Origin of the sequence: Chryseobacterium sp. POL2 (genome assembly GCF_011058315.1) — a bacterium.
Lineage (GTDB): Bacteria > Bacteroidota > Bacteroidia > Flavobacteriales > Weeksellaceae > Soonwooa.
On the sequence record NZ_CP049298.1, the window covers coordinates 3,171,746 to 3,229,416 of the forward strand.

General features: G+C 35.4%; 48 protein-coding genes and 4 tRNA genes (2 of these 52 running past the window's edge). 30 read left to right on the forward strand and 22 right to left on the reverse strand.

The window, feature by feature from the left end; all coding sequences use genetic code 11:
- The 5 genes from G6R40_RS14705 to purF all read left to right on the forward strand — a co-directional run.
- Window positions 1-1,583: the 3' portion of an endonuclease gene (locus tag G6R40_RS14705; protein ID WP_165137275.1), read on the forward strand. It extends 244 nt beyond the left edge of the window; only the last 1,583 of its 1,827 coding nucleotides appear in the window; its start codon lies beyond the left edge, outside the window; its stop codon occupies window positions 1,581-1,583.
- Between the two features lie 137 nt (window positions 1,584-1,720).
- Window positions 1,721-2,326: a SatD family protein gene (locus G6R40_RS14710; protein WP_165137277.1), complete on the forward strand. Its 606-nt coding sequence runs from the start codon at window positions 1,721-1,723 to the stop codon at window positions 2,324-2,326.
- Window positions 2,323-3,024: a DUF3307 domain-containing protein gene (locus G6R40_RS14715; protein WP_165137279.1), complete on the forward strand. Its 702-nt coding sequence runs from the start codon at window positions 2,323-2,325 to the stop codon at window positions 3,022-3,024. The genes G6R40_RS14710 and G6R40_RS14715 overlap by 4 nt, the downstream gene beginning before the upstream one ends.
- Before the next feature lie 59 nt (window positions 3,025-3,083).
- Window positions 3,084-3,803 carry a phosphoribosylaminoimidazolesuccinocarboxamide synthase gene (purC, locus tag G6R40_RS14720; protein ID WP_165137281.1) on the forward strand — a complete coding sequence of 240 codons (720 nt, stop codon included), beginning with the start codon at window positions 3,084-3,086 and terminating at the stop codon, window positions 3,801-3,803.
- A gap of 18 nt (window positions 3,804-3,821) precedes the next feature.
- Window positions 3,822-5,330 (forward strand): amidophosphoribosyltransferase, encoded by a 1,509-nt coding sequence (purF, locus tag G6R40_RS14725; RefSeq protein ID WP_165137283.1) that lies wholly within the window; start codon window positions 3,822-3,824, stop codon window positions 5,328-5,330.
- 228 nt (window positions 5,331-5,558) lie between these two features.
- Here the strand turns inward: purF and G6R40_RS14730 are convergent, their stop codons facing one another.
- A complete protein-coding gene (locus G6R40_RS14730; RefSeq protein ID WP_165137285.1) occupies window positions 5,559-6,650 on the reverse strand; it encodes an MBL fold metallo-hydrolase in 1,092 nt (363 codons plus the stop codon).
- Between the two features lie 3 nt (window positions 6,651-6,653).
- Entirely contained in the window at window positions 6,654-7,001 is a 348-nt protein-coding gene (locus G6R40_RS14735) for a DUF2116 family Zn-ribbon domain-containing protein (protein WP_165137287.1), read from the reverse strand.
- Window positions 7,002-7,149: 148 nt separating this feature from the next.
- Here G6R40_RS14735 and G6R40_RS14740 point away from each other — a divergent pair, with 148 nt between their 5' ends.
- A complete protein-coding gene (locus G6R40_RS14740; protein ID WP_165137289.1) occupies window positions 7,150-8,802 on the forward strand; it encodes a dipeptidyl-peptidase 3 family protein in 1,653 nt (550 codons plus the stop codon).
- A 2-nt stretch (window positions 8,803-8,804) separates the two neighbouring features.
- Here G6R40_RS14740 and G6R40_RS14745 read toward each other — a convergent pair whose 3' ends face one another.
- Genes G6R40_RS14745 through G6R40_RS15280 form a run of 4 tightly spaced genes read right to left on the reverse strand, consistent with a single transcriptional unit; the run spans window position 8,805 to window position 10,329 of the window.
- On the reverse strand, window positions 8,805-9,287 hold the full coding sequence (locus tag G6R40_RS14745; protein ID WP_165137290.1) for a GNAT family N-acetyltransferase: 483 nt from the start codon (window positions 9,285-9,287) through the stop codon (window positions 8,805-8,807).
- Window positions 9,284-9,526: a hypothetical protein gene (locus G6R40_RS15230; protein WP_228455873.1), complete on the reverse strand. Its 243-nt coding sequence runs from the start codon at window positions 9,524-9,526 to the stop codon at window positions 9,284-9,286. The genes G6R40_RS14745 and G6R40_RS15230 overlap by 4 nt, the downstream gene beginning before the upstream one ends.
- Entirely contained in the window at window positions 9,465-9,893 is a 429-nt protein-coding gene (locus G6R40_RS15275; protein ID WP_262887655.1) for a serine hydrolase, read from the reverse strand. The genes G6R40_RS15230 and G6R40_RS15275 overlap by 62 nt, the downstream gene beginning before the upstream one ends.
- A 37-nt stretch (window positions 9,894-9,930) precedes the next feature.
- Complete coding sequence (locus tag G6R40_RS15280; protein ID WP_262887656.1) at window positions 9,931-10,329, reverse strand: serine hydrolase domain-containing protein; 399 nt, start codon at window positions 10,327-10,329, stop codon at window positions 9,931-9,933.
- Window positions 10,330-10,569: 240 nt separating this feature from the next.
- On the opposite strand from G6R40_RS15280, the gene G6R40_RS14755 reads away from it, so the two are divergent.
- Window positions 10,570-10,899: a single-stranded DNA-binding protein gene (locus G6R40_RS14755; protein WP_165137291.1), complete on the forward strand. Its 330-nt coding sequence runs from the start codon at window positions 10,570-10,572 to the stop codon at window positions 10,897-10,899.
- Window positions 10,900-10,922: 23 nt separating this feature from the next.
- On the opposite strand, the gene G6R40_RS14760 is transcribed toward G6R40_RS14755, so the two are convergent.
- Complete coding sequence (locus G6R40_RS14760) at window positions 10,923-11,336, reverse strand: acyl-CoA thioesterase (protein ID WP_165137292.1); 414 nt, start codon at window positions 11,334-11,336, stop codon at window positions 10,923-10,925.
- 177 nt (window positions 11,337-11,513) lie between these two features.
- On the opposite strand from G6R40_RS14760, the gene hisS reads away from it, so the two are divergent.
- Both hisS and G6R40_RS14770 read left to right on the forward strand, forming a co-directional pair.
- Complete coding sequence (gene hisS, locus G6R40_RS14765) at window positions 11,514-12,872, forward strand: histidine--tRNA ligase (protein ID WP_165137293.1); 1,359 nt, start codon at window positions 11,514-11,516, stop codon at window positions 12,870-12,872.
- A gap of 5 nt (window positions 12,873-12,877) precedes the next feature.
- Entirely contained in the window at window positions 12,878-13,588 is a 711-nt protein-coding gene (locus tag G6R40_RS14770) for a hypothetical protein (protein ID WP_165137294.1), read from the forward strand.
- A 44-nt stretch (window positions 13,589-13,632) separates the two neighbouring features.
- Here G6R40_RS14770 and G6R40_RS14775 read toward each other — a convergent pair whose 3' ends face one another.
- Entirely contained in the window at window positions 13,633-13,869 is a 237-nt protein-coding gene (locus G6R40_RS14775) for a YtxH domain-containing protein (RefSeq protein WP_165137295.1), read from the reverse strand.
- Between the two features lie 322 nt (window positions 13,870-14,191).
- Window positions 14,192-15,196: an N-acetylmuramoyl-L-alanine amidase gene (locus tag G6R40_RS14780; RefSeq protein ID WP_165137296.1), complete on the reverse strand. Its 1,005-nt coding sequence runs from the start codon at window positions 15,194-15,196 to the stop codon at window positions 14,192-14,194.
- Window positions 15,197-15,335: 139 nt separating this feature from the next.
- On the opposite strand from G6R40_RS14780, the gene G6R40_RS14785 reads away from it, so the two are divergent.
- The 4 genes from G6R40_RS14785 to G6R40_RS14800 all read left to right on the forward strand — a co-directional run bounded on the left by G6R40_RS14785 (window position 15,336) and on the right by G6R40_RS14800 (window position 15,745).
- Window positions 15,336-15,420 (forward strand) — tRNA-Ser (locus G6R40_RS14785).
- A gap of 16 nt (window positions 15,421-15,436) precedes the next feature.
- Window positions 15,437-15,511 (forward strand) — tRNA-Pro (locus G6R40_RS14790).
- A gap of 32 nt (window positions 15,512-15,543) precedes the next feature.
- Window positions 15,544-15,617, forward strand: a tRNA-Arg gene (locus G6R40_RS14795).
- Between the two features lie 53 nt (window positions 15,618-15,670).
- Window positions 15,671-15,745, forward strand: a tRNA-Pro gene (locus G6R40_RS14800).
- Between the two features lie 34 nt (window positions 15,746-15,779).
- On the opposite strand, the gene G6R40_RS14805 is transcribed toward G6R40_RS14800, so the two are convergent.
- Window positions 15,780-16,778: a cytochrome d ubiquinol oxidase subunit II gene (locus G6R40_RS14805; RefSeq protein WP_165137297.1), complete on the reverse strand. Its 999-nt coding sequence runs from the start codon at window positions 16,776-16,778 to the stop codon at window positions 15,780-15,782.
- On the reverse strand, window positions 16,775-18,118 hold the full coding sequence (locus G6R40_RS14810; RefSeq protein WP_165137298.1) for a cytochrome ubiquinol oxidase subunit I: 1,344 nt from the start codon (window positions 18,116-18,118) through the stop codon (window positions 16,775-16,777). The genes G6R40_RS14805 and G6R40_RS14810 overlap by 4 nt, the downstream gene beginning before the upstream one ends.
- Before the next feature lie 346 nt (window positions 18,119-18,464).
- On the opposite strand from G6R40_RS14810, the gene G6R40_RS14815 reads away from it, so the two are divergent.
- The 14 genes from G6R40_RS14815 to G6R40_RS14880 all read left to right on the forward strand — a co-directional run bounded on the left by G6R40_RS14815 (window position 18,465) and on the right by G6R40_RS14880 (window position 36,284).
- On the forward strand, window positions 18,465-20,645 hold the full coding sequence (locus G6R40_RS14815) for a LamG domain-containing protein (RefSeq protein WP_165137300.1): 2,181 nt from the start codon (window positions 18,465-18,467) through the stop codon (window positions 20,643-20,645).
- 164 nt (window positions 20,646-20,809) lie between these two features.
- Window positions 20,810-23,653, forward strand: a complete 2,844-nt coding sequence (locus G6R40_RS14820; protein ID WP_228455874.1) for a histidine kinase — start codon at window positions 20,810-20,812, stop codon at window positions 23,651-23,653.
- On the forward strand, window positions 23,646-24,404 hold the full coding sequence (locus tag G6R40_RS14825) for a LytR/AlgR family response regulator transcription factor (protein WP_165137311.1): 759 nt from the start codon (window positions 23,646-23,648) through the stop codon (window positions 24,402-24,404). The genes G6R40_RS14820 and G6R40_RS14825 overlap by 8 nt, the downstream gene beginning before the upstream one ends.
- A gap of 193 nt (window positions 24,405-24,597) precedes the next feature.
- Window positions 24,598-26,532 (forward strand): DNA topoisomerase (ATP-hydrolyzing) subunit B, encoded by a 1,935-nt coding sequence (gene gyrB / locus G6R40_RS14830; protein ID WP_165137314.1) that lies wholly within the window; start codon window positions 24,598-24,600, stop codon window positions 26,530-26,532.
- Between the two features lie 85 nt (window positions 26,533-26,617).
- Window positions 26,618-27,412 (forward strand): DUF3298 and DUF4163 domain-containing protein, encoded by a 795-nt coding sequence (locus G6R40_RS14835; protein ID WP_165137317.1) that lies wholly within the window; start codon window positions 26,618-26,620, stop codon window positions 27,410-27,412.
- 73 nt (window positions 27,413-27,485) lie between these two features.
- Window positions 27,486-28,331 (forward strand): diacylglycerol/lipid kinase family protein, encoded by an 846-nt coding sequence (locus G6R40_RS14840; protein ID WP_165137320.1) that lies wholly within the window; start codon window positions 27,486-27,488, stop codon window positions 28,329-28,331.
- A 43-nt stretch (window positions 28,332-28,374) separates the two neighbouring features.
- On the forward strand, window positions 28,375-29,589 hold the full coding sequence (locus G6R40_RS14845) for an HD domain-containing protein (RefSeq protein WP_165137323.1): 1,215 nt from the start codon (window positions 28,375-28,377) through the stop codon (window positions 29,587-29,589).
- A gap of 247 nt (window positions 29,590-29,836) precedes the next feature.
- A complete protein-coding gene (lpxD, locus tag G6R40_RS14850) occupies window positions 29,837-30,856 on the forward strand; it encodes a UDP-3-O-(3-hydroxymyristoyl)glucosamine N-acyltransferase (RefSeq protein WP_165137326.1) in 1,020 nt (339 codons plus the stop codon).
- 25 nt (window positions 30,857-30,881) lie between these two features.
- Window positions 30,882-32,279 carry a bifunctional UDP-3-O-[3-hydroxymyristoyl] N-acetylglucosamine deacetylase/3-hydroxyacyl-ACP dehydratase gene (locus tag G6R40_RS14855; RefSeq protein ID WP_165137329.1) on the forward strand — a complete coding sequence of 466 codons (1,398 nt, stop codon included), beginning with the start codon at window positions 30,882-30,884 and terminating at the stop codon, window positions 32,277-32,279.
- Window positions 32,280-33,068, forward strand: a complete 789-nt coding sequence (gene lpxA, locus G6R40_RS14860) for an acyl-ACP--UDP-N-acetylglucosamine O-acyltransferase (protein WP_165137332.1) — start codon at window positions 32,280-32,282, stop codon at window positions 33,066-33,068.
- 29 nt (window positions 33,069-33,097) lie between these two features.
- Window positions 33,098-33,661: an elongation factor P gene (efp, locus tag G6R40_RS14865; RefSeq protein WP_165137335.1), complete on the forward strand. Its 564-nt coding sequence runs from the start codon at window positions 33,098-33,100 to the stop codon at window positions 33,659-33,661.
- Window positions 33,662-33,713: 52 nt separating this feature from the next.
- Window positions 33,714-34,613, forward strand: a complete 900-nt coding sequence (locus G6R40_RS14870; RefSeq protein ID WP_165137338.1) for an LpxD N-terminal domain-containing protein — start codon at window positions 33,714-33,716, stop codon at window positions 34,611-34,613.
- Between the two features lie 105 nt (window positions 34,614-34,718).
- Entirely contained in the window at window positions 34,719-35,591 is an 873-nt protein-coding gene (gene sucD, locus G6R40_RS14875; protein WP_165137341.1) for a succinate--CoA ligase subunit alpha, read from the forward strand.
- 27 nt (window positions 35,592-35,618) lie between these two features.
- The gene (locus tag G6R40_RS14880) at window positions 35,619-36,284 is read left to right on the forward strand and encodes a porin family protein (protein WP_165137344.1); all 666 of its coding nucleotides are present in this window, start codon (window positions 35,619-35,621) and stop codon (window positions 36,282-36,284) included.
- A gap of 68 nt (window positions 36,285-36,352) precedes the next feature.
- Here G6R40_RS14880 and G6R40_RS14885 read toward each other — a convergent pair whose 3' ends face one another.
- From G6R40_RS14885 to G6R40_RS14930, 10 genes are all read right to left on the reverse strand, one after another.
- Window positions 36,353-37,096: a LytR/AlgR family response regulator transcription factor gene (locus G6R40_RS14885; RefSeq protein ID WP_165137347.1), complete on the reverse strand. Its 744-nt coding sequence runs from the start codon at window positions 37,094-37,096 to the stop codon at window positions 36,353-36,355.
- Window positions 37,097-37,101: 5 nt separating this feature from the next.
- The gene (locus G6R40_RS14890; RefSeq protein ID WP_228455875.1) at window positions 37,102-39,939 is read right to left on the reverse strand and encodes a histidine kinase; all 2,838 of its coding nucleotides are present in this window, start codon (window positions 39,937-39,939) and stop codon (window positions 37,102-37,104) included.
- Window positions 39,940-40,061: 122 nt separating this feature from the next.
- Window positions 40,062-41,255 carry a hypothetical protein gene (locus G6R40_RS14895; RefSeq protein WP_165137353.1) on the reverse strand — a complete coding sequence of 398 codons (1,194 nt, stop codon included), beginning with the start codon at window positions 41,253-41,255 and terminating at the stop codon, window positions 40,062-40,064.
- A gap of 61 nt (window positions 41,256-41,316) precedes the next feature.
- Entirely contained in the window at window positions 41,317-42,492 is a 1,176-nt protein-coding gene (locus G6R40_RS14900) for a LamG-like jellyroll fold domain-containing protein (protein WP_228455968.1), read from the reverse strand.
- Window positions 42,405-42,989: a hypothetical protein gene (locus G6R40_RS14905; RefSeq protein WP_165137359.1), complete on the reverse strand. Its 585-nt coding sequence runs from the start codon at window positions 42,987-42,989 to the stop codon at window positions 42,405-42,407. Before G6R40_RS14905 ends, G6R40_RS14900 begins: the two co-directional genes overlap by 88 nt.
- Before the next feature lie 330 nt (window positions 42,990-43,319).
- Window positions 43,320-44,750 (reverse strand): T9SS type A sorting domain-containing protein, encoded by a 1,431-nt coding sequence (locus G6R40_RS14910; protein ID WP_165137362.1) that lies wholly within the window; start codon window positions 44,748-44,750, stop codon window positions 43,320-43,322.
- 300 nt (window positions 44,751-45,050) lie between these two features.
- Window positions 45,051-47,564, reverse strand: coding sequence for a M1 family metallopeptidase (locus tag G6R40_RS14915; protein ID WP_165137365.1), 2,514 nt, complete (start codon window positions 47,562-47,564; stop codon window positions 45,051-45,053).
- A 71-nt stretch (window positions 47,565-47,635) separates the two neighbouring features.
- Entirely contained in the window at window positions 47,636-48,430 is a 795-nt protein-coding gene (locus G6R40_RS14920; RefSeq protein WP_165137368.1) for a thymidylate synthase, read from the reverse strand.
- 73 nt (window positions 48,431-48,503) lie between these two features.
- A complete protein-coding gene (locus G6R40_RS14925; RefSeq protein ID WP_165137371.1) occupies window positions 48,504-49,928 on the reverse strand; it encodes a CCA tRNA nucleotidyltransferase in 1,425 nt (474 codons plus the stop codon).
- A gap of 323 nt (window positions 49,929-50,251) precedes the next feature.
- Window positions 50,252-50,806, reverse strand: a complete 555-nt coding sequence (locus G6R40_RS14930; protein WP_165137374.1) for an L-threonylcarbamoyladenylate synthase — start codon at window positions 50,804-50,806, stop codon at window positions 50,252-50,254.
- Window positions 50,807-51,088: 282 nt separating this feature from the next.
- Between G6R40_RS14930 and G6R40_RS14935 the strand changes: the two genes are divergently transcribed.
- Together G6R40_RS14935 and G6R40_RS14940 are read left to right on the forward strand one after the other, a co-directional pair.
- Window positions 51,089-53,614, forward strand: coding sequence for a TonB-dependent receptor domain-containing protein (locus G6R40_RS14935; protein WP_165137377.1), 2,526 nt, complete (start codon window positions 51,089-51,091; stop codon window positions 53,612-53,614).
- Window positions 53,615-53,636: 22 nt separating this feature from the next.
- Window positions 53,637-54,821, forward strand: coding sequence for a hypothetical protein (locus G6R40_RS14940; protein ID WP_165137380.1), 1,185 nt, complete (start codon window positions 53,637-53,639; stop codon window positions 54,819-54,821).
- A 298-nt stretch (window positions 54,822-55,119) separates the two neighbouring features.
- On the opposite strand, the gene G6R40_RS14945 is transcribed toward G6R40_RS14940, so the two are convergent.
- Window positions 55,120-56,265 carry a cystathionine gamma-synthase gene (locus G6R40_RS14945; RefSeq protein WP_165137383.1) on the reverse strand — a complete coding sequence of 382 codons (1,146 nt, stop codon included), beginning with the start codon at window positions 56,263-56,265 and terminating at the stop codon, window positions 55,120-55,122.
- Window positions 56,266-56,412: 147 nt separating this feature from the next.
- On the opposite strand from G6R40_RS14945, the gene G6R40_RS14950 reads away from it, so the two are divergent.
- Window positions 56,413-57,671, forward strand: partial view of a T9SS type A sorting domain-containing protein gene (locus tag G6R40_RS14950; protein WP_165137386.1) — the 5' portion only. The gene runs 205 nt beyond the window's last position; only the first 1,259 of its 1,464 coding nucleotides appear in the window; it begins with the start codon at window positions 56,413-56,415; its stop codon lies beyond the right edge, outside the window.

A 57,671-nucleotide genomic window follows, 5' to 3' on the forward strand; every position in this document is an offset into this window, starting at 1 on the left:
ATGGGCCAGATGCCTACGAGTATAATTTTAGTCAAATGATTGGAACTGCTTCGCAAGAAGCCCAAGGTTGGAACCGCGAACATGGCATGCCGCAAAGTACGTTTAATAGCAATTACCCAATGTATTCGGATTTATTTTTTGTAATTCCTACAGATGCCAGAATCAATCAATTGAGAAGCAATTATCCCTACGGAATTGTTGGCAACGCGAGTTATACTTTTACAAATGGTTCTAAACAAGGTACGAATGCAATCCCAAATTCTACTTACGGAGAACGTGCCTACGAACCGATTGATGAATTCAAAGGAGATGTTGCGAGAATGCTTCTTTATTATGCCGTGCGTTACGAAGGGAAATTAGGAACGTTTAATTATAGTTCGAATGCTATGCCTTCTAAAGATCGAAATCCGATGGATGGTACGGAAGAGCGTGCTTACGAAAAATGGTATATCGACATGTTGATTAGTTGGCATAATCTGGATCCAGTCTCACAACGAGAAATCGATCGCAATAATTATGTGTACACTATTCAGAAGAATAGAAATCCATTTGTCGATCATCCAGAATGGGTCGATTCTATTTGGAATCAAACTTCGGATAATGTCGCGCCACAGGCCGTGTCGGCTTTGTCTGTTACTAAAAATTCGGCCTATTTCACGAGTTTGCAATGGCAGGCAAGTCCCGACGCCGATGTTATTGGGTACGAAATTTATCAAAACGGAACTTTAATTGCAAAAACAAAATCTACCAATTTTACGGTTGACAGATTATCGCCCTCCACAACTTACACTTATCATATTATTGCTTACGATAATGCCTATCTTAAAAGTGCACAAAGCAATACGTTGTCTGTAACCACTTTGGATTCTGATGTTTATTCTAAAGATTTGTTTATTTCAAAATATATTGAAGGATCAGGAAATAATCGGGTTTTGGAAATTACCAATTTAACAGGTCATGAGGTTGATTTGCAAGGCTATCGTTTGGGAATTCAGATGAAAGGAAGTGTTTATTATTTCGCAGAAGCTTTGGAGTTAGAAGGTGTTGTCCCACATGGACAAAGTTTTGTAGCGATTAATCCAAATGCAAATTTGTCGTGTTATACAACATCCAATGCAAAAATCCAATCTGCTGCGCCAGCTTTGCAATTTACAGGTAAAAATTATGTGGAACTAAATTTTAAAAACTTCACAGTTGATGCGATTGGTACAAAGGGCGAGGATAATGCTAATGCGGATAAATCTCTGTACAGATTGGCATCGATTACAGAACCGAACACGACTTTTGCTTTGAGCGAATGGCAATCTTACCCGATTGATTATTGTCAAGATTTAGGCGTTTTGACAACGCAAGAATTCGTAGCAAAGGCGCCTGCACAAATTTATCCAAACCCAGTTTTTGATATTGTGAACATTAAATCCGATACAAAAATGTCTCAATTCCAAATTTTGGATACTTCAGGCCGAATGATGAAAACTGGAGTTCTTAATTCGAAAAATAACGCAGTTAATGTTTCTGATCTCGCTACTGGAGTTTATTTCTTGAAGTTAGATAATCAAGTTCAGCAGTTTATTAAGAAATAAGTAATACTACTAATAAATAAATATTATAAGGTTTTAACCTAATATTTAACTATTATAATCTTTTTCGCTAATATTTTAATTTATAAGCTTTTTGTATTATATTTTAAAATATTAGCGATTTTTATTATATTTGTAACATGAAAGCGGTAATCACAGGTGATATAATTGATTCTCAAAAATTTGGCGCAGAAGTCTGGTTTCAGGCATTGCAAAAAATTTTCGAAGGCAAAACTTCGCAAGAATGGGAAAATTATCGCGGTGACGAATTTCAATATTTGGTACCAAATGCCGAAGATGCTTTCCTAGAATTTCTAAAAATAAAAGCAGGAATCAAAAAAATCCAAGATTTGGATGTTCGTATTTCCATAGGCTTGGGCGATCAAAATTTTGTAGCAGAAAAAGTCTCGCAAAGTAACGGTACTGCATTTGTCAATTCAGGCCGCAATCTCGAAAGAATAAAAGCTGAAAAAGTCAACCTCCACATCGCCTCCGAAAAACCTGAATTGGATGAGCAACTCAATTTAATTTTCAAATGGGTGAGTCTTACGCTAGACAGTTGGAGTGTGATGTCTGCAGAAATTGTCGAAATGTTTTTATGCAATCCGAATCTTAATCAAGACGAAGCGGCGCGCCAACTTAATGTCACGCAATCGTCCATTAGCCAACGTCTCAAACGTGCTAACTACGATCTCTTAATAGAAACCGAAGCCTATTACAGACAACTTCTCTCTCAGCAAAAATGATAGTTTTACCACTCATATTGGCACATTTACTCGGAGATTTCATCTTCCAGCCAACGACGTGGGTTAAAGATAAAGAACACAAAAAACTTAAAAGCTCCTACCTCTATTGGCATGTATTGTTGCATGTTTTTTTAAGTTTTGTTTTCCTTTGGAATATTGATTTATGGTGGATCCCGATGCTTATTGGGATAACACATTTTGCGATTGATTTAACAAAGCTCGAATTACAAAAAATTGGAAATAAACGAGTATGGTTCTTTATTGATCAAGCATTACACGTGATGGTGATTGCAGGATTAAGTTTAATCGCTCAAAAGAATATTGATTGGGAAATTATTTTTAATGAAACTAATCTAAAGCTATTAACCGCAGCAGTTTTTCTAACAACACCTTCGTCAATAATCATTAAATTATTAATCAGCATTTGGACGCCCAATCCGCAAGATCGAGAGTCCGTACAGACCGACTCTTTAGCAAACGCTGGAAAATATATTGGAATTTTGGAACGCTTGATGGTTTTTGTTTTTATTATTGTCAACCATTGGGAGGGTGTCGGATTTATGATAGCTGCAAAGTCCGTTTTTAGATTTAGCGATTTGGCACAAGCCAAACAACGAAAGTTGACAGAATATGTGCTGATAGGGACTTTGCTGAGTTTTGGAATAGCCATACTTACAGGGATTTTGGTTGGATTTTAAACCAATTATTTCCGTAAATTTGTATAGAAATAAATTAAAATAAAAAGTAAAAAGAATAAATGGAAAAGAAAGAAATGCTTTACGAAGGTAAAGCAAAACAAGTTTTCGCAACAGAAAATCCTGATGAAGTTGTTGTAAGATATAAAGACGATGCAACTGCTTTCAATGCGCAAAAACGTGGCTCTTTTGCGAGAAAAGGAGAACTTAACAATGCTATATCGACGCTTATTTTTGAATATTTAGCAAAAAACGGCGTGCCAACACATTTTATCCAGAAACTTAACGATATAGAACAACATGTGAAAAAAGTCGAAATTATTCCTCTAGAAATGGTTGTTCGTAATTATGTGGCAGGAAGTATGGCACAACGCCTAGGCGTGGAAGAAGGTCTTAAATCGCCTGTAACGATTTTTGATATTTGCTACAAAAAAGATGAGTTGGGAGATCCACTTATTAACGATCATCACGCTGTTTTTTTAGGCGCTGCAAGTTATGATGAACTTAAAGAAATGTATGCATTAACCGATAAAATCAACCAACTTCTGATTGACTTATTTGATAAGATGAACATTATTTTGGTCGATTTTAAAATTGAACTGGGAAAAACAACGGATGGGAAAATTGTTCTAGCAGACGAAATATCGCCTGATACATGCCGCCTTTGGGATAAAGACACAATGAAAAAATTGGACAAAGACCGTTTCCGTAGAGATCTTGGCGAAGTAACAGAAGCTTACGAAGAGATTTATGATAGATTACAAAAAGCATTAATGGCTTAAAATCTAGATATAAAAAAAATGGAATTAGAATTTCAAGAATATAGTTCGTTGCCAAAATACGCGTTTCAAAACCGTTATAACGAATTTGAAGAACTGAAATATCAACAACCTGACGTTGGCGCTTATCCTTTTGACAAAATGGAAGAAGAGTGTGGTATTTTTGGATTGGTTTCAGAAGATAATTTGGATACTTTTTCGTTGTCACAATTTGGATTATTTGCTTTGCAACATCGCGGACAGGAAGCTTGCGGTATTACAGTAGGTAACAACGGGAAAATGTATTCTATAAAAGATGAAGGTTTGGTTTTAGATGTTTTTAAAACCATAGAAAATCCTGAAACTTTCATGGGAAATTGTGTTATTGGACACACACGATATACGACAGCAGGCGATAAGAAAAAATACAACTACCAACCTTTTTTCGCAAAGAATGAATATGACCAAATCATTCTTTCAATAGCCCATAACGGAAATTTGACCAATGCCAAACAGCTAAAAAAAGAGTTGGAAGAAGAAGGTGTGGTTTTCCGTGCAACATCCGATTCTGAAGTTATTTTAAGATTAATCCAAAAAAATCTTGACCTAGGACTACGTGGCGCGATAAAAGCGACAATGGAAAAAATTGAAGGTGCCTATTCAGTAGTTGGTGTTACCCGAAATAAGTTTTTTGCTTTTCGCGATTTTAATGGTATAAGACCTTTGGTTTTGGGAGCAATCGATGAAAAAACTTTTGTTGTCGCTTCAGAATCTTGTGCCTTAGACGGCGTGGGTGCGCAGTATGTACGAGATATTTTACCAGGCGAAATCGTTTATACAAGCGATAACGAGGAAGGTTTGCAATCCTATTTGGTAAAGGAAAATTGCATTAACAGAATCTGCTCTTTCGAGTATATTTATTTCGCGCGTCCCGACTCGATGTTGGAAGGCATCAATGTTCATGAAGTGCGTGAAAAATCGGGTGCTAAAATTTGGGAACAAGCGCCTGTGGAAGCCGATATTGTTATCGGTGTTCCAGATTCTGGTGTTCCGGCCGCTATTGGTTTTGCGAAAGCTTCAGGAATTCCGTTTCGTCCGGTTTTGATTAAAAATAGATACATTGGACGTTCGTTTATTATTCCGTCTCAGGAAATGCGCGAGCATTTTGTGAATCTTAAATTAAATCCCATTGTTTCGGAGATCAAAGACAAACGGGTGGTAATTATTGACGATTCTATCGTGCGCGGAACAACTTCTAAACGATTGGTGAAAATTTTGAAAAAAGCAGGTGTTAAGGAAATTCATTTCCGCAGCGTTTCGCCGCCGATTATTGCGCCATGCTTTTTAGGAATCGATACGCCAACGAAAGATGATTTGATTTCCGCAAATATGACTAAAGATGAGCTTCGTGATTATCTGGAAGTGGATAGTTTGGAGTTTTTATCGGTTGATAATCTGAAAGAAATTTTGGGTTCTCCAGATCATTGTTTTGGATGTTTTACAGAGAAATATCCTGTCGAAAAGCCAGTAGAAGAAGCTTTGTTTGAGTAATTATTTAGTTGAATATAAAACAATTTCGGCGCGCCCTTTGGGCGCGCCGAAATCGTTTACAAATTTAATATTATTAGAAATTTAGTTTCGATGTTTCATAAAAAAAATGATTGTTTAGTTTTTGTTGCGCAGAGAAAAAACTGCATAAAAAACTAATAATAAAGTATAAATTTTCTTTATCAATATCGAATTCAATTCCCACCAAGATAATTCAATTTTAACAAAATTTTAAGACTTCCACCAATTTGAAAAACTTTGATTGTCATTATTAAAATCTAACTTTTCACCAATCATCGGTGTGAAAATTTTAAAGTTTTTTCCTGCTGAGTTTTCAGAAATTTTATCCAAAGGTTCGTGCCAAGAATGCATGGCCAAAGCGAATTTGCAAGAATGTACAGGGATAACTTTTGTTGCGCCAAGATCTTCGATAACTTGCAAGGTTTCCTCGGGCAAGGTGTGGATATATTGCCAACGGACATTGTATTGCCCATTTTCCAAAATAGCCCAATCGAAAGGACCATATTTTTCTTTTATTGTTTTAAAATGCTGTCCATAGCCGCTATCGCCGCCTAAAAATAGGTTGTGTTTTTTGGTTTTCAAAACATAAGATGACCACAAACTTGTATTTCTGTGAAATCCTCGACCGGAAAAATGCCGCGCTGGCGTGGAGGTGATTTTTAAATCATTTTTTAAATCAGAATCTTCATACCAATCAAGTTCGATAATTTGATAATCTTCAAATCCCCAATGTTCCAGATGCGCACCAACACCAAGTGGACAAACGATTTTATTAATTTTTGATTTTAAATTTTTCATGCTTTTATAATCCAAATGATCATAGTGGTCATGGGTAATTATTAAATAATCGATGTCGGGAAAATCATTCTCATCATAAATATCGGTGCCTCTGAAGGCTTTTGTGGTTCCATTAATAGGCGAGGCGCTGCCACTAAGAACAGGATCTACCAAAAATTTGGTTTTATCAATTTGGAAAAAATAGGAAGAATGCCCCATCCATACAAAAAAATCATTGTTAGGATCTTGTGTTTTAAGGTCAGTCTTTTGTGACGGAATATCTTTAATAGGGAATTTTTCGGGTGTTTTGGTTGTTAAAAAATCCCACATTACTTTCGGCATAGAATAGCCTTGTCCTAAGTTAGGCGTATGTTCTAAGTTATGGAATTTTCCGTTTTTAAAATTCGAAGATTTTTTCATTCTTTCCAAACGAATTCCCTTAGCTTTTGCTCCGAAAGTTGGTTGTTGTATGAAGAGAAAAATGCTAATCGCAATAGCGAAAATTACTACAAATATGAAAGTCATGATTTATAAACTGTTTTTCACCAACAAAAGCCAATCATCTTCTAAAAATTTGTAACCTTGGTCGTAGACGAATCGATATTCCGAAGCATTTTTATAAACAATAAATTGTGTAAAATAATCGAAACTGAAACCTTGTGTTACCAATTTGGATTTTTGGATTTTGGTTTTTCCGTCGGTGTTTAGCTCTGTTAAGATGCGGTGGTTTTTGCGAAGTACATTATTGATATTTCGCATAAGATTGGAGCTGTCTTTGTTTTGACGGTTGTTGTAAGTGTTTCTACAAGCATCCGAGCAAAATCTTTTGTCAGACCTTCCAACGATTTTTTCACCACATTCTGGACAGCTTAGCATATTAATTAATTCAGTTTATTTTTAACAATAATTATTCCGTTCAATCTTTGCGACAACTTGACCGATTTGTAAAAACAACTTTTTAATTTCGAACATTATATAAAGTTACTCCAAAGATTAATAACTAAATTTACACAAATTAATTCTAATGAAATCAAAAATAATATTTTTAGGCTTGTTAGCCGTTTCAGGATTTCTAACAACTGTGCCCGCACAGAAGAATAAATCCACAAAACCGATGACAAAACTTACCAAAGCACAACAAGTATATCCTTATCAGGATTATGCAAAAGTTACTTTAACAACAGATATTTCGCATTTGACGTTTAAGGAAAAACAAGTTTTGAAATTAATGTTTAAAGCAGCAAAAATTATGGACAATTTGTTTTGGCAACAAGCTTATGGTGACAAAACAAAATTGCTTTCCAAACTTTCTGGAAAAGCCAAACAATATGCAGAAATTAATTACGGACCTTGGGATAGACTTAATAACGAAAAAGCTTTTGTAGAAGGCGTTGGCGCAAAGCCAGAAGGTGCGCAATATTATCCAGCAGATATGACGAAAGAGGAGTTTGAAAAAGCCATTCTTCCGGACGGAAAATCACCATATTCTGTAATTAAAAGAGATTCCAGTGGCCAACTTTATTCTGTTCCGTATTCAATAGAATACAAAACCAAACTTCAAGACGTAGCAAAATATCTCAACGAAGCATCAAATCTAGCTGAAGATTCTGGACTTAAAAATTATCTTAAACTTCGCGCAGAAGCCTTGTTGAGCGACAATTATTATCCAAGTGATTTGGCGTGGATGGACATGAAAAATTCCAATCTAGATTTAGTAATTGGGCCAATCGAAAATTACGAAGATCAACTTTTTGGGTACAAAACTTCGTTTGAAGCTTATGTTTTGGTAAAAGATGTAGAATGGAGTAACAGGTTAGCAAAATTTGTAAAATACCTTCCAGAGCTACAAACTAATCTTCCTGTAAAAGCCGAATACAAAAAAGAAGTTCCAGGTACAGACTCGGATCTCAACGCTTATGATGTGGTTTTCTATGCGGGCGATTGTAATGCTGCGGGAAAGACCATTGCTATTAACCTTCCTAATGATGAAAAAGTGCAGTTGGAAAAAGGAACACGCAGGCTTCAATTAAAAAATGCGATGAAGGCGAAATTTGATAAAATTTTGGTTCCTATTGCAACGTCTTTGATTGATGACAGCCAACAGAGAAATATCAAATTCGATGCATTCTTTTCAAATGTGATGTTTCATGAAGTGGCACACGGTTTAGGAATTAAAAATACAGTCAACGGAAAAGGCTCTGTACGTGAAGCTTTGAAAGAAGCCAATTCTGCTTTGGAAGAAGGAAAAGCAGATATTTTGGGATTGTACATGGTGAATCAGTTATTGCAAAAAGGCGAATTGTCAGGAAGTAAAGAGGATTATTTCGTGACATTTTTAGCAGGAATTTTCCGTTCTGTAAGATTTGGGGCTAGTTCAGCACACGGAACCGCAAATATGATTGCTTTTAATTATTTTGCTGAAAAAGGCGCTTTCGAAAAGTTAAGCAACGGGAAGTATAAAGTCAATGTTCCGAAAATGGAAGCTGCTATGAATGGGCTTTCAGAACTGGTTTTGACTTTGCAGGGCAATGGCGATTATGAGGGGGTCAAAAAGTTGTATGCCGAAAAAGGAATTATTCCTGCAGATTTGCAAAAGGATCTGGATAAACTTAAAACACAAAATATCCCAGTTGATATAGTTTTCGAACAAGGTCCACAAATGTTGGGTTTGAAGTAAATTTAATCTAAAATCATATTAACAGAAGTCCAAATTTCATTTCCGATTTGGACTTCTTTTTTTATTTTGGGATTCAGTTTAAAACCAAATTTTTCGTAACATTTTATAGCGCCAATATTCCAATCAAACACATTAAGTTCGGCAGATTTATTTGGGAAATGTTGATAGCCAAAGTCGAGTAGTTGCTGCATGATTATTTGTCCGAGTCCCTTTCCGCGATGGTTTTCAGGGCCAATTAAAATACGGCCAAGCAAAAAAGTAGCGTCTTTTTCTAAAATTTGTGCATGACCAATAATGTTTTTGCTTTCTTCATCGAGTACAGAAAAAGCATTTCGTTTTGGATTTTTTAAATCTTCAAAAAATTGTTCTTCTGTTAAAGGAAAACTAAGAGCAGCACCAGCAAATTGCATCAAATACCGAGGGTTTTTAATCCAAGAATTTAATATTTTAAAATCCTGATGTTCAAATGTTCTTAGCCGAATCATTGTTGTGGTAAATTAAGACGATTGTTGTAGATGATATCGATTAAATCATTTGCAAAATCGTTGCGTGGAGACATTTCTCCATTTATGGATAAGGCGATTGATATTTTGTTTTTATCATCATAAATCAAAATTGTACTCGTTCCTGAAGTTCCGCCCGTGTGACCCAAAAAATCAATATTATGGAATTTGAAAGCCATCAAACCGCGCCCATAAGTTTCTTTTCCGAGAATAGGTTTCATCTTTTTTAAGACTTTCAGTTTTGATGATTTTAGCATTGAATAAGGCGGTGATGAAACTGTTGATATCTTTCATAGATGATGAGATATCGCCAACTGCGGTAATGTTTTTAAAATAAAAATCCTTTTTGGTTTTCCAATTTCCATCTTCAAAAATATGAGAAAGATGGATGTTCTGAGGATTTTCTTCGGCAGAATGTGTATTCTTGAGTTTTAGTTTTTTGGTGATATTTTGTTTTAAAACTTCCGAAAAATTTTTGTTCGTTTTCTTTTCAATGATTTTTCCAAGAAGATAATATCCTGAGTTGGAATAGGAAATGCTGTCGTGGGGTGAGAACAATATAGCTTGTTTTTTGATTTCGTCAAGCAATTCTTTGTCGGTTCTTTCTTTGCCTAGCCATGGCGATTTACCATCTTTTTTTGAGGTAATTGCTGAGCCCGCTACTGTGTTCTAATAAGTTCTGAATGCTAATTTTATCGGCATTTTTGATGTCCGGGAAAAATTCTTCAAGTTTTGTATTAAGGCTAAGTTTTTGGTTTTCAATTAATTTAAAAACTAAAGTTGCTGTAAAAAGTTTGGTGACAGAACCTATTTGATAACGGACATTGTTGGATTTAATTTCACCAAAATTCTTTGCATACACTTCTTTTCCATCTTTTAAAATCGAAACAGTACCTATGTCCAGATTTTGTTTTTCTATATGGCTGAGGTAGGCATCTATTTTATCAGAATTGATGTTTTGAGAACTTAGGTTTAGGCTTAATATTAAAAATACAAATATCGAAAAATAGGATTTGGAGATCATTTGGGGTTAAGTTTTTTTAATTATTACAAAATTTAACTTCAATCAAAAATAGAAAACAAATTCAGTGTTTAATAGGCTTTTAAAAGTTTTTTTAGATTATTTATCCATTTACAAACGACTACAAACGATTTTAAATACTTTTCTACCGACTAATATTTTTTTCTTCTTGCAACTTTGTCCCAGAGATTTAAGAAATCAACTAACGTCTTGAATCTAATGTTTAATTAAAATTTTAATATTATGTCTTTAAGAAATCGCGTGACACTTATCGGTCGCACTGGCAAAGATGCAGAAATTCACACTTTCGAAAATGGATCAAAAAAAGCAAGTGTAAGTCTGGCTACATCAGATTTTTACATTAATCAAAACGGTGAAAAAGTGGAAGAAACGCAATGGCACAATCTCGTGGCATACGGAAAAGTGATTGATATTATTGAGCGTTATGTTCCCAAAGGAAAAGAAATCGCCATAGAAGGCAAAATTATGTACAGAAACTACGAAGACAAAGACGGGGTAAAACGACAAATAACCGAAATCCGAGTTGAAGAAATTCTACTCCTTAGTAATTGAGAATTCAACAAAAAAGCGCAGAATTATTTATCTTCTTCTGCGCTTTCTTGATTTTTTAGTCGGTCGGATATATATTCGATTTGGGTCTTGCCGTGTGCCTTTGGTTTTCCATTTTCATCCAATGAGACCATTACAATTTTATCAATAGTAATGATGGTTTGTTGCGTCATTTTGTTACGAACCTCGCATCGCAAGGTTAAAGATGTGTGACCAAAGCTTACAGGATGCAAGCCGATCTCAATAATATCGCCTTGCTTTGCAGAATCGATAAAATTAATTTCGGACATATATTTGGTAACGGTTTTTGGATTTTCCAGCTGTATAATTGAATATAAAGCAGCTTCTTCATCAATCCATTCCAAAAGACGACCTCCAAAAAGCGTGTGGTTGGGATTAAGATCTTCTGGTTTTATCCATTTTCGTGTGTGGTATTTCATAGTAAGATGATTTGTAGGCAAAACTATGATATTATCTTGGTTTTATCATGTTTTTGTGATGAAGATCTTCTATGATTTTAAGTTTAAAAATAGATGAATAATTAGAAATGAATAACAAATTGAAAGTCTTAGATTATTAGTAACTTTGCTTCCATCAAAAGAAGAATTTTCGACATAATGAAACCGAGTTTAGCAAAAGGAACTAGAGATTTTACGGCACAAGAAGTATTTCGTAGAAAATATATCATCAATAAATTACAAAAGAATTTTGAACTGTTTGGTTTTCAGCCTTTAGAAACACCAAGTTTTGAGAATCTATCGACGCTTACAGGAAAATATGGTGAAGAAGGCGATCGCTTGATTTTTAAAATTCTTAATTCTGGGGATTATGCTGCAAAAACAAAAGATGAAGATTGGACAGCGAAGAATTCGCAAAAATTAATTTCTCAAATTTCAGAAAAAGCACTTCGTTATGATTTGACAGTGCCTTTTGCAAGATTTGTAGCGATGAATCAAGGACAATTAAGCTTCCCTTTCAAACGTTACCAAATTCAACCCGTTTGGCGTGCCGATCGTCCACAAAAAGGGCGTTACAGAGAATTTTATCAATGCGACGCCGACGTTGTTGGAAGCACAAGCCTTTGGCAAGAAGTGGAATTATTGCAATTGTATTTTAAATCTTTTTCAGATTTAAAATTGCCAGTTAGCATCCACATGAACAACCGAAAAATTCTTTCTGGATTGGCAGAATATGCTGGGATTTCTGAGCAACTTATTGACTTTACTGTAGCTTTGGATAAACTGGATAAAATAGGGAAGGACGGTGTTGTGAAAGAAATGCTCGAGAAAAATATCTCTCAGGAAGCTATTGAAAAACTGGATTTTCTTTTTGACCAAAGCGACGATGCGCTAGAAAATTTATTGAAATTAAAAGAGCGCTTCACAAACATTGAAATCGGAATGCAAGGTGTTGACGAGTTAGAATTTGTCATGTTGAAAGCGCGTGATTTGGGTATAGATGCTGAAAGTTTGGTGTTCAATATCACTTTGGCGCGTGGACTGGATTATTATACAGGTGCGATTTTTGAAGTCAAAGCGGATGGCGTTGAGATAGGATCTATCGGTGGCGGCGGTCGTTATGATAATCTTACAGAAGTTTTCGGCGTAAAAGATGTTCCAGGAATAGGGGTTTCTTTCGGTTTGGACAGAATTTATTTAGTTTTGGAAGAATTGGATTTATTCCCAAGTTTTAATGAAAACGGAATTCAGTATTTATTTGCCAACTATGGCGAAAAAGAAGCCATAGAATCCCTGAAAATAATTACGCAATTACGCGAAAAAAATATAGCAGCAGAACTTTATCCTGAAGCCTCAAAGCTAAAAAAACAATTTACTTACGCAGAGAAAAAAGCAATTCCAAGTCTGGTTTTTTTAGGTGAAGAAGAAATTAAAAACGGAACGTTAACGATTAAAAATTTATCAAATGGCGAACAAAAAACAATACGCCAAGATGATTTTTTGAACATCGAATTATAAATAAAATGCCGGCCTCAAAATCATTTCATGTCTTAAATGGTGATTGTTTATTAGAAAATTTACAATATGTTTTTGATAAAAAAAATACAATTGTTTGGAGAGAATGTTTGATAGAAGGTCCTGTTTTGATAAAAAACTTTTGGGCGAACAGAGAGAAATTTATTTTAGAAACTTATTCTGAATGCAAAGGAATTTATAGTCGAAAAGTTATTTCAGAATTTCAAAATTTCCTCAATATCGATGCAAGTTCGGATGTTTATTTTTGGTTTGAAGACGATGTGTTTTGCCAAATAAATTTTTGGTTTTTATTAAGTCAGATTGATGCTAATAAAGAATTGAAGTTACACCGTGTTTTTCCAATACAAGACGAACAATGGAATGGTTTTTCTAGGTTGAAACCTACAGATGCCGAGGTGCTTTTGAAAACTTCCAAACCTATAAAATCAAAAGATTTAGAATTAGGAAAAAAACTTTGGAATGCTTATTCGGAGGAAGATTTTAAAACTTTAGAATTATTAGCTAAAAGTGAAAATCAAATTTTCAGACAACTTGATGAAGTCGTTAAGGCTATTATAAAACTAAAGAGCGGAAATTTAAAAAAAGAGCTAAAACTAATCTATCAAACCGAAAAATCATTTGAAGAAAACTTTAAAATAATCCAATATCATTACGGAATTTATGGTTTTGGAGATTTACAAATCAAAAATCTAATATAATAAAAAAGACGGCATTCGCCGTCTTTTTTATTCTTTTTTTTCAGTTATTGAGCAGATTTTTCAACATCTTGTTTCAATTCCGTCGCTTTATTTTTAACCTGGTCTACCGCATCGTTCGCCTTTGCTTTTAGGTCATTCCCAAATTTCGACAGGTTCTCTTTTGCTGTGTTAATCGTATCTTTCACCTTCTGTTGCTCTTCTGGCGTCGATTTTTTATACTTCCAATATGCCAAAGCGCCCAATCCTAACAAAGCCAATAAGCCATTCTTTTTAGATCCCATAATGTATTGTTTTATAATTATTAAAAAACTAATTTAATTAAATAATACGAAATAATGTGCCAACTATTCATGTGGAAATCATAATAAAAAGTTAAAATTTCGGCGTGCCCCTTTTTGTTTTTTGCTACACCAAAGCTTTGCTAAAAAACAAAAGGGTCGGTCTTCGCGCAGTCGCTGTTTTTTTTTCGAGGCTCCGCTTCGCTGCGCCATCTACACAAAAAACGAGCTCCAACAATGCGCTTCGCCCTCACGCAGGATTTGCCTTTTGTTTGAAAGTTAGATTATTATTTTTGAAAAAATAACAGACTTCTTTTAAATAAACTTATTTAGTTGGATATTTTTGCATTAAAGCTTGTAAAATAGCCCAAGTTTCCAAATCCAAAATACCATCGGTTTTTTCTGGCCTGAAATGATACTGAAAAGCTTCAATAGTTTGTTTGGTTTGTTTATCCCATACTGTTGTACTGTCAAGTTTGTAACCGAATTTATTTAAAGCAGTTTGTATTTTATAAATAAACTGTGGGGTATTGTACTGAGCTAGAAGATCCTCTTGAGTCATACTGTTAAGAAAAGCAAGCTTTGTTGCATCATCATACCACATCCCGATTTGATACTCGTCGTATAATCTTTTCCATGGGAACATTGGCCCAGGATCTTGTTTTCTTGTTGGTGCAATGTCAGAATGTGCCAATATATTAGTTGGCGGAATATTATATCGCGATGCGATATCTTTTACAAGATTCGCGACTTTTTTGATTTGTTTTTCTGGAAAACCTGGAAAGATTTTAGTTCCTGTTGCGTTAGTAGTCCAGCCAGCATTTACGATTTCAATACCAATAGAAATGTCATTTAGGTTTTGGTCTGCTCGCCAATTGCTTACACCTGCATGATAAGCACGTTTATTTTCATCAACCAAAAGATAGATTTCATTATCGTCATAAGAATTTACAAGATAATGTGCACTAACAGACTGTTGTGTTAAGACAGACGCAGATTTATCATTATCAAGAGCGGTGTAGTGTAAAATGACATAGCGTTGACGAAAATTCTGTGCAACAGCAGGGAAATAGGTTTTTACAACTTTATAATGATTAGGTTTCGCTGCAACAATAGAGCCATAACTTATCGTATTGTCATTTTTTGTAATGTCTCCAATATTGACTTTATAAAAGTCCGCTTCTTCTTGTTTGATAGGTGGTTTTATTGGGATAATTGGTTGTGCAGTTGTAATAGGTTTGGGTGTTGCAACAACTTTTTTAGTGTTATTTTGGGAACCGCAAGAAACTAAGCTGATTCCTAATCCTATGACATATAATGAATTACGCATACATGGGGCTTTTATTGTGTTTTACTGTGTCAAAAATATGAAAAAAAATTACAAAAATAATTTGGTAGATATTAAAAAGTGTTCTATATTTGCACTCGCAATTCAGCAGTTAAACGATCATTAAAATTAAATAAAAGTAGGAGGGTTGCCGGAGTGGTTAACGGAGCAGTTTGCTAAACTGTCGACCCGAAAGGGTCGCGTGGGTTCGAATCCCACACCCTCCGCACTTATATTATATTTCGGGGCGTAGCGTAGTCCGGTCATCGCGCCTGGTTTGGGACCAGGAGGTCGCAGGTTCGAATCCTGCCGCCCCGACTTTTTAAAAATAATGAGAGTAATCTCTGGAAGGGTGCGTAGCTCAGCTGGATAGAGCATCTGCCTTCTAAGCAGACGGTCACAGGTTCGAATCCTGTCGCGCTCACAAAAAAACTCACAACTTGTTTGTGAGTTTTTTTATTAAAGTTTCGTTGACCTCGGGGCGTAGCGTAGTCCGGTCATCGCGCCTGGTTTGGGACCAGGAGGTCGCAGGTTCGAATCCTGCCGCCCCGACGGAAAAGCCACTTCAATTTTGAAGTGGCTTTTTTTATTGACGCCGCATCACGTAGATTAAATAAAACAAGAACGGAAGAATAAATAGAGAACCAATTAATAGCGCCCAAGCTAATGCGTTGATTGTTGCTTCTGGAGCTGCTTGGTCTAGTAAAGAATAGTGATTTCCGTTTCCTAATAAAACAATATTTGGATAATGTTGATAGGTCGCTGCAACCAAAATTAAAACCACTTGCAATCCCGCAAATAATCGGATGGGAAGAAGTTTTCGGATTTTCATGCAATAGAAAATTAAACCCAACAAAATCGTTGCAACAACAACGGCTGCCATTCCCAACGGTTTCGAAAATATCCACTGAAATAATGGAATTCCAGAATAATATGCTGCGCCAAAAACCAACGTTCCTGTTAAAACAACTAAGACCATTGCTTTTTTAGATTTTCCAATCATCATCGTTACTTCATCATCACTTCGGCTTTCTCTGATGGAAAGAATACACGCCAAATACGAACAAATCGCAATCGTGAAAAGTCCCACCGCAACACCAAAAAGATTGAGCCAACTAAAAATATAGAGATCCAAAAAGTTGGTTGCATCAGGATTAATTGATGATGAAACGGTTGCTGCTGCAATAATGCCTAGAAAGAAGGGGGTCAACAAACTTGCCGCATAAAATATTCTGGAATACAAAACCTGCCATTGATCTTCTACTGCATCATAATTCCGGAATGTAAAAGCCGTTCCACGAGCGATAATTCCGACCAACATCAATACCAACGGAATATGAAGATAGGTTGAAATTCCAGCATAAATCTGCGGAAAACCTACAAATAAAACCACAATTGCGATAATCAACCACATATGATTGGCTTCCCAAACGGGCGCAATCGCATCGTGCATAATGTCGTGAACTTTCTTTTTCGTGTTTTTTCCAGCAAAAAGTTCGACAATTCCACCACCGAAATCCGCACCTCCAAAAACGACGTACAAACAAACTGAAAGCCATAAAAAGGCGATAACTACGTAGATCATGACTTTTTAGTTTTAGGTGAATAATTTGGATCGGTTGGGTCGTATAATTTTGGAACCATTTTAATTTGTCTTGACAATAAGAACGCTAAAATCATCGCTAAAGTCACGAAAATAAACGTGAAAAAGTAAAATGAATACTGAATTCCGGGCATCGGTGTTACGGCATCAATAGTTTTCATGACACCATAAATTATCCATGGTTGTCGCCCAACTTCGGTTACCGTCCAGCCTGCTTCTAGAGCGATATAACCAAATGGCGTCGCAATAAAAAACATTTTAAGAAACCATTTTTTGGTCATCCATTCTTTCTTTTTGTACAAAGTGAAAAGATAAATTCCTCCCATCAACATCATCACAACACCAAAGAAAATCATAATCTGAAAAGCGTAGTGAACAACGGCAACCGGCGGCCACAAGTCTCTCGGGAAGTCATTCAAACCTTTAACTTCACTATTAAAGTCGCCTGTCGCGAGAAAGCTTAAAACTTTTGGAACTTTAACGGAATATTTTACTTCACCCGTTTTTTCATCAGGAATTCCACCCAAAACGAAGGCGGCACCTTTTTCAGTTTCAAAATGAGCTTCCATCGCGGCTAGTTTGATAGGTTGTCTTTTGGTAACTGACTTCGCCGCGATATCACCACTTAACGGCGCTCCAAAAGCTCCAATCAATGCAAATCCCATTGCAATTCGGAACGCCTTGGTGTGAAACTCGATATTTTTCTTCTTTAAAATTAAATAAGCATGAACACCAGCAACCGCAAATCCAGTCGCGCAAAATGCAGCAACAGTCATGTGGAAAGCTTGCGGAAACCAAGCTTCATTAAACATCGCTTTTATGGGATCAATGTTGATGTATTCACCATTCACAAAATCAAAACCAGCAGGACTATTCATCCAAGCATTGGCGGCTACAACAAGAATTCCTGATGCTAAACCGCTAATCCCAACAATTAGTCCGCAAACCCAATGAAACCATTTGTTTAATCGGTCCCAACCGTATAAGAAGAAACCTAAAGCGATGGCTTCAATAAAAAATGCCGTTCCCTCAAGTGAGAAAGGCATGCCGAAAATGGGACCTGCATGTTCCATAAATTTTGGCCACAATAAACCTAACTCGAAAGAAAGCATCGTCCCTGAAACTGCACCTGTCGCAAAAAGTATTGCAACACCTTTACTCCAAGCTTTGGTGAGGCCTTTGTAGATTTCGCTTCCCGTTTTTAGATATTTCCAATGAGAGTAGGCCATAAGAAAAGGCATTACCATCCCAACACAAGCGAATATGATGTGGAAACCTAATGATAGAGCCATTTGCGACCGAGCCGCGATAAAATCATCCATCCTGTTACTGTTTTGAATGATTAAAGCTAAGAATTATAACTTATTCATACTTACATTATTATGGATTAATTTCAATGATAAATTTCATCTATTAAAATTTAATATATTTATGCAAGTTGACTATATTATTTAACTAATTTTTGGATGCTAAAAACTTTCAAAATCTGATATTTTTTTCCATATCTCTATGTTTTTGTATAATGAAAGAGTAAAAAATATAAATTCAAAAATGCTTCGTGAATTCTTTTCTTAGTTTCGTGAAATAAAATGATACATTCGTAAAGTGACAAGCATAAAATAGTAAGGGTGTTTTTTTCTTTGTGGCAAAATTTAAAACATTTTAACAATGAAAAAACTATTACTCATTTTTGGATCTTGCTTGGCGCAGATGTCCTTGGCTCAAATTCCTGCTTTAAGTCATTCATTTACGAATACTTTGGTTTCTCCAGGTTTTTCTATGGGAAACAATGGAATTGGTTTAGATGAAGACAGAAGTTATGACGCAGCAAAAGCTGCCAAATTAGCTGCTGGTCATGATTTTTTAAAAGTTACTTTAACAACTACTCAAAAAAATGCTTTATTATCCAACGGAACTATATCGCTTTGGTACAAGCATGAAGGCACAGGACAAAGTGCTTTTGGAACTAACAAACCTCTGATTTTTTGGTCCAATGGTGGATACAGTTATTCAGAAGGAATAATGTTGGGACTCAATAGTGCTGGAAGAATTCAGCTTTTGTCTTATCTTGGTAACAATGCAAATAATTCTGCGTCTGGACAAAGTTTTATCAACTTCCCAACTTCGGGTTGGAATCACATAGCAATCAGTTGGACGAATGGACCGAGTTCTAGTCATAGGATGAAAGTTTACCTTAACGGTGTTGAAGTGATCAATGTTAAAAGTCCATTCCAAGGTCTTCCATCTACATCATCGTCGGACATTTTTTTTACAGGATTTAATGCTAATTTCCCTAGTTCGCTTTACGGCAGCATCGATGAAATTAAAGTATATACGGAGCAACTTTCAGACGCACAAATTTTATCACTATTTTCAACTGAGCTTCCTACCAATTGTGTAGTCAATATTCCTGATGCTAATTTCAAAAATGCATTACTAAATTATAATACTCCAAAAATAGATGTTAATAACGACGGAAAAATTCAATGTTTGGAAGCGGAAGCTTTTCAGGGAATTCTAAAACTCAATAATAAAAACATTAGCGATCTTACAGGTTTGGAGGCATTTAAAAATCTTGGTGGACTGCAGGCTGCAGATAATAATATAAGTAAAGTGGATGTAAGTAGCCTTAAAAGATTGAATCACATTTCTGTGACAGGTAATCAATTGACTTCTTTGAATGTTGCCAATGGGAATAACACGAATTTTAATACAATGCTCTCGAACTTAAATAATAACCTTACTTGCATTCAGGTAGATAATCCTAATTACAGTCAAGCCAGTTGGGTAGGAACTTATTTTAGCATTCCTGCGGGAGCTTCATACAGTACCAATTGCGCACCAGCTCCATGTGAGGTGAATATTCCTGATGGTAATTTTAAATTTGCACTACTAAACCATACTCCTACAATTGACACCAATGGTGATGGCAAAATACAATGTACGGAAGCGGAAGCAGTTACTGAAAATTTAGCACTTTCGTTAAAAGGCATCAACAATATGACAGGAATTGAAGCTTTTAAAAATATTAAACAATTATTTTTAAGAGATAATAATTTAACAACTTTAGACCTAAGCGCGAATACAGCTTTGACAAATGTTGATTGCGCACGTAATCAATTAACCAGCATTAACTTGGGTACGAATACAGCTTTGAGGAATTTGTACATTCAAGAGAACCAATTAACAAGTTTAGATGTAAGTGCAAATACGGGATTAAGCAATTTGGTTTTGAACGATAATCATTTAACCAGCATAGATGTAAGTTCAAATACAGCCTTATCCAATCTAGGTTTTGCGAGAAATCAAATTAGCCAAATTAATCTAAGCACAAACTCAGCCTTAATTATATTGGTGACAAGTGATAATCCAATAACAAGTTTAGATCTAAGTTCAAATCCACAATTATATGTTATAGACAGTCAGAATTCGCAATTATCAAGTTTAAATTTAGCGAATGGAAATAACGGTATCATATCGGATCTTTACATTCAAAATAATCCAAATCTTACCTGCGTTCAAGTTGATAATGTTGCTTACAGTATTGCTAACTGGACAGATCCTACTTCTTACATAAAAGACAGCATTGCTAATTACAGTGAAGATTGTAGCTCTACATTAGGAACTAATAATATCGGATCAAAAACAAAAATAGAAGTGTATCCAAATCCAACAAAAGGAATTGCACAATTAAGCGAAGTTGCAGATATACAGGTTTTTGACGCTAGCGGAAGATTAATTCTGACAAAAGATAAAACCAAAGAAGTTGATTTAACATATCTGAAAAGTGGCGTTTATTTTATTAAAACTAAAACGTCTGAAAAACTAATAAAAATTATTAAAGACTAAGCTAATCATACTTTAATAATAGTTAATAACTTTTTTATATTTTTTGGAAGACTGTCCAACGAAAGTTGGACGGTCTTTTCTAAAGAAAATGAATAAATTTAAGCCTGTAATTAACATGTTATCAAGTTTGAGTAAAATTCATAATTTTGAGAAAAACAATTGCCTTGAAATTTCTATTTTTTCTGTTTTGCTCCTTATACTTATTTGGACAATCCAATCCTTATGCTTTTACGCTCAACAAAATCTCTGGTTTGCCATCAGATATGGTGTTTGATGTTAAGCAGGATAGGCAAGGTTTTATCTGGTTGGGGACTGCCAAAGGCATTTTTCGATATGATGGTGTTGAGGTCAAATCTTTTACTAGTGTGGATGTAACGGTAAAATCGGTTTCAAATATTAATCAAGATAAAAAAGGAAGAATTTGGTTTCAAGATTTTAACGGCAATATTTTCTTTGTAGAGGATAATCGGATACAGAGCTTTAAGGCTTATAAAGCAAATGGTTTTCTTAAGTACGCTCTAATTCATGATAAACTTTACATTGCGGGAAAAAAAGGCATTAGGATTTATGATATTAGCAGTTTTCGGTTGCTTAAAGAGATTCCGTTAGATCTTCATACAACTATCCAAACTGTTGCTTTGGAAGATAGTTTTTATACGATTGGAGAAGAAATCCACGTGGTTAATCCACAAAATCAATTAAGGAAATTGACTTTGCCCGCAGATTACACCAAAAAGATTACAGCTCCAATAATCACAACAGATGGGAAAAAGCTTTATGTTTTTTCTAAATTTGATCCAAGTTATTTAGTTATTAATAACGGAGAAAATAGTCTTAAGACTTTGCCTTTTAATGTCGTATTTACTCAAAACGCCAATGTTATCGATCAGGATATTTGGCTGTGTTCTACCAAAGGTTTATATCGATTCAATCCTCAGAATAATACTTATAAACACTATTTTGCAGAAACAAATATATCTTTTATTACCAAAACGGCAGTCGGTAATTTCTGGATTTCTACATTAACCAATGGTGCGTTGTATGTAGAGGATTTTAACTCTGGTTTTATTGCAACACCAACGATTCCTATACGTTTGGTAAATGAGCAAAACAACTTGTTGTTTTCCTCCAATCGCGATGAGATTTTTAGTGTAGATGAATTGTTTAATGTGCAAAGGATTTATAAAGGTAAGACAGATCATGTGATTTCACCTTTGTTTGTTGATCGTAATAATAACCGACTTCTTTTTGCATCTTCAAAATTTATAATTAAATCTCAACACGCTACTTTAGAACATATTATTGCGGTAAAGCAAATTGCGCAGTTGGATGCCAAATATTATGTGATTAGCGCCAGTACTTGGAATGGCATCATCTATACCGATCCAAAACTTAAAAGTGAGTGGGACAAAGAGTTCGGAGCATTAAAGCAACATTCGCAAGATGGGATCTACTTTATACCATTGGTGACTTCAGAAAACGGTAAAAATTGTTTTGTAGATACTAAAGACAATAGCATTTATTTTTTGACTAATTATGGTATAAGACGTTATCATAAAGGCATTACCAAAGATATTCCGAATGATACTAAGAGTGTTTTTATCCAAATGGAAAATCTGGATGGTAAAATCTATCTACTTTCTCAAAATGAAAATTTATATGAGTTAAACTCAGGAAAAGTTCATAAAATTAAACTTCCTAATAAGTTTGAAAATGCGAAAATTCAGAAATTTAAAATTATTGATGATAGCATTTATTTAATAAAAGACAATGTGGTTTATAATTATTTGCCACAACAACAAAAGATAATTCCGGCGTTACACATCCCAAAAGATGTAGAAATTAATGATATTGCAAAGTTCCAGCATCGTTTATTCTTTTCGACTAATAAAGGGATTATTCATATTCCTTATACTAATACATTTGGTTTTCAACCTTTAAAGTTATTTGTAAATAACATAACGGCAAATGGCAAAATTATCCACAACAAGGATTTTGACCAACTGAAATCATCTCAAAATAATATTGAAATTAATTTTGATATTCAGTCAGAAGCACCCAATGCACAATATGAGATTTATTATAAAATGGACGACTCTAACTGGCAAAAGATTTCTAATCTTAACAGACGTCTGGTTTTTTCATCGATTTCTAGCGGCAAACACCACGTTGTTTTAAAAATAGTTCGAGATTCTGAAGTTATTAGCAAAGAGATTTCATTTTATATTTCGCCTCCTTTTTATCTTACATGGTGGTTTTTGGCACTTTTGGGAATAGCTTTGATTTTTGGAATTTATTTCATTTTTAAAACAATTATTAAACGAATCAACTTAGAAAATTCAAAAAAAATAGAAAAACTAAACTTAGAAAAATTAGTCAATCAGAATAAACTTAAATCTCTGAAATCCCAGATGAATCCTCATTTTTTCTTTAATGCACTCAATACTTTACAATCTTATATTGTGGCTAATGAAAAGAAGGAAGCCGTATTCTATCTGTCTAAATTTTCAAAATTAACTCGATCTATCCTTGATATGAGTGACCGAGATAACATCTCCTTAAAAGAAGAAATAGAAACTCTAAAAGTCTACCTCGATTTGGAAAAAGCTAGATTCGATAATGATTTTCAGTATAATATTTTTGTAGATGAGCAATTGGAAAATTCAGATGTTACAATTCCTACCTTGCTTATTCAGCCTTATGTAGAAAACGCCATAAAACATGGGCTTTTACACAAAAATGCGAATAAGAATTTAGAAGTTACTTTTGATAAATTTAATGATATGTTAATGATTAAAATTGAGGATAACGGAATTGGAAGAAAAAGAAGTATGGAACTGAATGCTATAAAAAATAAAAACCATAAATCTTTTGCAACACAATCCTTAGAAGAGCGAATAATGTTGATTAACCATAGCGAGCAATACCAAATTAACATACAATATATTGACAAAAATGACAATCGAGGAACTATAGTCCTTTTAAAAATAAAATCAAGTGATGTGTAACGATATTAATGCAATAATAATTGACGACGAAGAAAGGGCTCGGATGAATCTAAAACTTTTAGTCGAAGAATTCTGTCCTGAGATTAAAATAATTGCCGAATGTAAAAGCCTTTCCGCAGGTGTGAAAACTATTCGCAAAGAAAATCCTGCGCTGGTCTTTCTAGATATCGAAATGCCTGGTCATAGTGGATTAGAACTTTTAGATTTTTTTAATGAATCCGAAGTTAATTTTTCAATTATTTTTGTGACTGCTTATAATAATTACGCCATTAATGCCTTCAAATTATCGGCTGTAGATTATTTACTAAAACCAATCAATCCGCAAGATTTGCAAAACGCCGTTGCTTTATTTCAGAAACGAAAAAATCAAACGGATAATTTGATTGCGCTCAAAACCAATTTAGAACATTCTTTTAATAACAAGATTGCAATTCCAGTTTCCGGAAAAATTATCTTTATGAATATCGAAGATATACTCTATCTAAAAGGGGATGGAGCTTATACGACAATTAATAAAACTGACAGAACAAATTTGTTGGTCTCCCGTAATCTTAAATATTTTGAAGACTTTTTTAAAGATAATAACAGCTTGATGCGTGTCCATCGGTCTTATATTGCTAATCTTAGCCATATAGGAAGTTTGGGAAAAAAAGATGGTGCATATATCGAATTTCTGAATGGCGATTGGATTCCCATTGCTAATGATAAGTTACAAGAAATACTAAATAAAGTGAATTTCATGAAGAAATAATTTATAATGCTAAGGGATATTTTAAGGTATTATCGAATAACTTTGAAGTCAAATTTCATCTATTAAAATATAATTTATTTATGCAAGTTGACTATATTATTTAACTAATTTTTGGATGCTAAAAACTTTCAAAACCCGAAAATTTTCACGATATTTGTAGGTCTTTGCACAGCGCAAAAATTAAAAATTTTATATGAGTCAAAAACAATATACAGCAAGTAGTATTCAGGCATTGGAAGGAATGGAGCACGTACGTATGCGTCCTTCGATGTACATTGGTGATGTGGGCACTAGAGGTCTTCACCATTTGGTTTATGAAGTAGTGGACAACTCTATTGATGAGGCTTTGGCAGGTTATTGTGATACAATTACGGTAACCATCAAAGAAGGCAACGGAATCGAGGTGACCGATAATGGTCGTGGTATTCCGGTTGACTTTCACGAAAAGGAGCAAAAATCAGCTTTGGAGGTTGTAATGACCAAAATTGGAGCAGGAGGGAAGTTCGATAAAGATTCGTATAAAGTTTCGGGAGGTTTACATGGCGTTGGGGTATCGTGTGTTAACGCGCTTTCTAACGACATGATTACGACGGTTTTCCGGGACGGAAATGTGTATCAACAACATTATCAAAGAGGAAAAGCTCTAGAAGATGTTAAGCAAGTAGGAAATACTGACAAGCGTGGAACAATGCAGTTTTTCCAACCTGATGATACTATTTTTACAGAATTAGTTTATAACTATGATACTTTAGCGAATCGTCTTCGCGAACTTTCTTATCTTAATAAAGGTATTACAATTACTTTAACAGACGAAAGACTTACACTAGAAGATGGTAGTTTCAAAACAGAAATTTTCCATTCAGAAGGAGGCCTGAAAGAATTCGTTGAATTTATCGATGGCAGTCGCGAGTCTATCATGGAGAATGTTATCTTCATGGAAGGCGAAAGAGAAGGTATTCCTGTAGAGGTTGCAATGCGTTACAACACTTCGTTTAATGAGAATTTACATTCTTATGTTAACAATATCAACACGCACGAAGGTGGTACACACTTAGCAGGTTTCCGCAGAGCATTAACGAGAACTTTAAAAAAATATGCAGACGAGCTAGGTCTTCCTGCAAAAGAAAAAGTTGAAGTTACAGGTGACGATTTCCGTGAAGGTCTTACAGCAGTTATTTCTGTTAAAGTAATGGAACCTCAGTTCGAAGGTCAAACCAAAACAAAACTTGGAAACTCAGAAGTTTCTGGTGCGGTTGATAAAATAGTTGGTGAAATGTTAACCAACTTTTTAGAAGAGCATCCTACAGAAGCTAAAATAATTGTACAAAAAGTGGTTTTAGCAGCTAAAGCAAGACAAGCTGCGAAGAAAGCACGCGAAATGGTACAACGTAAATCACCAATGGGTGGTTCTGGATTGCCAGGGAAATTATCAGATTGTTCGTCCAAAGATCCTGCAGAATCAGAATTATTCTTAGTAGAGGGAGATTCCGCAGGTGGAACGGCAAAACAAGGTCGTGACCGTCATTTCCAAGCTATCTTGCCATTGAGAGGTAAGATTTTGAATGTCGAAAAATCTATGCTTCACAAAGTTTATGATAACGACGAGATCAAAAATATATACACCGCTTTAGGTGTTAGCGTTGGGACAGAAGAAGATTCTAAAGCTTTAAATATCGCAAAACTTCGTTATCATAAAATCGTGATTATGACCGATGCCGATATCGATGGTTCTCACATTTCGACTTTGATTTTGACATTCTTTTTCCGATATATGAAAGAATTGATTGAGAATGGTTACGTTTACATCGCACAACCACCTTTATATTTATTAAAGAAAGGAAACAAAAAAGTCTATGCTTACAACGAAAAAGAACGCGAAGCTTTGACGCTAGAGATGTCGCCAGACGGAAAAGGTGTAGAAGTACAACGTTACAAAGGTCTTGGGGAAATGAATCCTGAGCAGCTTTGGGACACAACGCTTAATCCAGAACATAGAACGCTTAAGCAAATTACAATCGAAAATGCTGTAGAAGCAGATAGTGTTTTCTCAATGTTAATGGGCGATGAGGTGCCACCAAGAAGAGAGTTTATCGAAAAAAATGCAGTTTATGCACGTATCGATGTTTAATTAAATTTTAAACTTAAAAATAGAAATTATACTAAACCTTCCTGTTTTGGAAGGTTTTTTGTTGTCAAACGAAAAAAAATATTATATGAAAAATTTGTTTACAATCTTTGCTATTTCTATGCTTGCATTTACAAGTTGTACAAAAAAAGAAGCCACTCAGATTCAGGTTAACACAAAAGATTCTGTCGCTACAGGAAAATCTTTCGCCGTTGATTCAATCAAAATTTCGGATTCTATTAAAAAGTCAGCCAATATCACGTTGGCTTATGAAAATTCGATTTTGGTTTTTCCAGGCATCGAAGATAAAAGTCTGTTCGACAGCATCTATAACCCAACCGGCCTCAAGGCAAAAGACTTTTCTCAAGATGCTTTAAAATTAACATTAGAACAAGACAGAACCGACTTCTACAAAGGTTTTGACAATGCAGATTACGAGCCCTCTTCTCGCCAAACTTGGGATAATACTTCTAACATGACTGTGTTTAGCAATCAGTCCGATGTATTGACTTTGCGTTATACAACAAGCGGTTATACAGGCGGCGCACACGGATTTTATAATGAAATTTATAAAGTTTTTGACCTTAAAAATAAAAAAAGTATTAATCTGGAAGATGTGGTGAAAAATCCAAAAGATAAAGCTTGGGAAAAATTGTTGATGGACAGTTTTATAAAAAATGATAAAGATGATCAAAAAGCGATGTTGCTCGAGAAGACGATCCCGCTGAACCATAATTTCTATTTCGGAAATAACAGCATCACTTTTGTTTATAATCAATACGAAATTACCGCTTATGCAGCAGGTTTGGTGTATATAAGCTTGCAATATGACGACATCAAAGATTATTTGAAGCCAGAATTTTTACAACGAATTGCGCATTAATAATTAAATAAATTTAACTTAACTTTGCAATACGTCAAACTCCGATTATTCGGAGTTTTTTATTAAATATTACATGAAAACAGCGTATATCATTAATCCTTTTTCAGCAAAAAAAAATTATCAAAACTTTTTGACAGGGCTTAAATCCAAAGTTGAAAATCCTTTAGTTTTGGTGTCAAAATCTATCGAAGATAGTTTTAATTTTATAAAAGAAAACTGGGACGATGTAGATGTTTTTGTAGCTATTGGCGGCGATGGGACGATCTCTACAGTAGCGAGTAAGTTGGTAAATACAGATAAAATTTTAGCTGTTTTTCCAGCAGGTTCGGGTAATGGTTTTTCTAATGAAACCAACTTTTCTAAAAACATTGATAAACTTTTAAAAAAATTAGAAAATCGAGAATTCAAGTTAGTAGATTCATTTATGATAAATAATAATTTATCGATAAATGTTTCTGGTGTTGGCTTGGACGGAAATATTATCGAAGGTTTTGAACATTCCAAACGTGGCTTTAGCAGCTACATCAAAATCACTGTTGAGAAGTATTTTAAATTTAAACCTATTAAAGTCAAGTTTGAAGAAAAATATAAAAACTTCGATGGCGAATATATGATGGTTAATGTTGCCAACACACGACAGTTTGGGAACAATGCTTATATCGCACCACAAGCCGATATGTCCGATGGTAAAGTCGAATTGGCTTTGGTAAAAAAGTTTCCGCTGCCAGCAGGATTAACATTTGCTTATCAAATGTTTACTAAAAGCTTAAAACCAGGCAAATATTTGCAATACATTTCGACTTCCGAAATTTCGTTTTCTGTCGATTCCGAGGCATGGCATCTCGATGGCGAATATTATAGAATAAAATCTCCAATCCACATCCGAGTGCTTCCCCAAAGTTTACGAATATTAATATAGAATTTTAGTCGAAAGCTGTATCTTTGAGCGACAAAGCCTTTCTATGCGCAACAAACTCAAAATTATCAACGATCCAGTCCATGGTTTTATAAAAATTCCACATGAGATTCTTTATGATATTATCGAACATCATTACTTCCAAAGACTCCGCAGAATTTCTCAAACGGGATTATTGTCTTTGGTATTTCCAGGGGCAAAACATACGCGCTTTCATCATGCTTTGGGCGCGATGCATTTGATGTTTACAGCATTAGAAACTTTAAAATTAAAAGGTGTTTCTGTTTCTAAAGAAGAAGAAAAAGCGGCATTGTTGGCGATTTTGTTACACGATGTTGGACATGGACCTTTTTCTCACGCTTTAGAAAACCGATTGATGGATAATTGGCATCACGAAAAATTGTCTTTGCTGTTGATGACAAAACTAAACGAAGAATTTTCTGGTGAACTTAGTTTGGCGATAGAAATGTTCAAAGGTCAGTATTCTCGTAAGTTTTTCAACCAATTGATTTCATCACAATTGGATGTCGATCGTTTGGATTACCTCAAACGAGATAGCTTCTACACGGGCGTTGCCGAGGGTAATGTTAATACACAGCGTATTATTTCGATGCTTAATGTTAGCAACGATGAGTTGGTGGTCGATTCCAAAGGCATTTATTCCATAGAGAATTATTTAACGGCAAGAATGTTCATGTATTGGCAGGTTTATTATCACAAAACCGCGGCTTTATCAGAACATCTGTTGGTCAAAATTTTAGGCCGAGCCAAAGCTTTGGTTTCAGAAAAAAAAGACTTGGATGCGCCGAAGTATCTTAAATATTTTTTGGAAAATCAACATTTCGAAGAACAGAACGAACTCAATATCAAAAACTTTACAATGCTCGACGATATGGATGTTTTTCAGGCAATAAAAGCTTGGACAGAATCCGATGATTTTGTATTGTCTTATCTTTGCAAAACCGTTATCTATCGTAATTTTCCGAAGACGATGTCCTCCTCACAATATTTCTCAGAAGATTTTATACAGACCAAAATTGAGAAAACCAATCGTTTTTTTAACATCGATAATGGACACGAATTGGTCGATCAAATTTCGAGAAGTTTGCTGCCTTATGACACCGAAAAACAACCGATATTTCTTCTGGATAAATCCGGTAAAAAGTTAAAATTGGAAGATTCTGAAAACCAAATACTTTCGTCGTTCATTAATCAACCGAACACGAAATATATATTGTCTTTCCCAAGAGAGATTTTATAAATTTGGGCAATTCTTGCAAATCCTAAGCATTTCCAAGGCTTTTTGCAAGACCGGGCTATTCGCTGTATCTTTTTTGCAAAGACTTTAGCTTCGCAAGTCCTTTCAAAAAAGGATGCCGCTGCTATCCCTATCGCAATTGTTCAGTATGATTGGTCTTATTAAATTAAAAATAATCAAGATTTGACAATTTTGTAAAAAAAATAATTTTCTAGTACTCATAAAACAGAAATTATTATCTTTGCACGATATGGAATTTACTGTAGAGCAAATTGCAAACTTTATTAATGGTAGAATCATCGGTGATAAGTCAACAATTATTACTGGCGTTTCTCCTATAGAAGATGGCCAAAAAGGTCATTTGTCTTTTATTGCACAAGAGCGTTTTGCTCATTTTATTGATACAACAGACTGTTCAGTACTGATAGTTTCAGAAAAACTGTTAAAGCCAGACCATACTTATCCTTCAGTTATTATTGTTGTGGAAGATGCATACTTGTCTTTTCAGGTTCTTATGAATCTTTATAACGATCTCAAAAAGAAAAAGTCCGGAATAGAACAACCTTCCAATATTAGCCATTCTGCAGTGGTGGGTTCGGATGTTTATATCGGTGCGTTTACGTATATTTCTGACAAAGCTGTTATCGGCGATAATACCCAAATCTATCCACAAGTATATATCGGAAAAGCAGTGAAAATTGGAAAAAATTGCAAAATCGATTCAGGCGCTCGGATATATGACGGTTGCATCATCGGTGATAACTGTATTGTACATTCTAATACAGTGATAGGTGGTGATGGTTTTGGTTTTCAACTAAGTGCTGAAGGTTTTAAAAAAATTCCACAATTAGGAAATGTTATCATAGAAGATGATGTTGAGATAGGATCTAATTGTAGCATCGACAGGGCGACAATTGGTTCAACCATTATTGGAAAAGGTACCAAGATCGATAACCTTATTCAGATTGCTCATAATGTGAGAATTGGCCAAAACAATGTTATTGCAGCACAAGCTGGGATTGCAGGCTCTACCAAAATTGGAGATTGGAACCAGATTGGCGGTCAAGTCGGAATTGTTGGACATATCGAAATTGGAAATCAAGTTAAAATCCAAGCGCAAAGTGGCGTAAATAGTAATGTGAAAGATAAAGAAATACTTTATGGTTCTCCGGCGATTTTGGCAGGTGACTACCGTAGAAGTTATGTTCATTTTAGAAACTTTACTGACATCGTTGAAAGAATTAATAATTTAGAAAATAACAAAAAATAAAATTTGTTAAAAAAATATCTTTGTAATGAGTGATAAACAAAAAACTATACAAGAGGACATTCAGCTCTCGGGTATAGGACTACACACAGGAAAAGAAGTTAATCTTACCATAAAACCTGCAAAAGAAAATACAGGTTTTGTGTTTGTAAGGACAGACCTAGAAGGTCGTCCACAAGTAGAAGCAGATGTCAATTATGTAACAACGACAGAGCGCGGTACAACCCTAGAAAAATTAGGCGTAAAAATCCATACTTGCGAACATCTTTTAGCAGCATTAGTCGGGATGGATCTTGACAATGTTATTATGGAGATGGACAGTTCGGAACCACCAATTTTAGATGGATCTTCAAAATATTTTGTAGAAGCGATCGAAAAAGCAGGTATTGAAGAACAAAATGCAGTGAGAGAATATTTGGTAATCAAAGAAGTCTTGAGCTATGTTGACACCAACTCAGGTTCCGAAATTACCATTATACCTTCCGAAAACTACGAAGTCACAACAATGGTTGACTTTGGAACAAAAGTTTTAGGAACGCAAAATGCAAGTCTTAAAAATATTTCTGAGTTCAAAGACGAAATTTCTTCAGCAAGAACTTTTAGTTTTTTGCATGAGCTAGAACAATTATTAGATCATAACCTTATCAAAGGTGGTGATATCAGCAATGCAATCGTATATGTTGATAAAGAATTAACACCAGAAACCACAGAAAAGTTAAAAGTAGCTTTCGGTAAAGATGATGTTTCTATTCGTCCAAATGGGATTTTGGATAACCTAAATCTTAATTTTCCTAACGAAGCTGCCCGTCACAAACTTTTGGATGTTATTGGCGATTTAGCTTTGGTAGGTGTCAAAATTAAAGGCCGTGTTATCGCAAACAAACCTGGACATTTTGTTAACACCCAGTTTGCTAAGAAACTTAACAGACAATGGAAATTACAAAAAAAGAAAAACGTTCCAGATTTTGATTTAACAAAAGAACCCGTTTTTGATATTAATGGTATTATGAAATTAATGCCACACCGACCACCGTTTTTGTTACTAGATAAGGTTTTAGAATTATCCGATACCCACGTTGTAGGTCTTAAAAATGTAACCATGAACGAGCCTTTCTTTGTGGGACATTTTCCTAAAGAACCAGTAATGCCAGGTGTTTTACAAGTAGAAGCTTTGGCACAAGCGGGAGGGATTTTGGTATTAGCAAGCGTGCCAGATCCAGAAAACTATTCAACTTATTTTATAAAAATAGACAAAGTAAAATTCAAGAGAAAAGTAGTTCCAGGAGATACTTTAATTTTTAAAATTGAATTGATAGAGCCTATCAGACGCGGAATAGTTCATATGCAAGGTTATGGCTATGTTGGTGATACAGTAGCATTGGAAGCAGAACTTATGGCACAAGTTGCAAAAAATAAAATAGACTAAATGGTACATCAGTTAGCAGTCGTCGACAAACGTGCAAAAATAGGTAAAAACGTAGTTGTAGAACCTTTCACAACAATAGCCGGAGATGTAGAAATTGGAGAAGGAACTTGGATTGGATCAAATGTCACCATAATGGATGGAACCAGAATTGGTAAAAATTGTAAAGTTTTTCCAGGAGCTGTCCTAGGAGGTATTCCCCAAGATCTAAAATTCGATGGTGAGGATACTTTTGTATATATCGGAGACAACACCGTTATCCGAGAAGCAGTCACTGTTAACCGCGGTACAAAAGCATTAGGCTATACCAAGGTGGGTAACGATTGCCTCATTATGGCAACAGCCCATGTAGCTCATGATTGTGTCCTTGGGAACAATGTGATAATCGCTAATGCGTGTGGTATTGCAGGGCATGTTGAGATTGGAGATTTTGTTGTAATGGGCGGACTAAGTGCGGTACAACAATTCGGTAAAATCGGAAAACATGTGATGATATCAGGCGGATCATTGATTCGGAAAGATATTCCACCATATGTAAAAGTTGCGAGAGATCCCATTTCCTATGCCGGAATTAACTCTGTAGGACTTAGAAGAAGAGGATTTAGCAATGATAAAATTTTTGAAATTCAGAAAATTTATCGTGCCATTTTCCAAATGAAGATGAATACCACACAAGCAATAGAGCATATCGAGAAAGAAATGTTACCAACCGCCGAACGCGACGAGATTATCACATTTATCCAAAACTCGCCAAGAGGTATCGTTAAAGGCTATGGTTCTTCTAAAGAATAAATTAACAAACAAGAAATTATTAAATATTAATGGCAACAACAGCTGATATTAGAAAAGGTCTTTGTATTGAATACAGCAACGACATTTACAAGATTATCGATTTTCAACACGTAAAACCAGGAAAAGGTCCAGCTTTCGTAAGAACAAAACTTAAAAGCGTAACCAACGGAAAAGTTCTTGATAACACTTTTTCTGCAGGTCACAAAATTGATGAAGTTAAAGTGATTACTAGAAAGTTTCAATACCTTTATGATGACGAAAACGGTTTCCACTTCATGAACAACGATGATTTCTCTCAAATCTACATCAACAAAGAAATGATTGAAAACGCACAATTCATGAAAGCAGGTGAAGAAGTGACGATTATCTTGAAAGAAGCTGACGAAACGCCACTTTCTGCGGAGATACCACTAACAGTATTTTTGGATGTTGTAGAAGCCGATCCAGGAGTTAAAGGTAACACAGCTACCAACGCTCTTAAAAATGCTATCGTGGAAACAGGAGCTAGAGTTTTGGTTCCGTTGTTTATCGAAGCAGGTGATAAGATTAAAGTTAATACGGAAGATGGCTCCTACATCGAACGTGTAAAATAAATATTGTAAAGCGTTTTGGAAATCAAAACGCTTTTTTTATAAAATAAAAGAGATGACCTTTAGCCAACCACAGACGCTTAAGTCTATTGCTGATTTTATTCAAGCTAAATATATAGGTTCCGATGATTTTAAAATTTTAGGAACTAATGAAATTCACCGTGTTAAAGCTGGTGAAATTGTCTTTGTCAACCATCCCAAATATTATGATAAAGCACTCAACTCGGAGGCCACGATTATTCTAATCGATAAAGAAGTTGACTGTCCAGAAGGTAAAGCACTTTTAATTTCTGATGATCCTTTCAGAGATTTTAATAAAATTAATCTTCATTTTTCGACAATTTCAGACTTTTTTGGTGATATTTCAAAACCAGAGATTGGTGAAAATTCAAAAATTCATCCAAGTGTCGTAATCGGCAATAATGTTAAAATCGGAAAAAATTGCATTATTTATCCTAATGTTGTCATTGGTGATGATACGGTTATCGGAGATAATGTCTTTATCCAAGCCAATACAGTTTTGGGTGGCAATGCTTTTTACTACAGAAAACTTTATGGCAACTATGATCGATTAATCTCCGTAGGCAATGTTGTTGTTGAAGACAATGTTCAGATTGGAGTAGGTTGTACGATTGATCGTGGTGTGACAGATATTACCGTAATAGGAGAGGGCAGTATTTTGGATAACCAAATCCAGATTGGCCACGATACAGTAATCGGGAAAAGATGCTTAATAGCTTCTCAGACGGGGATTGCAGGTTGTTGTATTATAGAAGATGATGTTACAATTTGGGGACAGGTTGGTATGGCGTCTGGGCTTACAATAGAATCTGGTACGGTGTTATTGGCCAAAACAGGCGTTAACAGAAATCTTAAAAAGGGAACTTATTTTGGCGCTATTGCAGAAGAATTCCGAGATTATTTAAAAAAAGAAGTTAAGCTCCGCAATCTCTAAATTAATTCTAAGAGAAAAAACAAAAATCAGTATTCAATTTTCAAGAATATTAACTATTTTTGTGTTTTATCAAAATCATTGAAAATTTAAAAAAATAAAAATAAAATGTCAGTATTAGTAAACAAGGATTCTAAGGTAATCGTACAAGGTTTTACAGGTAACGAAGGAACGTTCCATGCAGGTCAAATGATTGAATACGGAACTAATGTTGTTGGTGGGGTAACACCAGGAAAAGGTGGAACAGAGCATCTAGGTAGACCAGTATTCAATACAGTGGCAGATGCAGTTACAAAAGCAGGCGCTAACGTTAGTATTATCTTTGTACCACCAGCATTTGCCGCAGATGCTATTATGGAAGCAGCCGAAGCTGGTATCAAAGTTATCGTTTGTATTACAGAAGGAATTCCTGTTGCGGACATGGTAAAAGTTAAAGAATATATCAACGATAAAGATGCACGTCTTATTGGACCTAACTGCCCAGGTATCATTACTTCTGATGAAGCTAAAATCGGCATTATGCCAGGTTTCGTTTTCAAAAAAGGAAAAGTCGGTATCGTTTCTAAATCTGGTACTTTAACTTATGAAGCTGCAGACCAAGTTGTAAAAGCAGGTTACGGTGTTTCTACGGCAATCGGTATTGGTGGTGACCCAATTATCGGAACAACAACGAAAGAAGCTTTAGAATTATTCATCAACGATCCAGAAACAGAAGCAGTAGTTATGATTGGAGAAATTGGTGGATCTCTAGAAGCAGAAGCAGCAAGATGGTACAGAGACAGCGGCTCAAAAAAACCAGTTGTAGGTTTCATCGCTGGACAAACTGCACCTAAAGGAAGAACTATGGGACACGCTGGAGCGATCGTGGGTGGTGCTGAAGATACAGCACAAGCTAAAATGGCAATTATGGCAGAATGCGGTATCAATGTAGTAGATTCTCCTGCTGAGATTGGCGCAACAGTAGCTAAAGTTTTAGGATAAATTATTACAAAAACACACAAATACAAAATGAAAAAAACGCTGTTAGGAAGTGCTCTCACCATTGCAACATTGGCAAGTGCACAGATTGATTTTAATGCAACCAGATTTGGATTAACAGCTGGCGCAACTTACTCAAGAGTGCAAAATGCTCATAATCCTTCTGGACCTAGATACTCTGTTCAAGGTGGGCTTTTAGCTTTAACACCAATAGGATCGGATGATCAATTTTACATCCAAACAGAGTTAACTTATTTTGGAGCTGGTGAAACTGGTGATAAAAAAGAAGAGAAAAAAAATAAATGGCCTCATGCAGTTTATGCTAATAATTATTTAAGCTTACCAATAAGTTTTAAAGCTTATTTTTCTGAAGGTGAAAGCGAGTTTTTTGCATTAGGTGGACCACGATTTGATTTTTTGATTAATCAAAAAGTTAAAAATATTCCAGCTAAAAGAGAAGATTATGCGATCGACAAATATGGAAAAGCTAACAAGTTTAATATTGGTGTAGGCGCAGGATTTGGATATAGCTACAAGCGTCAATGGGAAATTACAGCAAGATACGACATGCATCTTATGGATACATATCCGGATCTTAAAAATTCTCCGATAGAAATGGCCACTTCGGATCCTAATGTCGCTAAAAAGAAAAATGAGCATATCATCAGCTTATCATTATCTTATATTTTTGAATAAGACTAATATCTTTACATAAACAACAAGCCGCGAAACGAAGTTTCGCGGCTTGTTGTTTATGTAAAGCCTCAACGTTTTAACACTTTAAAAAATGCCATAAGCTCGGATTGTTTATCGTTGGAAATAGGGATTTCTTCACCATTCATTAGTTCTACAGATCCGCCATTGGATTTTATTATAGCATTTATAAATTTGGTATTCACGATATAAGATTTATGAATGCGCATAAATTTTTTGTCAAATTCTAAATTTTCCTCAAAAGATTTTAAATTCCTAGAAACCAGCAATGTCGAATTGTCCTTTTTAACAATCTGCGTATAAGAGCCATCGGCTTTTAAATATAAAATATCATTGGAGTTGATAAACAAAATTTTTCCCGAAACAGGAATTCCCAAAAGTGTATCTTGCTGCTCGAGATTACGCTTCAGCGCGGTGAGATGCTCTATTTGGTTGTTTTTTTTCTTAACCAACTCAACCGCATTTTGCAATTCTAAAGGATTAATAGGCTTTAACAAATAATCAACCGCAGAAAGTTTAAACGCTTTTATCGCATAATTGTTATAAGCAGTTGTAAAAATAATGGAAAATGTGACGTCTTTTTCACTGAAAAAATCAAGCAATTCTAGTCCGCTATGTCCTGGCATTTCTATATCCAAAAAAACAACATTCGGTTGATGTTTATGAATACTTTTAACCGCTTCGGGAATATTTTTACACTCGTCCAAGATTTCAATTTCTGGACAAAACTCCTGAACTAGCAACCTCAAATTGAGTCTAGCTCTTTCTTCATCATCTATTATTATTGCATTCATGGGTATTAAAATAAGTGTTTGGGAACTACAATGCTTACCGTTGTTCCGGTTGGGTTTTCATGATCTGTATATCGGAGACTAATATTTTTTTTCAATTGCTGATTGAGTATGGTAATACGCTCGTTAATGGCTTGTGTAGCAAAAGATTTGTGATTATTCTGTCTTATCATATTGAGTTCGTTGCTGCGTTTTCTTCCGATGCCATTGTCTGCAATTTGGATTTCAAAATAATCATCGGCATCTCGGAAGTCTATCTTTAAAGATTTGATTCCACTTTTGTGCATTAATCCATGTTGTATCGCATTTTCTACAAAAGGCTGTGTGATAAGACTCGGAAGTTGCACCTCTTCCGAAAGCAGCGATTGATCCGCATGAATTTGGTAATTAAAATCGTCACCAAATCTAATTTTTTCAAGATCGATATAATCTTTCAACATGCTGATTTCATCGGATAAGGATTGACTTTCGTTATCGCTCATATCCAAAATATTGCGCGTCAAACGAGAAAATTTTGACAAATAAAATACCGCTTGACTTTTTTCATTGGACAAAATATACGATTGCAAAGTGTTAAGCGCATTGAAATAAAAATGAGGATTCATCTGCGATTTCAACGATTTTAACTTGGATTCATTAACGAGTTTTTCGAGATTTGATTTGGCTAAGGCTTCTTCATTTTTTTTATTTAGAAGTCGTATTTTATTTTGAAAATATAGATAAACGAGCGCCAAAAGAAGGATAATTCCCAACGTAATCGCCCACCAAGTCATCCAAAATGGTGTGTCAATTTTCAAATAAAAATTTTTGTCCACTACATTTTCTTCATATTCTATGCGCAGAATAATCTGGTGCTTTCCGTAAGAAAGTGATGAAAAACGTAAGCTCCGTTCCGAATTACTAAGGATTTCCCAAGGATTTTGATCGATTTTGTATTTTATTTTGTAGGTGCTAACCGGCATTGAAGAAATGATATCAAAGAAAATTTCGATGTTATTTTCATCGGATTTTAGTTGTTCCAATTTCGAGTTAGAAATGCCATTTACTTTGACATCGTTAATGTCCAAAACCAAAAATTCTGAAGTCTTTTTCGTATTTTTAGAAATATCAATAATGCCTTTGTTGGTGGCTAAAAATAGACGGTTTCCAAGACTTGTAATGTCGAAAAAATCGGTGGAAGGTGGCAAGTTTATTATGGAAGTTAAGGTGTTTTTTTCAAAATTATAGCGGTACAAAATTCCTTCTTTTGTAAAGTACAATTGGTTATCTACGGTGCGGATGTTTTTAATATTCTCGTTGCTGTGTTTTTTTCCAAAATTCAGTTTTTCAATTTGTAAACTTGGAGAAATGCGGTAAAGAATTTCGTTTTCAGAAAGTAAAAAACAGGTTGACTGCGCTGTGACAAGCTGTGTGAAATTAAATTTAGAAGATGAATTAATCTGCTTAATTTCTCCATCTTTAAAGTATTTTATCCCATGATTTGTCAGGAAAAAAATGCTTTGATCTTGAGGATTAAAAATGTTGGATTTTCCATTTTCGCTATCTATTAAGGTGATAAAATGGATGCCGTTGGATGAATAGTTTGGAAACTTGGCGAAGTTTTTATCATACTCGCTTTTCAAATTGGGATCGGTATAGATAATGCCATTCCAGCCACTCGCACTTATGGCAAAATATTTTTTGTCCAGCTGGGTCATCGCTTTTACGGCAAAGACATGTTCCAATTGAGATTCTTGGGATTTAATAATAAATTTGGACGAACTGATGAGCAACTTCTGATTAATAGAATCTATTTTAAAAGCGTTAATTGCATGATCCGAAATGCCTCTGAAGATTGGCTGCACTTGGTTATTATTCAAACTGAAGATTTCATCTCGGTTGGTACTGAAATAGAGTTGATTATTCGTTTTTTCAAAACTTAAAGGTGTTGACGCGGTGGCGATAAGATTGGAGTCAAAGTTTTTAACAAAATAGGCGCCTTTATTCTGGCTGGTTATCCAATAATTTCCTGTCGTTGTTTTTACGATACTCGAAATATTGGAGTCGGGAAAGAAATGTTGATAGGATTTAGCATCAACATCAATGCGATAAATACCTTTGGTAGAAGCCAACCAAAACGAATCGTTGTAGGCAATTACATTTTGTGTGAATATATTTTTGAAGGGAAGTTTGTGATAAATTGGTTTTGGATGTAACCCCAAATAATATTCTCCAAACTTTGAAAAAATATAAAGGTTTCCGTTTTTAATGACGGGTAAAGGTGCGGATATTTTGGTAAGATAGTCGTCGGGTATTACTTCTAAATTAAGTTTCCCGTTGATGTCTAAAGATTGAATTTTGCTACCAATGAGATAAAATTTTTCGCCATCAGAGATACTATGTTTTACGCCTGTCATATCGACTTTGATGCTGTTAGTTAATCTTAAATCTAATAGATTAAAAACCTTAACTTCATCTTTTCCTGCGATAAATAATTGATTGCCAATAATCCCGTATTTCAAAAAACCATTGGCTTGGAAAGGTTTAAATAGATTGATTTCTGTACCCTGAATGTAATATATTCTACCACTAAAATCTTGAAACCAGATTCTTCCTTTTAGATCTTGTGAAATATGAGAAACTGCCTTTATTGCAAAATCTTTAGGCAATATATGCTTGATTTGTAAGCCGTCATAACGACAAATGCCTTTTTCGGTTCCGAACCAAATGAAAGATTTTTTATCCTGGAAAACATCGTAAATAACCTGTGAAGGCAATCCCGATATTCGATCCAAGTTGAATGAATAGGGTGTAGTCTGCGCAAAATGAAATTGCACAATTAACAAAAAGCCTAAGAGGAATTTCAAAGTAATAGTTTTTTTCAAAAATAAGGAAATTGCCTTTCTTTTAACAATAAAACTTTATCAAAGCACTAGGCTTCGACAAAGTTGTTTATCACTAACTGAAAATTTATATTTAAGACGTGTTTTTATTTTTTGTATTTCATGGCGTTAGTACATTTGATAACCTCTTTATGAGTGTTACCAATCGCTTTTACAGGATTCCCGGTGAATTTTTCCGCTGCCGAACCTGCAGAATAAGAATTGTCTTGACGCATCAGAAATTGAGTGACTTGACACTCGTCTCCTTTTTTAAGGATAACCTGAGTTTGCAAAACACGATGTGTTAATGTACGTCCCATGATTCCTACATTTTCGAAACGATTTTCCCAAGCTGTTACAGGATATAAATACACCAAATCTTCTGAGAATTGAGGCATTGATTTTATTCTCTCATTAGCTGCTTTTACTAATTCGGCGTTGCTTGGTTCATCTTTAATTTTCCCGATTGGTTTTACCAATTCTACATTTCCTCCTTCTGCAGCTTTGTAAGCTTTGTAATACGGGTCGTAGAAGGCTTTCATTTTATCCCAAACTTGAGCATCGGTCATTGCCAATGCTTTGGCTTCTTTATCCTTTTTGTAGAACAGATTGTAGCTTCCTTTTTCTTGTAAAACTTTATACTTCTCTGGCGTATTGGCATTCGGAATATAATCCAAACGGGCGATAACGATGATGCCTTCTTCTAATTCTAACAAGCCTTCATAATTAAAAAACATTCCTTCTTGTTTTACGTAGTTTCCGTTGGCGGCAAAGAAATCCATATAACGACTTTGGTTGGCGTAGTTTGTTGTTGAGCTTCCACCATATTTATTATCGCTAATACCATCCAAATGGAGATGTCCCAATTTCTTACTTGTGGTTACCGGAAAATAATCTGGTGTTCCTGGTGCTGGAGCAAATACCAATGGAGGAATGTCCTTCCTGTTTTCATAATAATACCGAGAAACGAACTCTATTTCTTGTTTTTCACCTTCTTCATAATTCACCAAAAACTTCTTGGCGTAATTGTATTTTCCAGATGCGAATTGCCCAATCCGAATTGGATATTTTGCGAAATAAATTCCGCTCAGATTTCGACTATCTTTATTGATGGGCTTGCTATCCAAAACGGTAGATTCTACATCTTTTTTTACTTCCTTTTCATTAATCCCTGAACCTGAACTTCCTGAACTTCCAGTAGCTTGCTCTAATTTTTCGGCAAGTTTACCGAAAAGGCCGCTCTGTGCTTGTATGCTTGTTGTCATAAATGTGACCAAACAGATTGTGGTTAATTTTGTCATAATTAATTTGAGTTTTTAAAGCTTCAAGGTTTTTAGGTCTCGAAGCTTTGTGTTAGAGTTTTTATCTTTTAATGACTTTCGTTGATTGTATGCCGTTAGCATTATTTAATTTTAGAAAATAAATGCCTTGCTTTTGAGCTGATAAATCTACATTATCCGCATTTTTGTAAGAACCTATTAATCTTCCTGAAGTATCAAAAACTTGTACATCTGCTTTTCCTGATAGTTTTACAATGTCTGTCGTTGGGTTAGGATAGGTTTTTATAGAATTTTGCTTGTTTTTTATGTTATTAGTCGCTAATGTTCCAGAATCATCGGTGTAAGAATGGATGTTTCTATACCATTGCCATTGGGTTTTACTTACCTCTTCTTGGGTATACAACTTGTTCACGATGATTAAATCATCAATTTGTCCAAACATATATTCAGGAGTTGCTTTTCCATCCGTACCAACAAAGAGACTTGTAGATGGTTTAATAGAAATAGGAGAAGCAAGGTCAATCGTTTTTATTAGCGATGCATTAAAGTATAATTTTATCGTTTTGGCTTCATTATCTACAGTCATTGCAAAATGATTGTATTGCGGAAGGTATGAGCTGAAATCTTGCGGATATTCTGTACCATTTATTCTAATAGCAACTTTTTGACTAGCTTTAACGAAGCCTACTGCTATGTCTCCCGTTTCTGTTGGTATGCTAACTATAGGTGTAAAGGTTTGTGAAGTATTAGCCTGTAGGCTGGATGTTCTGTTATATGCAAAAGCCACACTGAATTTATCTCCCAAATCGTTTGTTTTAATACCTGTAACAGCATAGGTTGTACTTGCTGCGTTATTACCTTTATGTAGTTCTAGGCCAATGTTATCAACTCCATAATGGGTGTAGGTTTTATAATTGATAACTGAAGGATGCACAATTATTGAAGGATAATTGGAGAAATAGTCATTAAAATCAGAATTATTAAAATCATACTTTGCAATTTTACTTCCTTTTGTAATGGCAAAATATGAGGTATAAAGGTCTTTCACTTCTGCGGCATTAAAAGGTATATCATATACACGAACTTCATCCAAATTAGCTGATAAAGAGGATTTGTAAGTAGATCCAGGCGCTGTAAAACCAAAAAACTCGAATGGGTTGGTGTTGTTGATCAACTCATGTGAAATATTTTGGTGAAACATCTGCTTTCCATTTCTGTAAACCGTGATGTGACCATTAGCCCCGAATTGGTAAGAAATTGCAAAATGATGCCATTGATTAGGATAAAGCTCCTCGTAGATTGCTGAGTAACACCTGTTGTGGAATTGATATAGCTTTTAAACGCCAGCTTTCCAGACTCTGTTATACCCAGCATTAATCCTTCCGAAGCATTGGCTGTACCGCTGCTTAAATACATTATTGGATAGACACCGTTAATTTTAGTTACCGAACTTGGTGTAGCAGTCGGGTTTTGGTAAAGAACAAAAAACGACATGGTCCCCTGTTGTTTTAAAGAAGCTTTGGTCCCTTCTAGTTTTATTTCGCCGTGAGGAGATGAACAACCCAAAGCCGAATTTTGATTACGGAATTGATCTGGACTTCTATAGCTACTATAATTAGCAGTTTCTATAGTAAATCCAGGTGGCGTAGCCCAATCAGAACCTTCAAACTTAGCCTCGTATATAGGCGTTGGGAGTGTTTGCCCCAAACAAAAAGACGCAAGCAATGCTGTAAAAACTAAAAATGTTTTTTTCATAATCATATTGATTTAAAGTTGATGCAAAGAAAATCAAACCTCAAGTGTGAAAATTCTAAGAACTTATGAAAACGGAAAGAGACTTTATGAAAAGTATATTCTAATTTGTTTCAAAAAAAGACTTCGACCTAATTTATACTCATGTAAAAACGTGTTGCCCACAAAATAATGCATGAAGCAAAGTGTCTTAGTTTTTAAAAAAAATTGCGCAAAACAAAGTTTCGCGCAAATAGGCTATCATTTGAAAAACAAGCAATTATAATAATCTCATGATTAATTTGAGCTCAAAAGCTGCTAGTTTATTATATACCAAAGCTTTATTTTGACATCTTAGTTTTTAATAATTTTCGTCGTTTGTGTGCCGTTATCATTGTTTAATTTCAAGATATAAGCACCTTGCTTTTGAGTAGATAAATCCACATTTTCTACATTTTTGTAAGAACCAATTAATCTTCCCGAAGTATCAAAAACTTGTACATCTGCTTTTTCTGATAATTTTACCATGCCAGCTGTTGGATTAGGAGAAAGCATTATTTGTTTCTTGTTAATATCAGAAACCGCCATAGTACCGCTACAGTTTTCGCTGTATTTTGACCGAGAATCAAAATTGTGGTTGGTCCAAGTGCTCGTACTTGCAATGCTATCAACTTGTATGCAGGTTAAGTTGGGGTTGAAATAAGCCAACATTACAATAAATTTGGTGTTGTTTCCATTAGCAACATTTAAAGAAGTCAATTGGTTAAGCCCCACATTAATCTGGGTTAAGCGTTTATTATTGCTTATATCAACATTGGTTAAATTATTTTCGCCCGCAGCAAGCCCCCCAAGCATCGTGAAAGTTTCTATTCCTGTAAGGTCTGATATGTTCTTTTTGGTAAGCATTAACGTCGAGTTGTAAACTTTAGCTTCCATACATTGGATTTTTCCATCACCATTAAGATCCACTTTCGGGAAATTATCGGTTAAATGGTGGTTGACCAAAGCATTTTTAAAATTGGTATCGGGAATATTGACTTCGCAAAAAGTGGGTAATTCTTGAGCGAACATCTTGGCGATTTGTGAGTCGTCGAGAACTTGCGTGAAAACCTTAATTTCATCTATATTTCCGTATAAAGAGCTGGAATGGGTATCACTAAATCCAGTGAAATAAATATCAGGAGAGCTGGTAGATGGGATGGAAAAAATAGGCGCCGCAGTATCGATTATTTTTTTGCCGTTAACGTAAGCTTTTATGTATCCGTTAGTTCCCATATTCCAAGTTAAAGTAAAGTGATTCCAACCAAAATCTGTAGTCGGAAATTCTCCTCCAACTTGTGATGCAGAGTGTCCGTTGCCATTGGGGTTGGTACTAACGTAGGAAGCTACTTTTACTTTCCCATCATTGGTTAACGCGAAAAGTAAAGCCTCTTGGTAAAATGTTTGCTTGTTGGACCAATACACCAAAGGTTTGTCGCTTCCAAAAGCACTTGCACCAGTACCTTCATGTTTGTACCACATGGAGATGGTTCCACTGCTTCTCAGATTGTTAAAATGAGACGAAGTTGGCGTAAGCTTTATAGCACCATGATCAGCTTCTAACTTTGCTGATTTATTTGCTTCTTCATTACGGTCTGTATCGAGGCTAATTTTTGTTGTACTAACAGTAAAATTATTTGCTGATAAGCTTTCCGAAAACGAATGATGATATACAGGTGTCGGAATTGTTTGTCCGAAACACCAAGAAGCAAGTAATCCTGTAAAAAGTAAAATTGTTTTTTTCATGAGTAGACTGATTTAAAGTTTCTGCAAAGAAAATCAAACCTCAAGAGTGAAAATTCTAAGAACTTATGAAAACGGAAAAAGACTTTATGATAGTACTTTTTTAATTTGTGTAAAAAAATAACAGTGGGTGAATTTTTAATAGTGTAAAAAATATTATTGGCGAAAATATTTTGAAAATACTTATTAAATTAAAAAACAGCTAGCGCGAAACAAAGTTTCGCGCTAGCTGTTTTTGTGATAACGAATACTGAATAATAAAGATTTCTATTCGACAATCATTTAATATTAGGATTAAAAATTCTAATGGCTGTAATCCTCAATTGTTTTATTAAGCGCATCAATTTGCTCGTGAAGCGACTGGCTTTTTGGATTATCTTTAAGAAGTTGCATTTTTTTATTTAATCCATCTTTTAGGATTTGCGTCAACATCATTTTGGCTTGCGGATTGCTAGATATTTCGCTTTTCGCTTGCGATAGAATTTTAGTAACCGCTTTTGTTGCTTTTGTATCATCGCTGGTCATAATCCAGTTGTAAGCTTCTTCTGCAACTGCGCCCAATTCGGGATCCTGAAATTTTATAAACGGATAAAAAGCCGCTTGTGATCCAATGCTTGCCATTTGTGAGGCGATTTTGTTTTTAACAATGATAGGAAGTAATTTGCTAGTCAAATCTTCGGAAGCATTAGATAAGTCAATGTTTTCCATCAAAGGAATCACTTTTTGAGAATCTATATCGGCCAAGGCTGCAATTGCATTTCCTTTAACAGCATTAGAAATAGCTGCGCTTGCTTTCTCATAGATATTTAGATATTTTTTATCTTTTGTTTTAGAAAGTGCCGAAATTGCCGCGGCTTGTGCTAATGTTTTTGGATCGTTTTGAGCAATATTTTCAACATCTTTTATAAGTAGTTTAGCTTGTTCAGGTTTTGATAAATCCAAAGCGCCTAAAGCTAAAATGCGAATTCTGTGGGAAGAATCTTTCAAAGCTGCAGCAAGAATTTTTAAAACTGAAGGATTTTTATCGATATTTTCTTTCGCAAATTCTACTGCCAAATAACGACTTTTAAATTCTTTCGCCTTGGTGTATTGAACAAAATATTGGTCAGCAGTTTTGGTGTCGGAAATCTCAGTCAATAAAACTTGATCCGCATTGACATTGACTAAGTTAGGTTGTTGCGAAAAATTGAATGTAAAACTTTGACTAGCTTTCGCATCTGCCCATACATTATAACGTTTTGGGATTCCATTTTCATAAACATCAATCGCCAAAGGGAACTGAAAATAAGGCCCCGACTGTGTCTGTGTTACCGATACGTTGACTTGTTTTTTAACGGGTTCGTAAGTGTAATTGATGCTTAATTTGGGATGTCCCGATCCATAATACCATTGGTTGAAAAACCAATTGAGATCCTTTCCAGAAACTTTTTCCAAGGACAATCGCAATTGTTGTGCTTCAGCATTCCCGTATTCATAAGTTTTAAGATAATCATTAAGCCCAGCAAAAAAAGCATCGTCGCCAAGATAATTTCGAAGCATGTGAAGTATGCCACCACCTTTGTTATAAGTGACCGAGTCGAAAACATCTTCACGAGAATCATAATCAAAACGAACCAAGTTTTTAGAAAAATTAGCTGGATTCATTTTATAGGCTTGCAAAGATTTTATCAGTTTATAATCGGCTTCGTCTTTGCCGTATTTATGTTCATTCCAAAGATATTCGGAATAGTCAGCAAAACTTTCGTTTACGGTAAGATTGCTCCAACTTTCGGCAGTCACCAAATCGCCAAACCAATGGTGAAATAATTCGTGCGCTATGGTATCTTCCCAACGGTTTTCATCGATAAGATCACCAGGTTTTTGTTGCGCCAACTCGCCATGCAAAGTTGCAGTGGTATTTTCCATGGCACCAGATACATAATCTCGACCCACCATTTGGTCATATTTAGCCCACGGATATTGGTAATTTAGCTTGTTTGAAAAGAATTCAATCATTTCCGGTGTGTTGCCGAAAATCTGTTTCGCATAAGGCTCATACTCCTTTTCTACAAAATAATTGACAGGGATACTCTTCCATTGGTCTTGCACGACTGCAAAATCGCCAACGCCCATGAAGAAAAGATATGGCGAATGTTTTTTGTCCATCACCCAATAATCTGTTCGCAAGCCATTAGCTTCTTTGGTTGAGCTTTTTAGAAGTCCGTTAGAAAGTGTGACATATTTGTCGGGAACCGTCATGTAAAGTTCCTGTGTTGTTTTTTGATTGGTTTTATCAATAGTTGGGAACCAAGCCGAAGACGATTCGGTTTCACCTTGTGTCCAGATTTGTACAGGCTTGTCTGGATCTTTTCCTTGTGCATTGATAAAATATAGACCTTTAGCATCGTTGATGGCGGCACTTCCTTTTTGTTTGACTTCATTTGGGCGCGCTGTATATTTGATGTAAACGGTATAATCTTGATTTTTTGAATAAACTTTATCAAGATTAATTTTCAGTATATCATCTTTATAATCATATTTTAAAGTTTGTTTAGAACCATTTTTATCCAAAGCAACTTCGTGGATAAGCATTGCTTTCGCATTGAGAACCAAAGAATCTGTTGGATAGAAAAAGGGCGCTGCTGTCAGCCATTCTTCACCATGAAGATGTTCTTTTTCATAATCGAAACTAACTTTTAGTTTGGTGTGTTTTAGTTCTGTCATTTTGGTGTGTGTGGCACGATAGACTTTTTCTCTACCCGAAGTTTCGGTTTGTGCAAAAGATAATTCTGGTAAAAATATCCCGATTAAACTTACTGATAAAATAAGTTTTTTCATATTTAAAATAGTACTAAAGATTAATAAATTAAGCTTACAAAAAAGTGAAGCCAAAAAACTTCACTATAGGCTTACACCGCTACAGGTGCTTTTATTCCTGGATAAGGATCGTAATTTTCTAAGGTAAAATCCTCAAAATCAAAATCAAAAATATTTTTTATTTCTGGATTTAATTTCATTGTTGGAAGTGCTTTTGGTTCACGGGAAAGTTGTCTTTCTACTTGTTCAAAATGGTTGTTGTAAATATGAACATCGCCAAAACTATGAACGTAATCGCCAACTTCCAAATCGCAAACCTGCGCTACCATCATCAATAACAACGCATAACTCGCAATGTTAAAAGGAACGCCCAAAAAGACATCAGCACTTCTTTGGTACAGTTGTAATGACAATTTTCCGTCTGCTACATAAAACTGAAACATCGCGTGACAAGGTGCTAAAGCCATATTCGGTATTTCGGCAACGTTCCAAGCAGAAACGATTAGTCGGCGAGAATCTGGATTTTTTTTGATTTGATCGATTACGTCGGTTATTTGGTCAACAATTTTCCCATCGGCACCTTGCCAGCTTCGCCATTGCGCGCCATAGACAGGACCAAGGTCGCCATTTTCATTCGCCCATTCGTCCCAGATCGATACACCATTATCATTAAGATATTTAATATTTGTGTCGCCTTTTAAAAACCACAACAATTCATAAATAATTGATTTGAGATGGAGTTTTTTGGTGGTTACAAGAGGAAAACCTTTGGATAGATCATAACGCAATTGATAACCAAACACGCTTCTAGTGCCCGTTCCGGTACGGTCGGTTTTGTCAGTTCCGTTGTCTTTGATGTGTTGAAGGAGATCCAAATAGTTTTGCATGAGCGTTTTTAATTTATTTTACTTTTTCAAGGAAGTTCAAATTTAATAAAAAAAGAAATGATAAAAGCTTGATTTAGGATACCAAATTTAATCCTAAAATTTTAGCTTCTTTAATAACAAAATCGCGGGCTTCCGTTTTGTCGTTGGCAATTTCGCCTTCTAGGATGGCCTCTTTTACTTTTTCTTTTAAAATTCCGATTTCGCGCCCAGGTTTTAGTTTGAACATGTCCATGATTTCCTCCCCAGAAATTGGCGGTTGGAAGTTTCGGATATGGTCTTTTTCTTCGACTTCTTTTATTTTTTGGAACACATATTCAAAATTCTTTTTGAAACGAGTTTGCTTCGCGTAACTTTTTGTGGTGATGTCGGATTTGCACAAGATAATTAAATCCTCCAAATCTTCTCCTGCGTCGAACAATAGGCGACGCAGCGCAGAGTCCGACGTGTCATCCGTCACCAAGGCAATTGGTCGCGCGTGCATTTTTACCAGTTTTTCCACAAACTTTTGGTCTTGATTTAATGGTAATTTTAAGCGTTTAAAAATCGATTTTATAATTTTTGAACCCACAAATTCGTGTCCATGAAAAGTCCAACCTGTGCCTTCAACAAATTTTTTCGTCGGTGCTTTTCCGATATCGTGGAGTAGTGCCGACCAACGGAGCCAAAGTTTATCAGTATTTGGTGCAATATTATCAACGACTTCCAATGTATGATAAAAGTTGTCTTTGTGGGTTTGTCCATCAATTTCTTCAATTCCTTTTAGTGCGGTAAGTTCTGGAAGTATGATTTGTAATAAACCAGTTTCCTCAAGAATTTTTAGCCCAATCGATGGTTTTTCGGACATCATAATCTTGTTGAATTCCACCATGATGCGTTCCATAGAAACGATGTGGATTCTTTCAACTTCTGTTTTGATGGCTTGCAAAGATTTTTCTTCAATATTAAAATTGAGTGTGGACGCAAACCGAATAGCACGCATCATTCTCAAAGGATCATCCGAATAGGTTTGTAAAGGTTCTAGCGGCGTACGAAGAATTTTTTGTTCAATATCTTTAAGACCACCGAAAGGGTCGATGAGTTCACCAAAATTGTCTTTGTTAAGAGAAATCGCCATAGCGTTGATGGTGAAATCGCGGCGTTTTTGATCGTCCTCCAAGCTGCCAATTTCTACAAATGGTTTGCGGCTGTCCTCGCTGTAGCTTTCTTTTCGGGCGCCTACAAATTCGAGTTCCAAATCTTTGTAACGGAACATGGCGGTCCCATAAGTTTTGAAAACGGAAACTTTAAGATTGGGATTGATCTCGTGGGCGATGCTCTCGGCAAGTTTTATCCCAGAGGATTCTGTAACAAAATCAATGTCTGTGGGAGCTTTCCGTTTCATTATTAAATCCCGAACATAGCCTCCCACGATATAAACAGATTGTTGGTTGCGATGGGCAACTTCTGAAATGATTTTGAAAAGTTTGAGGTTTTGGTTCTGATTTAGATTAATGATCATAAGACTTTCAGCAAATAATTGGTTGCAAAGATAAGGCTTTCGAAATTTTTTCTGAATGTAATTGTCTTAAATGATAAATGTCAAGTTGTCTTGTTTTTTGTTAAAGATTTTAACAATGTTGTCAAATCGTGTAAGTGTATGACAATCATTGTTATAATATATGGCATATTTTTGAATTTGGTATGAATATGGAGAATTTTACCCCGAATAAAAGCTATACGTAGAATTAAATGAGTTAGAAAAAGTATAGTAGTTTTTTTTCATAGTTTATTTTTTCTTCAGGCGGCACCGCAGGTGCCGCCTGAAGTTTTTCTAGCCAATGTTTATTCTCTCAAAACTTTTATTTGTCCATCTTTCCAAACTTTAATTACCGAAGAACCGCTGTATTTCGAAACTTTCTCACGGTTTTCTTCCACTGCATAATCTACGGCATCAACGATTTCTTTAGAGATGTCAGCAAATTGCAGCGGACTTTTGTCACCACTAAGGTTAGCAGAAGTCGATACGATGGGTTTGTTAAGTTTTGAAATTAATTTTTTACAAAATTCGTCTTTTACTAATCTTATTCCAATGGAGCCATCATCTGCCAAAGCTTCTTTGGGAAGACCTTTTGCGGATTCGTAAACAATGGTTACAGGTTTTTCTGATAGGTCGATAATCTCCCAAGCCATCTCTGGAACGTCCACCAAATCTTGCAAACGTTTTTCGTTTTCTACCAATATAATCATGGATTTGTGGGTATCACGATGTTTGATATCGAATACTTTTTTTATAGCTTCTGGATTGGTAGCGTCACAGCCAAGTCCCCAAATCGTATCGGTCGGGTAAAGAATGCTGCCGCCATTTTTTAATATATCTACTGCTTTTTCTAGGCTCATGATTGAAAATGTATTAATATGAGATGTTAAGATAATTTAAACTTTTAAACTTTTGATTTTTAAATGATTAAGTTTTAATTCTTGTTGGTGTCTTAATTTTTGACGCTTCAAATTTAATTATAAATGAACGGAAGTTTACCATTTATTCAGATGTTAAAACTAATTTAACATAATATCTATTTTCTTAAAGTTTTTTTTAAGTTTAATTAAAAAAATCAATACGATTTCTTCTCCTATACTTTGTTTCCTTTGTCAACGAAGAAAAAAAGTAAGAAAGTAAAAATGAAAATTAACAAACTAAGCATCGGTGTTTTATTCCTATTTGGAGCAACAACAACGATACTAGCACAACAAAACAACGACACGATAAAGTCTACGAAAGCTATCGAAGGTGTCATCATCCAAGGAAGTAACAAAAAAGGTAAAGAATCTAACCTCATCAATCTGCAAAGAAAATCTGCTGAAGTTATTGAGAATGTAGGGTCTGAACAGTTGAAAAAACAAGGCGTAGGCGATGTTGCTACCGCAGTTACCAAAGCGACAAGTACTGTAAAACAAGAAGGCAGCAACACGATTGCTGTAAGAGGTTTGATCGATCGTTACAATACGACAACACTTAATAACCTTCCGATTCCTTCTGATGATCCAGAGAATAAAAATATTGATTTAGGTCTTTTAAAAACAGATATTATTGACCTTATTGCTTTAGAAAAAGTCTATAACCCAAGAATAATTGGCGACTTTGGCGGGGCTAATATTAATATCGTTTCAAAAGAACATACAGGAAAAGCTTATGTAGGATTTAATCTTGGAAGCGGTTACAACGCACAGAATGCGAAGGCAGATAATTTTTACACGCAAGAAGGTTTAAATTATTTCGGAACCAAATTACCAAAAATCCCTGCGAATGCTTTAACTGCTTATAATTTCAAATCGAGTTGGAATTTTAAAGATGCTTTTGGTCCATCCATCTTGATGCCGCTTAATACCAATATGAGTTTGGATGGCGGGAAATCCTTCAAAATTGGATCAGGAAGACTTAACCTTTATGCCTATGCAGGATTTGATAATGATTTCAGTTATTTAACAGGGAAGCAAGGTAGTTATGCTTCAGAGATTTTTTATCAAGATTATAATAAAGTTCAAAAATTCAATTACGGAACCAACACTACAGGATTGCTGAATTTGTACTACAGAATCAACGCCAACCATCAATTGAAATGGATTACCTATTACACCCATTCAACTTTACAAGAAGCCAAGATCTACGAAGGTTTTTCCAGAGATATTGCGGAAAACGGCGGCGCGTACGTAAGACGTGGCGAAAACAAAATTACAAATGTCTTGGTCAATCAGTTGGGTGGAGATCACAAGTTAACGGATAAATGGAGTCTTAACTGGATTGCGGGTTACAATTATCTTAACAGCCAACGCCCTGACAGAATTACCAACACATTGGTGCAAAATCCGGAAACAGGCATGTATTCTGTAACTAGAGAATCTGGCCTTAACAACCGATACTTCGATGATTTGGATGATAAAGAAATATCAGGGAATTTAACTTTGTCTTATAAATTAAATGATGATTTTAAAATCTCCGCAGGTTACCAAGGACGTTACAAAAAAAGGACGTTCTTCTCAAAACAAGTGGACTTCAAATGGAATAATGAAGTAGCTGGCTTTACTGCAGAAGTTGAAGATCCTAACAATTTGGATCAAATATTCAATGCTTATAATTATTCTAAAAATTATTTCAGAATCACAAGTAACTTTGGAGATGCAGGCGTTTTGAAACCTGTATTGTATAACGGAAAGCAAAACATTACGTCAGGATTTGCCAATTTGGATTACAAACTTTCTGATAAATTAATGATGCAATTCGGGCTAAGATTGGACAATATCTACCAATATATCGAGTGGCAAGTACAATATGCAACGCCGACCAACAATGGCGAATATACTTATAACAAAATTTTACCAGCTTTAAATCTTAAATACAGCCTTACCGATAGACAAAACTTGAGATTAGCAGTTTCCAGAACTTATACATTACCGCAACTGAAAGAGATGGCGCCGTATATGTACAATGATATTACAGAAACATCCATCGGAAACCCATATCTAAAAGCTTCGGATAACAACAACATCGATTTGAAATGGGAATATTTTCCAAAATCTGGAGAAGTATTGTCTATAACAGGTTTCGGAAAATACATCCAGAATCCTATTTCGAAAACTTATATCAACAGTTCAGACCCATTTTTCTCTTATCTTAATGCTGGCGACTGGGCGTATGTCTTTGGGGTGGAAGCAGAGATTAGAAAAGATATTGTAAACTTTGGAAAATCAAAACTATACACTTTCCTTAACGCCAGTTACATGAGTTCTAAAGCTGAGCTTAACAACGATAAAGTTCTGAAAGAAACAAAAGGTCTATACTCAGTAAACTTCGATGTTAAAGAAGACAAATTACAAGGTGCTGCAGATTTTGTCGCCAATGCCAACCTTGGGTACAATCACAAATTCTATACAGGGAGTGATATGGATCTTACCTTAGCCTATTCTTATGTTGGCAATTACGTATATTCTATCAGTACGCAGACTATCGGTAACATCATCCAAAAGCCAATACATAGTTTGGATTTTATTGCGAAACTCAATTTCAAAAACAATGTAACTGTGGGATTAGCAGCCAAAAATCTGATTAATCCGGAGATTCGTAGAGTTCAGGAAAATAAAATCAATTCAGAAACATATAATTTCCAAAAAGGCAGAATTTTCAGTCTAAGTCTAGGATATAAATTTTAATTAAATCTAATAAATCAATAAAATGAAAAAATTGTTCTCAAGTGCATTGGTACTTTGCACATTAAGTTTAACAACTGTAGGTGTTTTTAACTCATGTTCGTCGAACGAGGATACAACGATTACGCCTAATCCTGGTAACGTTACTATTGACCCAAATAACTTTACCGTAACATTAAATTCTGGTGACAAATTGGTTCTGGATGCGAAAACAGTTTATCACATGAAAGGTAAAGTTATCGTAAATGCTGGTGCAGAATTGGTAATTCCTGCAGGTACGAGAATCCTTTGTTCTGGTGGGACAGACACTTATCTTGCAGTAGCACAAGGTGGAAAATTATTCTCTAATGGTACAGTGGCTAATCCAGTAGTGTTCACTTCTGGTAATGCATCGCCAGCAAAAGCAGATTGGGGCGGTATCGTATTGGCTGGTAAAGCACCAATTAATGCTGGTGCAAGTGCAACTTCAGAAGTGGCCAACCTTACCTATGGTGGTACAGTTGCTGATGATAGCAATGGCGCTATTACTTATACACAAATCAGATGGGCAGGTGCACGATTCAATGCTTCTAAAGAATATAACGGATTATCACTTTTCGGTGTGGGTAGCGGAACAAAAATCGATGGCGTTGCAGTATTAGATGGTGCAGATGATGGTATCGAATTTTTTGGAGGTACTGTTAACGTTAGCAATATCATTTCAATTAATAACGATGACGATGCTTTTGACTGGACAGAAGGTTGGACAGGGACGGCAACCAATGTTTATGCTAAAAGAAACTCTGCAACAGTAGGTAACAGAGGTATAGAAGCGGATAACAATTCTAACAACAACAGCGCGAATCCAATGTCGAATCCAACGATTAAAAATGCAACCTTCATTGGCTATACAACAACAGATAATGAGGGGGCAGGGACCAATCTTTTCAGAGTAGGGACCAACGCAACGCTTGATAATATCGTGTTCTCGGGCTGGGCAACAGCCATTACGATTCAGCATGATGTAACCATTGCTAATCTTGTAGGTAAAAACAAATTCACGAACATTAGATTTGACAATGTCGGTGAAAAAGCAGTGAGCATTGCTTCTGCATCAGGATCTACAGCACAACCAGTAGCGGCTGGCACTTATACAGAAAATACTTCTGCAACGGGTGCAGGTAGTGTTTTAGAATTGCCAACTTGGGCTAAAACGTGGAGTGGATTGTAAGCTTTTTTTCTTCATATTACTTTTAAAAAAGATCCCGAATCGATTTATCGATTCGGGATTTGTTTTTTGAGATGATAAGAAGCCCTTGGTTTTTAGTTAACAAATTAATGTATTAAAAACATCAAGCTAATATTCAAAAAACACCTTGATGTTTTGGATAAATTATCAAGGTGTTTTTGGTAAAATGTTTAGACCTTTTGCAACCGCCTTTCAGAAGGGCTTTTGCCATGCTCTTGTTTTAAGCTGTTATTTCAAGATTTTTTACAAGTCTTACAAGCTTAATTTCTGTAAAGTTGGCTTATGCCTCAAAAGCTTTTTCTAAGTCAGCTATTAGATCTTCGATGTCTTCGATGCCGGCACTTAGGCGGATAAGGTCATCGGTAATGCCCAGTTCGGTACGCTTTTCCGCAGGGATAGATGCATGTGTCATCATCGCAGGATGATTGGCTAAAGATTCTACACCACCCAAAGATTCTGCTAGAGTGAAGACTTTTAAGTTTTCTAAAAACTTAACCGCTTCTTCTTTTTTTCCTGATTTAAAAGTGAAAGACACCATACCTCCAAATTCACCCATTTGCTTTTTCGCCAACTCAAATTGTGGATGACTTGTCAAACCTGGGTAGAATACTTGGTCAACGGCAGGATGATTTGCTAAATATTCTGCTACTTTTTGTCCATTTTCGCTGTGACGTTGCATTCTTAGAGATAATGTTTTAATTCCTCTTAAAACTAAATAGGAGTCGTGTGGTCCCAAAATTCCACCACTGGCAAATTGGATGAAGTGTAGTTGCTCGCCCAATTCTGGCGTTTTTGCAATTAATGCACCTGCCACAACATCAGAATGTCCACCCAGATATTTGGTGGCGGAGTGCATCACGATGTCTGCGCCCAAGTCCAAAGGTCTTTGGATATAAGGTGTTGCAAAGGTATTGTCAACCGCTACTAAAATATTTTTTCCTTTTACCAAATCGGTTACCGCTTTTATGTCAACCAATTTCATCAATGGATTGGTAGGCGTTTCTAACCAAATTAATTTTGTTTTGTCGGTGATGTATTGTTCGATATTGTTAACATCATCAAAATTTACAAAAGTGAATTTTATTTGATATTTATCAAACAATCTCGTGAACATTCTGTAGGTTCCGCCGTACAAATCGTCAACAGCAATCACCTCGTCACCAGGGCTTAATAATTTTAAGACACAGTCAATCGCGGCTAATCCAGAACCGAATGCCAAACCTCTTGCGCCATTTTCGATACTTGCCAAGGCATCTTCCAGAGCCTGTCTTGTCGGGTTGGCACCTCTAGAATATTCGTAGCCCGCACGCAATTGTCCTGGACTTTTTTGTGCAAATGTTGAGGTTAAAAATACAGGGACATTTACCGATCCTGTGTGTGGTTCGTGTTGTTGACCACCATGTATAACTTTTGTATTGAATTTCATTTTTAAATAAATTAAAGAGCAAAGATAATCATATTTATAAAGTTGTTTGTTTTTGTTAAATTTTAATATTTTATATAAAAAACCTTTTATTTCTCAATGATAAAACGATATATTTACGACTTACATAAATAAATCAAAATAATAGTTATGAAAAGAACTTTACTGACATTGGCTCTTTTGTGCGCCACATTTGGATTCTCTCAACTTAATGACGGAAAGATCCCAAATCAGCTGCCAGAGGGCTATGTTGTAAAAACAGTGCAAGAGCCTGTTTTTCTTAAAAATCTACCAACAACCAATTGGATCGACTTTGCCGACACAAGTTGGTATAACGCTGCCCAAACAGATTTCGAAATAGCAACAGCTGCAGAACTAGCTGGTTTGGCAAAGCTTGTATTTGACGGTAATAATTTCCTAGGAAAGAATATTACACTAACACAAGATGTTGACTTATCGACACATCTTTGGTCACCTATTGGTTATAACAATCAAAAAGCATTTTCTGGAAATTTTGATGGTACTGGCAAAACAGTGAAAAATGTACAAGTCAATCGTTCCGATAACGGAAATTTTGTTGGGCTATTCGGACAGTTTTTTAAAGCCAAGCTTAAAAATTTAAACTTAGATGGTGCCAAAATCTTTGGAAAAGATACTGTTGGTGCTATGATTGGGAATATCTCGACAGACAGTTATGTAGAAAATTGTCATGCGAAAAATGTTGAAATAGTTGCAACTGGTGGCAATGTTGGTGGATTTTCGGGGGGTATTTTAATTAATTCAGAAGTTAAAAACTGTTCTGCAAAAGGCAGTGTTTCGGGTATTAACCAAATCGGAGGATTCACAGGCTCGTCATGGGATAAAACAAAAATTTCTAATTGTTATAGTGAAGGAAGTGTAGAAGGCGAATATATCGTTGGCGGTTTCAATGGTTTTGTAACCTTTGCATTTGTACCAAACAGAAATAACGAAATGATCAACTGTTATAGCCGTGCAAATGTGGTAGCAACATCCTTTTTAGCTGGTGGATTTCTTGGATACACGCAACAAAATGCGATTTTCAAAAATGTATATTCTACAGGGACAGTTGAGGCTCCGCAAGAATTTGGAGGATTCCTAGGCGCCGTGGGGAACACAACAGTTACAAATGCTTTTTTTGATTCTACTATCGCACCAATAGATGGCGTAGGCAAGTTTGATTTTGATGTGTTAGAGCTGGATATTACAGGCAAATCTACTGCTGATATGAAAACTTCGGATTTCAAAAATCTATTGAACGAAGCTGCTGCAGAAGGCGTTTGGTCGATAGATGCTAGCATTAATGATGGTTATCCATATCTTAATACTATTAATATGTTGGCTGTTAATGATAATGTTAAATCAATGTCGGATATTCGTATTTATCCAAG

Coding starts and splice junctions, on each gene's coding strand:
- efp (WP_165137335.1), top strand. CDS start 33,098: ATGGCAACAACAGCTGATATTAGAAAAGGTCTTTGTATTGAATACAGC.
- G6R40_RS14855 (WP_165137329.1), top strand. CDS start 30,882: ATGAGTGATAAACAAAAAACTATACAAGAGGACATTCAGCTCTCGGGT.
- G6R40_RS14805 (WP_165137297.1), bottom strand. CDS start 16,778: ATGATCTACGTAGTTATCGCCTTTTTATGGCTTTCAGTTTGTTTGTAC.
- G6R40_RS14755 (WP_165137291.1), top strand. CDS start 10,570: ATGTCTTTAAGAAATCGCGTGACACTTATCGGTCGCACTGGCAAAGAT.
- G6R40_RS15280 (WP_262887656.1), bottom strand. CDS start 10,329: ATGATCTCCAAATCCTATTTTTCGATATTTGTATTTTTAATATTAAGC.
- G6R40_RS14925 (WP_165137371.1), bottom strand. CDS start 49,928: ATGATCATTAATCTAAATCAGAACCAAAACCTCAAACTTTTCAAAATC.
- G6R40_RS14940 (WP_165137380.1), top strand. CDS start 53,637: ATGAAAAAATTGTTCTCAAGTGCATTGGTACTTTGCACATTAAGTTTA.
- G6R40_RS14920 (WP_165137368.1), bottom strand. CDS start 48,430: ATGCAAAACTATTTGGATCTCCTTCAACACATCAAAGACAACGGAACT.
- G6R40_RS14730 (WP_165137285.1), bottom strand. CDS start 6,650: ATGACTTTCATATTTGTAGTAATTTTCGCTATTGCGATTAGCATTTTT.
- purC (WP_165137281.1), top strand. CDS start 3,084: ATGGAAAAGAAAGAAATGCTTTACGAAGGTAAAGCAAAACAAGTTTTC.
- G6R40_RS14905 (WP_165137359.1), bottom strand. CDS start 42,989: ATGAAAAAAACATTTTTAGTTTTTACAGCATTGCTTGCGTCTTTTTGT.
- G6R40_RS14745 (WP_165137290.1), bottom strand. CDS start 9,287: ATGATTCGGCTAAGAACATTTGAACATCAGGATTTTAAAATATTAAAT.
- lpxA (WP_165137332.1), top strand. CDS start 32,280: ATGGTACATCAGTTAGCAGTCGTCGACAAACGTGCAAAAATAGGTAAA.
- G6R40_RS14910 (WP_165137362.1), bottom strand. CDS start 44,750: ATGAAAAAAACAATTTTACTTTTTACAGGATTACTTGCTTCTTGGTGT.
- G6R40_RS14740 (WP_165137289.1), top strand. CDS start 7,150: ATGAAATCAAAAATAATATTTTTAGGCTTGTTAGCCGTTTCAGGATTT.
- G6R40_RS14930 (WP_165137374.1), bottom strand. CDS start 50,806: ATGAGCCTAGAAAAAGCAGTAGATATATTAAAAAATGGCGGCAGCATT.
- G6R40_RS14845 (WP_165137323.1), top strand. CDS start 28,375: ATGCGCAACAAACTCAAAATTATCAACGATCCAGTCCATGGTTTTATA.
- G6R40_RS14735 (WP_165137287.1), bottom strand. CDS start 7,001: ATGCTAAGCTGTCCAGAATGTGGTGAAAAAATCGTTGGAAGGTCTGAC.
- G6R40_RS14945 (WP_165137383.1), bottom strand. CDS start 56,265: ATGAAATTCAATACAAAAGTTATACATGGTGGTCAACAACACGAACCA.
- G6R40_RS14935 (WP_165137377.1), top strand. CDS start 51,089: ATGAAAATTAACAAACTAAGCATCGGTGTTTTATTCCTATTTGGAGCA.
- G6R40_RS14880 (WP_165137344.1), top strand. CDS start 35,619: ATGAAAAAAACGCTGTTAGGAAGTGCTCTCACCATTGCAACATTGGCA.
- G6R40_RS14760 (WP_165137292.1), bottom strand. CDS start 11,336: ATGAAATACCACACACGAAAATGGATAAAACCAGAAGATCTTAATCCC.
- G6R40_RS14780 (WP_165137296.1), bottom strand. CDS start 15,196: ATGCGTAATTCATTATATGTCATAGGATTAGGAATCAGCTTAGTTTCT.
- G6R40_RS14915 (WP_165137365.1), bottom strand. CDS start 47,564: ATGAAAAAACTTATTTTATCAGTAAGTTTAATCGGGATATTTTTACCA.
- G6R40_RS14770 (WP_165137294.1), top strand. CDS start 12,878: ATGCCGGCCTCAAAATCATTTCATGTCTTAAATGGTGATTGTTTATTA.
- lpxD (WP_165137326.1), top strand. CDS start 29,837: ATGGAATTTACTGTAGAGCAAATTGCAAACTTTATTAATGGTAGAATC.
- hisS (WP_165137293.1), top strand. CDS start 11,514: ATGAAACCGAGTTTAGCAAAAGGAACTAGAGATTTTACGGCACAAGAA.
- purF (WP_165137283.1), top strand. CDS start 3,822: ATGGAATTAGAATTTCAAGAATATAGTTCGTTGCCAAAATACGCGTTT.
- G6R40_RS14715 (WP_165137279.1), top strand. CDS start 2,323: ATGATAGTTTTACCACTCATATTGGCACATTTACTCGGAGATTTCATC.
- G6R40_RS14815 (WP_165137300.1), top strand. CDS start 18,465: ATGAAAAAACTATTACTCATTTTTGGATCTTGCTTGGCGCAGATGTCC.
- G6R40_RS14710 (WP_165137277.1), top strand. CDS start 1,721: ATGAAAGCGGTAATCACAGGTGATATAATTGATTCTCAAAAATTTGGC.
- G6R40_RS14810 (WP_165137298.1), bottom strand. CDS start 18,118: ATGGATGATTTTATCGCGGCTCGGTCGCAAATGGCTCTATCATTAGGT.
- G6R40_RS14835 (WP_165137317.1), top strand. CDS start 26,618: ATGAAAAATTTGTTTACAATCTTTGCTATTTCTATGCTTGCATTTACA.
- G6R40_RS14775 (WP_165137295.1), bottom strand. CDS start 13,869: ATGGGATCTAAAAAGAATGGCTTATTGGCTTTGTTAGGATTGGGCGCT.
- G6R40_RS14895 (WP_165137353.1), bottom strand. CDS start 41,255: ATGACAAAATTAACCACAATCTGTTTGGTCACATTTATGACAACAAGC.
- gyrB (WP_165137314.1), top strand. CDS start 24,598: ATGAGTCAAAAACAATATACAGCAAGTAGTATTCAGGCATTGGAAGGA.
- sucD (WP_165137341.1), top strand. CDS start 34,719: ATGTCAGTATTAGTAAACAAGGATTCTAAGGTAATCGTACAAGGTTTT.
- G6R40_RS14825 (WP_165137311.1), top strand. CDS start 23,646: ATGTGTAACGATATTAATGCAATAATAATTGACGACGAAGAAAGGGCT.
- G6R40_RS14885 (WP_165137347.1), bottom strand. CDS start 37,096: ATGAATGCAATAATAATAGATGATGAAGAAAGAGCTAGACTCAATTTG.
- G6R40_RS14870 (WP_165137338.1), top strand. CDS start 33,714: ATGACCTTTAGCCAACCACAGACGCTTAAGTCTATTGCTGATTTTATT.
- G6R40_RS14840 (WP_165137320.1), top strand. CDS start 27,486: ATGAAAACAGCGTATATCATTAATCCTTTTTCAGCAAAAAAAAATTAT.
- G6R40_RS15230 (WP_228455873.1), bottom strand. CDS start 9,526: ATGAAACCTATTCTCGGAAAAGAAACTTATGGGCGCGGTTTGATGGCT.